The sequence below is a fragment of the Psychrobacter sp. YP14 genome, assembly GCF_003209315.1.
GTDB classification, from domain to species: domain Bacteria; phylum Pseudomonadota; class Gammaproteobacteria; order Pseudomonadales; family Moraxellaceae; genus Psychrobacter; species Psychrobacter raelei.
Map to the genome: position 1 here is coordinate 749,730 of NZ_CP029789.1, position 57,671 is coordinate 807,400.

The 57,671-nt window shown below is 45.4% G+C and carries 42 protein-coding genes, 2 tRNA genes and 3 rRNA genes (2 of these 47 cut by a window edge); 28 read left to right on the forward strand and 19 right to left on the reverse strand.

The genetic code is table 11. The features are described 5' to 3' along the window. The 3 genes from DLE54_RS03225 to DLE54_RS03235 all read left to right on the forward strand — a co-directional run. Positions 1–2,997: the 3' portion of a DNA translocase FtsK gene (locus tag DLE54_RS03225; RefSeq protein ID WP_110816224.1), read on the forward strand. Its footprint begins 186 nt before the window's first position; the window shows 2,997 of its 3,183 coding nt (coding positions 187–3,183); the start codon falls outside the window, past its left edge; its stop codon occupies positions 2,995–2,997. Between the two features lie 201 nt (positions 2,998–3,198). Next, positions 3,199–3,906, forward strand: coding sequence for a pirin family protein (locus tag DLE54_RS03230; protein ID WP_110816225.1), 708 nt, complete (start codon positions 3,199–3,201; stop codon positions 3,904–3,906). A gap of 174 nt (positions 3,907–4,080) precedes the next feature. Further along, the gene (locus DLE54_RS03235; RefSeq protein ID WP_110816226.1) at positions 4,081–5,571 is read left to right on the forward strand and encodes an amidase; all 1,491 of its coding nucleotides are present in this window, start codon (positions 4,081–4,083) and stop codon (positions 5,569–5,571) included. 88 nt (positions 5,572–5,659) lie between these two features. Here the strand turns inward: DLE54_RS03235 and DLE54_RS03240 are convergent, their stop codons facing one another. Next, on the reverse strand, positions 5,660–6,946 hold the full coding sequence (locus tag DLE54_RS03240; protein ID WP_197708904.1) for an NAD(P)/FAD-dependent oxidoreductase: 1,287 nt from the start codon (positions 6,944–6,946) through the stop codon (positions 5,660–5,662). A 514-nt stretch (positions 6,947–7,460) separates the two neighbouring features. On the opposite strand from DLE54_RS03240, the gene acs reads away from it, so the two are divergent. Next, positions 7,461–9,416: an acetate--CoA ligase gene (gene acs / locus DLE54_RS03245; RefSeq protein WP_011959904.1), complete on the forward strand. Its 1,956-nt coding sequence runs from the start codon at positions 7,461–7,463 to the stop codon at positions 9,414–9,416. Between the two features lie 294 nt (positions 9,417–9,710). After that, on the forward strand, positions 9,711–10,952 hold the full coding sequence (locus DLE54_RS03250; RefSeq protein WP_110816227.1) for an NAD(P)/FAD-dependent oxidoreductase: 1,242 nt from the start codon (positions 9,711–9,713) through the stop codon (positions 10,950–10,952). Positions 10,953–11,061: 109 nt separating this feature from the next. Here the strand turns inward: DLE54_RS03250 and ribF are convergent, their stop codons facing one another. Continuing rightward, a complete protein-coding gene (ribF, locus tag DLE54_RS03255; protein ID WP_110816229.1) occupies positions 11,062–12,129 on the reverse strand; it encodes a riboflavin biosynthesis protein RibF in 1,068 nt (355 codons plus the stop codon). 193 nt (positions 12,130–12,322) lie between these two features. On the opposite strand from ribF, the gene DLE54_RS03260 reads away from it, so the two are divergent. Next, positions 12,323–12,931 (forward strand): GNAT family N-acetyltransferase, encoded by a 609-nt coding sequence (locus tag DLE54_RS03260; RefSeq protein WP_197708905.1) that lies wholly within the window; start codon positions 12,323–12,325, stop codon positions 12,929–12,931. A 36-nt stretch (positions 12,932–12,967) separates the two neighbouring features. Here DLE54_RS03260 and DLE54_RS03265 read toward each other — a convergent pair whose 3' ends face one another. After that, positions 12,968–14,251, reverse strand: a complete 1,284-nt coding sequence (locus DLE54_RS03265) for a cation:proton antiporter (RefSeq protein ID WP_011959909.1) — start codon at positions 14,249–14,251, stop codon at positions 12,968–12,970. Between the two features lie 97 nt (positions 14,252–14,348). Next, the gene (locus DLE54_RS03270) at positions 14,349–15,965 is read right to left on the reverse strand and encodes a YihY/virulence factor BrkB family protein (protein WP_110816231.1); all 1,617 of its coding nucleotides are present in this window, start codon (positions 15,963–15,965) and stop codon (positions 14,349–14,351) included. Positions 15,966–16,234: 269 nt separating this feature from the next. On the opposite strand from DLE54_RS03270, the gene wrbA reads away from it, so the two are divergent. Together wrbA and DLE54_RS03280 are read left to right on the forward strand one after the other, a co-directional pair. After that, positions 16,235–16,873, forward strand: coding sequence for an NAD(P)H:quinone oxidoreductase (wrbA, locus tag DLE54_RS03275; RefSeq protein WP_110816232.1), 639 nt, complete (start codon positions 16,235–16,237; stop codon positions 16,871–16,873). A 3-nt stretch (positions 16,874–16,876) separates the two neighbouring features. Next, positions 16,877–17,308: a hypothetical protein gene (locus tag DLE54_RS03280; RefSeq protein WP_110816233.1), complete on the forward strand. Its 432-nt coding sequence runs from the start codon at positions 16,877–16,879 to the stop codon at positions 17,306–17,308. Positions 17,309–17,394: 86 nt separating this feature from the next. Here the strand turns inward: DLE54_RS03280 and DLE54_RS03285 are convergent, their stop codons facing one another. The 4 genes from DLE54_RS03285 to DLE54_RS03300 all read right to left on the reverse strand — a co-directional run bounded on the left by DLE54_RS03285 (position 17,395) and on the right by DLE54_RS03300 (position 21,422). Beyond that, positions 17,395–18,111, reverse strand: a complete 717-nt coding sequence (locus tag DLE54_RS03285) for a DUF3108 domain-containing protein (RefSeq protein WP_110816235.1) — start codon at positions 18,109–18,111, stop codon at positions 17,395–17,397. A gap of 283 nt (positions 18,112–18,394) precedes the next feature. Then, positions 18,395–19,783 (reverse strand): NAD(P)(+) transhydrogenase (Re/Si-specific) subunit beta, encoded by a 1,389-nt coding sequence (locus tag DLE54_RS03290; protein WP_110817291.1) that lies wholly within the window; start codon positions 19,781–19,783, stop codon positions 18,395–18,397. A 20-nt stretch (positions 19,784–19,803) separates the two neighbouring features. Continuing rightward, the gene (locus tag DLE54_RS03295; RefSeq protein WP_413775370.1) at positions 19,804–20,142 is read right to left on the reverse strand and encodes a proton-translocating transhydrogenase family protein; all 339 of its coding nucleotides are present in this window, start codon (positions 20,140–20,142) and stop codon (positions 19,804–19,806) included. Between the two features lie 146 nt (positions 20,143–20,288). Then, on the reverse strand, positions 20,289–21,422 hold the full coding sequence (locus DLE54_RS03300) for a Re/Si-specific NAD(P)(+) transhydrogenase subunit alpha (RefSeq protein ID WP_110816236.1): 1,134 nt from the start codon (positions 21,420–21,422) through the stop codon (positions 20,289–20,291). A 527-nt stretch (positions 21,423–21,949) separates the two neighbouring features. Between DLE54_RS03300 and yaaA the strand changes: the two genes are divergently transcribed. Then, entirely contained in the window at positions 21,950–22,762 is an 813-nt protein-coding gene (gene yaaA / locus DLE54_RS03305; protein WP_110816237.1) for a peroxide stress protein YaaA, read from the forward strand. Positions 22,763–23,042: 280 nt separating this feature from the next. Here yaaA and groL read toward each other — a convergent pair whose 3' ends face one another. Then, positions 23,043–24,689: a chaperonin GroEL gene (gene groL, locus DLE54_RS03310; protein ID WP_011959918.1), complete on the reverse strand. Its 1,647-nt coding sequence runs from the start codon at positions 24,687–24,689 to the stop codon at positions 23,043–23,045. A gap of 146 nt (positions 24,690–24,835) precedes the next feature. Further along, the gene (locus DLE54_RS03315; RefSeq protein ID WP_011959919.1) at positions 24,836–25,126 is read right to left on the reverse strand and encodes a co-chaperone GroES; all 291 of its coding nucleotides are present in this window, start codon (positions 25,124–25,126) and stop codon (positions 24,836–24,838) included. A 332-nt stretch (positions 25,127–25,458) separates the two neighbouring features. Between DLE54_RS03315 and DLE54_RS03320 the strand changes: the two genes are divergently transcribed. Both DLE54_RS03320 and iscX read left to right on the forward strand, forming a co-directional pair. Then, a complete protein-coding gene (locus DLE54_RS03320; RefSeq protein WP_110816238.1) occupies positions 25,459–26,016 on the forward strand; it encodes an acyl-CoA thioesterase in 558 nt (185 codons plus the stop codon). Between the two features lie 132 nt (positions 26,017–26,148). Further along, a complete protein-coding gene (gene iscX / locus DLE54_RS03325; RefSeq protein WP_011959921.1) occupies positions 26,149–26,358 on the forward strand; it encodes a Fe-S cluster assembly protein IscX in 210 nt (69 codons plus the stop codon). A 219-nt stretch (positions 26,359–26,577) separates the two neighbouring features. Here iscX and dapE read toward each other — a convergent pair whose 3' ends face one another. Then, positions 26,578–27,786 (reverse strand): succinyl-diaminopimelate desuccinylase, encoded by a 1,209-nt coding sequence (gene dapE, locus DLE54_RS03330; protein ID WP_110816239.1) that lies wholly within the window; start codon positions 27,784–27,786, stop codon positions 26,578–26,580. Positions 27,787–27,909: 123 nt separating this feature from the next. Further along, positions 27,910–28,824, reverse strand: coding sequence for a 2OG-Fe(II) oxygenase (locus tag DLE54_RS03335; protein ID WP_110816241.1), 915 nt, complete (start codon positions 28,822–28,824; stop codon positions 27,910–27,912). Between the two features lie 192 nt (positions 28,825–29,016). On the opposite strand from DLE54_RS03335, the gene DLE54_RS03340 reads away from it, so the two are divergent. The 11 genes from DLE54_RS03340 (at position 29,017) to DLE54_RS03390 (ending at position 39,517) form a co-directional block, all read left to right on the forward strand. Beyond that, on the forward strand, positions 29,017–29,892 hold the full coding sequence (locus tag DLE54_RS03340; protein ID WP_011959924.1) for a 23S rRNA (adenine(2030)-N(6))-methyltransferase RlmJ: 876 nt from the start codon (positions 29,017–29,019) through the stop codon (positions 29,890–29,892). A gap of 58 nt (positions 29,893–29,950) precedes the next feature. After that, positions 29,951–30,802 (forward strand): CDP-diacylglycerol--serine O-phosphatidyltransferase, encoded by an 852-nt coding sequence (gene pssA / locus DLE54_RS03345; RefSeq protein WP_227535477.1) that lies wholly within the window; start codon positions 29,951–29,953, stop codon positions 30,800–30,802. A 545-nt stretch (positions 30,803–31,347) separates the two neighbouring features. Further along, positions 31,348–32,882: ribosomal RNA gene (locus DLE54_RS03350) — 16S ribosomal RNA — on the forward strand. Between the two features lie 61 nt (positions 32,883–32,943). After that, positions 32,944–33,020: transfer RNA gene (locus tag DLE54_RS03355), tRNA-Ile, on the forward strand. An 86-nt stretch (positions 33,021–33,106) separates the two neighbouring features. Beyond that, positions 33,107–33,182 (forward strand) — tRNA-Ala (locus tag DLE54_RS03360). 335 nt (positions 33,183–33,517) lie between these two features. Further along, positions 33,518–36,370 (forward strand): 23S ribosomal RNA (locus DLE54_RS03365). A 162-nt stretch (positions 36,371–36,532) separates the two neighbouring features. Beyond that, a 5S ribosomal RNA gene (rrf, locus tag DLE54_RS03370) occupies positions 36,533–36,646 on the forward strand. The 16S, 23S and 5S rRNA genes sit together here with 2 tRNA genes alongside, the layout of an rRNA operon. Before the next feature lie 189 nt (positions 36,647–36,835). Continuing rightward, on the forward strand, positions 36,836–37,618 hold the full coding sequence (locus DLE54_RS03375; protein WP_110816242.1) for a glucose 1-dehydrogenase: 783 nt from the start codon (positions 36,836–36,838) through the stop codon (positions 37,616–37,618). Positions 37,619–37,892: 274 nt separating this feature from the next. Continuing rightward, entirely contained in the window at positions 37,893–38,306 is a 414-nt protein-coding gene (locus tag DLE54_RS03380; protein ID WP_110816243.1) for an OsmC family protein, read from the forward strand. A 1-nt stretch (position 38,307) separates the two neighbouring features. Then, complete coding sequence (locus DLE54_RS03385; RefSeq protein WP_110816245.1) at positions 38,308–38,772, forward strand: flavodoxin family protein; 465 nt, start codon at positions 38,308–38,310, stop codon at positions 38,770–38,772. 70 nt (positions 38,773–38,842) lie between these two features. Beyond that, positions 38,843–39,517 (forward strand): DUF938 domain-containing protein, encoded by a 675-nt coding sequence (locus tag DLE54_RS03390; RefSeq protein WP_110816247.1) that lies wholly within the window; start codon positions 38,843–38,845, stop codon positions 39,515–39,517. Positions 39,518–39,577: 60 nt separating this feature from the next. On the opposite strand, the gene DLE54_RS03395 is transcribed toward DLE54_RS03390, so the two are convergent. The 7 genes from DLE54_RS03395 to DLE54_RS03425 form a co-directional block, all read right to left on the reverse strand. Continuing rightward, entirely contained in the window at positions 39,578–41,350 is a 1,773-nt protein-coding gene (locus DLE54_RS03395) for a potassium/proton antiporter (RefSeq protein ID WP_110816248.1), read from the reverse strand. Between the two features lie 136 nt (positions 41,351–41,486). After that, entirely contained in the window at positions 41,487–42,977 is a 1,491-nt protein-coding gene (locus DLE54_RS03400) for an ABC transporter permease (protein WP_110816250.1), read from the reverse strand. After that, the gene (locus DLE54_RS03405; protein ID WP_110816251.1) at positions 42,977–44,452 is read right to left on the reverse strand and encodes an ABC transporter permease; all 1,476 of its coding nucleotides are present in this window, start codon (positions 44,450–44,452) and stop codon (positions 42,977–42,979) included. The genes DLE54_RS03400 and DLE54_RS03405 overlap by 1 nt, the downstream gene beginning before the upstream one ends. Before the next feature lie 28 nt (positions 44,453–44,480). Next, on the reverse strand, positions 44,481–45,554 hold the full coding sequence (locus DLE54_RS03410) for an HlyD family secretion protein (protein ID WP_110816253.1): 1,074 nt from the start codon (positions 45,552–45,554) through the stop codon (positions 44,481–44,483). Positions 45,555–45,614: 60 nt separating this feature from the next. Continuing rightward, the gene (locus DLE54_RS03415) at positions 45,615–47,378 is read right to left on the reverse strand and encodes a TolC family protein (RefSeq protein ID WP_110816255.1); all 1,764 of its coding nucleotides are present in this window, start codon (positions 47,376–47,378) and stop codon (positions 45,615–45,617) included. 535 nt (positions 47,379–47,913) lie between these two features. Further along, a complete protein-coding gene (locus DLE54_RS03420) occupies positions 47,914–48,660 on the reverse strand; it encodes a hypothetical protein (protein WP_110816256.1) in 747 nt (248 codons plus the stop codon). Between the two features lie 295 nt (positions 48,661–48,955). Beyond that, entirely contained in the window at positions 48,956–50,476 is a 1,521-nt protein-coding gene (locus tag DLE54_RS03425; RefSeq protein ID WP_011959936.1) for a catalase, read from the reverse strand. Positions 50,477–50,891: 415 nt separating this feature from the next. Between DLE54_RS03425 and DLE54_RS03430 the strand changes: the two genes are divergently transcribed. The 6 genes from DLE54_RS03430 to nhaC all read left to right on the forward strand — a co-directional run. Beyond that, complete coding sequence (locus tag DLE54_RS03430) at positions 50,892–51,233, forward strand: DMT family transporter (RefSeq protein WP_110816257.1); 342 nt, start codon at positions 50,892–50,894, stop codon at positions 51,231–51,233. A gap of 100 nt (positions 51,234–51,333) precedes the next feature. Further along, complete coding sequence (locus DLE54_RS03435; protein ID WP_110816258.1) at positions 51,334–52,269, forward strand: LysR substrate-binding domain-containing protein; 936 nt, start codon at positions 51,334–51,336, stop codon at positions 52,267–52,269. Between the two features lie 128 nt (positions 52,270–52,397). Continuing rightward, entirely contained in the window at positions 52,398–53,663 is a 1,266-nt protein-coding gene (locus DLE54_RS03440; protein ID WP_110816259.1) for an aspartate aminotransferase family protein, read from the forward strand. Positions 53,664–53,717: 54 nt separating this feature from the next. Continuing rightward, positions 53,718–55,106, forward strand: coding sequence for a VOC family protein (locus DLE54_RS03445; RefSeq protein WP_110816260.1), 1,389 nt, complete (start codon positions 53,718–53,720; stop codon positions 55,104–55,106). A gap of 166 nt (positions 55,107–55,272) precedes the next feature. Continuing rightward, positions 55,273–56,763 (forward strand): aldehyde dehydrogenase family protein, encoded by a 1,491-nt coding sequence (locus DLE54_RS03450; protein WP_110816261.1) that lies wholly within the window; start codon positions 55,273–55,275, stop codon positions 56,761–56,763. 256 nt (positions 56,764–57,019) lie between these two features. Continuing rightward, positions 57,020–57,671 carry the beginning of a Na+/H+ antiporter NhaC gene (nhaC, locus tag DLE54_RS03455; RefSeq protein WP_110816262.1) on the forward strand. It continues 809 nt past the right edge of the window, so 652 of the gene's 1,461 nt are visible here — the first part of the coding sequence; its start codon is at positions 57,020–57,022; the stop codon falls past the right edge of the window.

Below are 57,671 nucleotides of genomic sequence, written 5' to 3' on the forward strand. Positions count from 1 at the left end.
GATTTACTCTACACCTTTATGGGCTGGTCCGCTTGGTGGCTGATGGTGTTTTTGGCTTATGAAGCGGTTTGTATTTGGTGGCACCGTGAGCAAGCTTTTGGGCCATTAAGAGCCATAGGCTATGTCTTTTTGTTATTAGCCAGTTGTGGCTTAGTGGCCATCACGCCGCAGTTACTGGGCTTGATAAGTGATAATGGCGCTCGTTTTGGCGGCATTTTAGGGGCTGAAGTAGCCACTCGTTTAAGCGGTTTATTGACCATTTATGGGGCCAGTGCTTTTTTATTGGTGTTTACCCTAATTACAGCAACCTTTGCCTTTAATATTCATTGGAAGCATGTGTTTGATGCCTTCTTAAGCCTATCTTGGCTTGGAAATGGACTCAAGCGCCAGCCTACCGTTGATGAGGCGTCACAAAAGGGTGAAAGTGAAATGGCGACGCACGTCACTCAAGAACAGCCAGAAGATTTGGCTGCCGATGGCTCACCGCTGATGCAGCAGCTTAAGCTGAATTTGCCTGAATCAGAAGATGATGAGGCAGTAGACCTTGCCTCTGAGCCGTCTACCGCTCACGCCAGTAACCCCAGTCTTAGCAATGTGCTTGATGACTTTTTAGTAAATTCAGGATTAACAGAGAGTATCTTGGCGTTACAAGAGCAAGAAGCTCAAGAGGCGCACCAAGCCAAGAGCGCAGCTCAAGCACCTGTGGCAGCAGCCAATGGCTCAATAGCACCGGAGAGCAGCCTGATAAAAAAGCAGGAGCCTAGCTTCGCTTGGAATGATCAAGATGTGATTAATGAGCTGCTTGATGAGCAAGCGCTGCCGACGGCCGTGGCCAATAGCGTAGACGCCTCATCGCCCTCTATGGCAGACAGTAGTACTCAGACACAGCAGGCTGCCGATTACTCAGTATCACCATCATCCAGCGAAGCCAAGGCACCTATCGACAATGCTGACAATACTGCCCCTGCTGATACTCATAACTTTGATATCGAGCAGCAGGCTTTTGACGTATATGATGTAAAAGTACCTGACACAGCACAAGCTCAGCAAGAGACTGTTGCTGATGTCACTGATGAGAGTGAGTTGTCGATAAATAAAGCCGCTGCAACACAGAGCGAGCTTGAGACCGACGACCAAACAGCGCTTTATGATGCTAAAGATGAAGGTGGTTATTTAGACAATAATAATGCCGATGAAGACACTAAATTAGAGATACCGTTAGAGGATGTTGAACAAAATGTTGAGCACAATGTTGAGCCACCAGCTTTTGTGGATCTAACGCCAACCAATACCCCACCTTCCAACCCCAAAAAACCACATGAGCCACAGCCGGCATCAGAGCCTACGCAGGCAGCGCCAACCATTCGCTTTGCTACCCCTGAGGGCGATGCCAGCAATCATATTGAAGATATGATGCCGGATGTTGATGAAGATGAGTTTGTGTTGCCCGAGATTCATGACGATACAGCTTATGCTTCGACCAGCCGTGCTATGCAAACAGCTAAGTATCGTGAAGGGCTGTCACCCATTCCTGAATTATCGATCTTAGACAAACCTGATCCAGATCGCAAGCCGAGCTATACCCAGCAGGAACTGGCGCAATTATCAGAGCTACTAGAGATCAAACTGCAAGAGTTTAATGTAAAAGCTGAAGTGGTTAATGCGATTCCAGGACCTGTAGTAACCCGCTTTGAGGTAGATTTAGCGCCTGGAGTTAAGGCCAGTAAAGTTACGGGTATCTCCCGAGATTTGGCCCGCTCTTTATCTATGGCGTCCTTGCGTGTGGTAGAGGTGATCCCTGGCAAGCCATTTATTGGTATTGAGGTACCCAATAAGAAGCGTGAAATGGTGCGCTTGATTGAGCTGCTACAAACCGAAGATTACAAAAACCCTAAGGCTCAGATTAGTATGGCGATGGGTAAAGACATCGGCGGCAAGCCAATTATCACTGACCTAACACGAGCCCCACATATGCTGGTGGCTGGTACCACAGGGTCAGGTAAGTCAGTCTTGGTCAACGCTATGCTGCTGTCGATGCTACTTAAATATAAGCCCTCTGAGCTGCGCTTAATATTAATTGATCCTAAACAATTAGAGTTGGCCAACTACAATGATATTCCGCACCTGTTAACCCCTGTGGTGACCGATATGAATGAGGCGGCCAGTAGTTTATCTTGGTGTGTGGCTGAGATGGAGCGCCGTTACCAGCTTATGAGCTTATTAAAAGTGCGTAAATTGGGTGAATTTAACAAAAAAGTTATTGCCGCTGAGAAGGCCGGCCGGCCTATTATCGACCCTTTATGGCGCCCAAATGATAGCGTCAGCATCGATAAAGCGCCTAAGCTTAAGACACTGCCTATGATTGTCATCGTGGCAGACGAATTTGCCGATATGATTATGCAAGTGGGTAAGCAAGCTGAAGAGCTGATCACCCGTCTGGCTCAGAAGTCTCGTGCTGCGGGTATTCACTTAATGTTAGCGACCCAGCGTCCTTCGGTAGATGTTATTACGGGTCTTATCAAAGCCAATATTCCGGTACGTGCAGCGCTACGCGTTAACTCAAAAGTCGATTCACGCACCATTTTGGACGCTGGCGGTGCTGAGGATATGCTTGGTAATGGTGATATGCTGTTTTTAGGTCCAGGCCAAATCGAGCCCGATCGCGTACACGGTGCTTATGTCAGTGATGAGGAGGTCAACCGAGTCTGTGATGCCTGGCGTGAACGGGGCGCCCCAGATTATATTGACAATATGGCCAGCAACTTTGAATTAACCAGTCCAAGCAGCAGTGGCGCAGGCAATACCTCTGGTGAAGACGATGCGCTTTATGACGAGGCGGTGGCTTTTGTCATGGAGACCCGCAAAGTATCTGCTTCGAGCATCCAGCGTAAGTTTAGTATTGGTTATAACCGAGCAGCACGAATTGTAGACTCTATGGAGGAGGCCGGATTGGTAAGCTCTATGGGTAAAAGTGGTAAGCGTGAATTATTAATGTAGCCATAAAATAGGATTAAAGCCTTATTATATATAGGATGAACGGGTTATTGGGCACTATATTAACCCTTATTAAACAGTCACTTTAGCCCTAAATGAACTCTTTACACAATTAAACTAAAGTTAACAGTCAGGCATATTGGTTAAGCTAAAATGTATGATATAATGACCTCGTTTAATTGATACTAATAATAAGGACACCCTATGAAAACTATCTTACACAGATCAAATACTCGTGGTGACGCTGACCATGGTTGGCTAAAAAGTAAACATACCTTTAGCTTCGCCAACTATTACAACCCTGCTCGTATGGGCTTTGGTGCTCTACGTGTGATTAATGATGATCACGTAGAAGGGGGTAATGGTTTTGGTACGCATCCTCACCGTGATATGGAAATTATTTCTATTCCAACCTCAGGTAGACTTGCGCATAAAGACTCTATCGGTACAAACGGCATCATCGAAAGTGGTGAGATCCAAGTTATGTCTGCTGGTACCGGTATTGTGCACAGTGAGATGAATGGCACCGCCAATGAACCAGTAAAATTCTTCCAAATTTGGGTTGTGCCTAACAAGCAAGGTGTTCAGCCTCGCTATCAGCAGTTAAAAATCGCTGATATGTTACAGCCTAATGAGTTTGGTCAGATTTTATCGCCCAACCCAGACGATGCTGGCGTATGGATTCACCAAGATGCCTGGTTCCACATGGGTAATCTAGATAAGGGCGTAACCGCTCATTACGACCTAAAAAATAAAAATAATGGCGTCTATGCATTGGTTATTGAAGGTCAAGTCAAGATTGGTGATGAAATCCTAGACAGACGTGATGGTATGGGTATCACAGAGGTAACAGGCTTTGATGTAGAAGCCTTAGCGGACTCTCGCGTGTTACTGATGGAAGTACCGGTTTAAGGTAATCTTCACTGCCTAAAGCCTTAGAACGACAACAAAAAGCCAAACTTTCGAGTTTGGCTTTTTTATTGGCTTTAAGATAAGCTAGGATAAAGATTTACCTAACTATTTTGTCAAAATGACCTAAGCTCTCAAAAGAGCCAATTCACCCCCCAAACACGAGCAGAGGACGCTATGTTTAAAGAATACCCGCAATATGATGCCATAGGATTGGCAGCGCTTATTAGATCCGGTGAAATCAGTGCCAAACAGGCTCTAGATGCGGCTATATATCAGGCCAATAGGCTAAATCCTAAGCTTAACGCCATCATTCATCGATTTGATGAGCGGGCATTTAACGAAGTGCAGCGAGGTTTGCCTCAAGGCATATTCACTGGGGTGCCTTATTTATTAAAAGATTTAAATTACTTATTTGCCGATGAGCCGATTAAAATGGGCAGCCGCAGCGTTCATATTGTGCCAGAGCAAGACAACGAGCTGGTAAAACGCATGCGAGCCACTGGCGTCAATACCTTTGGTAAAACCAATACCCCAGAGTTTGGCTTAATTATTACCACAGAGCCTAAGTCTTATGGCGCCACCCATAATCCATTTAAAAAAGGCTATAGCAGCGGCGGCTCATCAGGTGGCAGTGCTGCAGCAGTGAGTGCCGGTATCGTACCTATGGCAGGTGGCGGTGATGGGGGTGGCTCTATTCGCTTCCCATCCGCTTGGTGCGGCGTGTTTGGCTTAAAGCCCAGTCGTGGCCGCAATCCCAGTGGTCCTCTCTATGCTGAAGGCTGGGAGGGAGCTGTGGCCGACCATGTGATTACCCGCAGTGTGCGCGACAGTGCCGCCATGCTTGATGCCACGGCTGGTAGAGAGGTTGGCTCAGCGTTTGTGACACAGGCCTCTGATAACGGCCAGTTTTTACAGGCCACACAGACACCGTCTAAACCGTTAAAGATTGCGCTGATGCAAGCGCCTTTGTTTCCAGGTGCCACAGTAGACAAAGAGGTGCTGGCGGTACTAGAAAAAACAGCACGGCAGCTTGAAGATATGGGGCACACAATAGACTATGCCGCCCCAAACATTGATATTGACCGCATGTGGCGAGATTTTTTTACAGTGGTGTGTGCTCATACGGCGCATTTTGTGGAAGATTTGTCGCTGCGCTATGGGCCGCAGCAAGTTGCTAATCTGGAGCCACAGACTCGAAATATGGTCATGATAGGACGCTCGCTAAGTGTGATTGACCTACTTAAAGCCAAGCAAGGCTGGCATGACGTACAGTACCAGACCGGACTGATTCTTGAGCAGTACGATATGATTTTATGCCCGACGGTGCCGACGCCTGCAGTTAAGCATGGGGTGCTGCCGCCCAGTCGTATTGATGAGCTACTGCTTAATGTTAGCGGCTTGATTGATCGAGGCGTTAATCTGGGTAAATGGATTTATAACTCAAGCTTGGTCGAGAAGCTAAGCGCACCGGTATTAAGCAAAATGGCCTTTACGACTTTGGGCAATATTACAGGTCTACCGGCCATGTCAGTCCCGCTAGGTATGAGCAATAAGGGCTTACCGATTGGCATGCAATTTATTGGGCGTATGAATGATGAGGCGAGGCTTTTTGCTTTGGCAGCAGACTTTGAGCGGGCAGGACTATTTACCGATCCGGCCATTTAATACTCTCTACGTTGATTTGTTAAGGTAGCCACTATAAACAGAGCCTATGACGATATGTATTAGGCTCTTTACAAATAGCTTTAGTCCCCTAGACCACCTCACCACAAGCCTTACCACTGGCCCATGCCCACTGAAAATTATAGCCGCCAAGCCAACCTGTCACATCGAGCACTTCACCGATAAAGTATAAGTTTGGCTGCTTTTTACTCTCAAAGGTCTTTGAGGACACCTCATCAGTATTTACACCGCCTCGGGTAACCTCAGCGGTGCGATAGCCTTCCGTGCCTGAGGGCTTAATGGTCCAATTATTAATTTTGTCGCCGATAGTATCTAACGCCTCGTCTTTAATATTGGCAAGCTCTTTGTCTTTAAAATCTGACCAATGTAAGTCCTGTAGCGCCAGCAATAGTTTTTTTGGAAAGTATTCAGTCAATACGCTGCGAATTAATTGTTTTGGATGCTGAGCTTTGGCTTGCTTTAATAACTCAGAGATATCCACGTTAGGCACCAAGTTAATATGAATCGCTTCGCCCACCTGCCAGTAGTTGGAAAGCTGTAGCATGGCCGGGCCTGATAATCCTCGGTGTGTAAACAGCATGGGTCTTGGGAATGAAATGCGCTCATTAAAGGCGATCACGTCAAGGCTAATGCCCGCCAATGAAGCGATGACCTCACCGACCTTATCGGTAAAGGTGAAGGGAACTAAGCCGGCTGAGGTCTTGATGATTTGGTGTCCGAACTGCTCAGCCACCTCATAGCCAAAGCCGGTCGCACCCATAGTCGGAATCGATAAGCCACCGGTGGCGATAACCAGTGAGTGACAATGAATGGTCTGTTTTGAGGTCTCAACAATGAAGCCTTGTTTATCGTTATCTTGTGGCAAAGACTTAATAGAAATAATATCAGTTTTTAATTGGACTTTAGCGCCAGCTTCTGAGCATTCATCAAGTAATAGATTTAGGATGTCTTTTGACGAGTCATCACAGAACAGCTGTCCGTAATCACGCTCATGATAGGGGACACCATGCTTTTCTACCAGACCAATAAACTCCCAAGGGTTGTAGCGGGTGAGCGCCGATTTACAAAAGTGTGCGTTGCTGCCGATAAAGTTTTCAGGCTCGACCACATAGTTAGTAAAGTTACAGCGCCCGCCACCTGACATAAGGATTTTCTTTCCCGCTTTATTGGCGTGATCAATGACCAATACCGATCGGCCGCGCTGAGCTGCGGTAAACGCGCAGTATAGACCAGAGGCGCCGGCGCCTATGATCAGTACATCGACCGATTTGTTTAAGCCTTGGTGTGCAGATGCACAGGTGGTGTCTAAACAGGCGCTATTAAGGTGTTTATGAGAGTATGCTTGGTTTTGGGTCATGAATATGGCTTTTTAAATAAGAGTGAATTAAGAAGGGCTAGGCGGCCGGTGGTTGGCAATAGGTCAGGCCAAGCTGATAATTAGTTTGCGTATAAATTTAAGGTAAGTCTCAGTTATCACGCGGTCGCTGATAATTTTTATAGGGTATATGGTGGTTGAAATAGGTCAATAGACGGCTCTAAAAAGGTGATAAATTTATAAAAATTATAAAGATTTTAGGGGGTTAGATAAAATAACAGTTTACAACTGTAGCAAAATCTAGTAAAACTATTAGGGTAACAGTCACAAGGATAGGACTGAGTAAACCGGCAATCAAGGTCGAGGCAGCGACTGTAGGGCATAAAATAAAAGATAACCTCTTAATTTGCCTGCCTTATTATAAGCCTACCAGGTTTGCTACTGGTTTTATCCTATTTTATCACGATAACGCAGCAGATTAAGCCTGCTATTAACGGTTTAACACCCGGTGATCTCTAGGACAAGAGTCACAATAAAATAAAAAGGACTTTATTATATGAAACAGTTTCCAATTAGCCCCGAATTCTCAGCTCAAGCCAACATTACTCCTGAAAAATACGCACAAATCTACCAAGAGTCAATTGAGTCTCCTGAAAGCAATGAAGCTTTTTGGGCGAAACGAGCAGAGCTAATTGATTGGATCAAAAAACCCACCAAAATCAAAGACGTCAATTACGACTTAGATAATTTTAGAATTAAGTGGTATGAAGATGGTGAGCTGAACGTTTCGGTGAACTGTCTCGATCGTCATCTGGCAGATAACCCTTACAAGCCGGCCATCATCTGGGAAGGCGACCACCCCGCACTACACAAAATCATCTCCTTTAAAGAGCTGCATTCAGAAGTATGCCGTCTGGGCAATGCCATGCGCAAAATGGGCGTGGGCAAAGGCGACAGAGTGGTATTGTATCTGCCAATGGTGCCAGAAGCTGTGGTGTCTATGCTGGCGTGTGCCCGTATTGGGGCAATTCATACTGTCGTATTTGGTGGCTTCTCAGCTGAAAGTTTGGCCAGTCGTATTATCGATAGCCAAGCCAAATTGGTCATCACAGCAGATGAAGGGGTGCGTGGTGGCAAATACACGCCGCTAAAAACCAATGTAGACAAAGCGCTCGATGTTGACGGCACAGAATGTGTGGAGCGAGTGGTTGTGGTACACCGTACCGGCAACTCAGTGCCAATGAGTGGCCGCCGTGATGCTTGGTATCATACGCTCATTGATAACTCCAATGAAGACTGCCCACCTGAAACCATGAATGCTGAAGACCCACTGTTCCTACTGTACACCTCAGGGTCAACCGGTAAGCCCAAGGGCGTGGTACACACCACGGGTGGTTATTTGACCTATGCCTTATCGACCTTTCGAGATGTGTTCGATATCAAGCAAGATGATGTGTTCTGGTGTACGGCTGATGTGGGCTGGGTGACCGGTCACAGCTATGTCACTTATGGGCCGCTGGCCAATGGAACCACTACAGTGATGTTCGAGGGGGTACCGCAGTATCCGACTTGGGCGCGTATTGGTCAAATCATCGATAAGCATGATGTGAGCATCTTATATACCGCACCGACTGCCATTCGGGCCATGATGAAAGAGGGGGATGCTTATGTACGTGAGTCAAATCGTGAAAGCTTACGCCTATTAGGTACGGTGGGTGAGCCTATTAACCCTGAAGCTTGGGACTGGTATCACGCTGTGGTTGGTGAAGGACGTTGTCCTATCGTTGATACTTGGTGGCAGACTGAGACGGGCGGTATCTTGATGGCTCCGCTGCCAAACTCAGTGGACATGAAGCCAGGTGCTGCTATGAACCCTTTATATGGCATCAAGCCGGCTATTGTTGACTCAGAAGGCGTGCAACTAGAGGGCTGCTCGACTGCGGGTAACTTAATTATTACTGACGGCTGGCCGGGTCAAATGCGCACCATTTATGGCGATCATAAGCGCTTCTTAGAGACCTACTATACCACTTATCCTGGCAGCTATTTTACAGGTGATGGCGCAATGCGTGATGAGGAAGGTCATTACTGGATTACCGGCCGTGTCGATGACGTGCTGAATGTATCGGGCCACCGTATCGGTACCGCTGAGATTGAAAGCGCCTTGGTGTCGCACCCAGCTGCCGCTGAAACGGCCATTGTCGGAATGCCGCATGAGCTAAAAGGTCAAGGTATCTGTGCTTATATCATCTTAAGAAATGGGGAAGAAGATACCGAAAGATTGCGTAATGAGCTTAACCGCCATGTGCGTGCAGAAATTGGCCCGATTGCTAACTTAGATGCCATGTATATTGTTGAGGCGCTACCTAAGACCCGCTCGGGCAAAATAATGCGCCGCATCTTACGTAAGCTTGCCGCCGGTGAGTTCGATGGTCTAGGCGATACCTCAACGCTTGCAGATGCCAGCGTGGTTGATGACTTAATCAATACCGTTAAGGCCGCTCAAGCCTAATGCTTAGCGCCAATAGCGCACGGGCAAGGCACGGCTGTTTTTATTAAAAAAATATACGAGTTTATTGACCAGTTTACTGATATACCACCGCTTAAGACATTAGGCGGTGGTTTTTTATTGGATTTAATAGGATGCTCTTTATATGGGCTAAAGCTTATTTTACTGGCCAAAGCTTAGTAGATTTGCCACAATGAACCGCGCTAAGACAGCGCAGGGCTCCGCTTATCTTTTTATTTATCACCTTACTTATCTTTTTATCTATCACCCTCTTTTTATTCTTATAATGGCTTATCTATGACTGCTAATACCTTTAATACCGAGACTGCACGCTCGCCGCTCGTTTGTGATGCACAGGCACAGCCAGATCAAAAGGAGTCAGTGACTCGTATTGCCATTATTGGTGCTGGGTTGACAGGGCTGATGAGTGCGCAGCTGTTAGAGCAAGCATTCTTGCGGCAGGGCCGGGCTGTGACCATCGAACTATTCGAAAAATCTGCCGGGGTCGGGCGTCTGGCGACTCGTTACAAAAAGCCGCCGAGCGGGGGAGATAGGCTGTGGCAGTTCGACTTTGGGGCACAGTTTTTTACCGCAAAATCAGAGGCATTTCAGCAGTATTTGCAGCCTTGGATTAATCGTAAGACCATTGAGCCTTGGCAGGCTAAGGTGGCTCAGGTAGCTATAGTAGATGAGGGGTTACCGCACAATCCAGTTAGTCATATTGAGCCTGCCAAAGTTTGGGCAGATAGCCAGCCGCGCTATATTGCCACTCCAAAGATGACCCATTTTGGCCGTGAGTTGGCCAAAGCTCTGACCCACACGGCTATCAAGTACAAGACTCGAGTTGCGCCTTTATCTAGTCAATCGATCATAAAGACTGCACCAACCGCTACACATTCTGCACATACAGACACACTCGCTGGTGACTATAAAACGCTATTGTGCGATGAGCAGGGTACCGTCTTAGGCAGCTATGATTGGGTTATTTGTACTGCGCCGCAAGCGCAAGCGGTTGAGCTATTTGCCGATACAGACTTTGCCCATTTGCAGGCCATTCAATTGCCTCAGATGCTGGCATGCTATAGCCTAATGCTCGGCTGGAATCAGGGGCAAGTATTACCACAAATACTACAAGATAAAGACTCAGACATACTGCAAGTGAATGATAAACACGCTGTGATAGAGACTGTCTTTGCTGAGCACCATAAGCCTGGCCGAGAGCAGCTGCTGCCAAGTATAACCCTTCATGCCTCAAATAATTGGGCACAGGCCAATGTCGCTCAAGATATTGAGCAAGTTAAAGCGCTCATGTATCAAGCTGCACGGCAGATACTAAGCTGGGATGAGGACAGTGCTCCGGCGTATGTGGACTGTCATCGTTGGCGCTATGCCGCTACGCAGCAGCCGTGTGTCAGTGACTATATCGCCTATGGAGATACAAAAAAACAGTGGATTGTCACTGGAGACTGGTGTGATGAGGGGCGTATCGAAAGCTGCTTTAAAGCGGCCAGTGCGGTGGTTAAGCTTATTACACATTAATTTTTTATATTAATTGGGCTTGCTAAAGCTTTTATGGCGTTGTTATAAACAAGGGGACAGATGCCTGATCTGTCCCCTTGTTGATGGGCATAATTTATGCAAACATAGCTTATTGGGCCTGGTTACGCCACTTAATTAAGTCTGCCACATCTTGCTGGATACCCGCTTTGAGAGCCTCTAGGCCATCATACTTACGTTCATCATGTAGGTGATGTAAAAATCTTACTTGCAATGTTTTGCCATATAAATCACCTGAGAACTTAGGGAAGAATACCTCTAAGCGCCACTCGTGAGGCTTATCAACTGTAGGGCGAATACCGATATTTGCTGTGCCAAATAGGCTGTGTGGACGTAGGCCAGATATACCTAACTGCTCAGGCTGCGCTAAGTGGGCAAACGCGTTTTTTATCACTGCGCCTTGCTCATCTAAAACCACCACATCCACCCCATAGACACCGTGCAGCGCAGGTCGTACGCGATTGAGCTCAATATTGGCGGTCGGAAAGTCTAAGGTGCGGCCGATTTTATCACCGCCCACCACCTCACCTGTAATGCTGTAATCTCTATTTAACAAATGATTGGCCATGCGCAAGTCACCTGCCAATAAGAGCTCACGAATTCTAGTAGAGCTGATACGATTGTCACTTAAGTCATCTGCGACACCAGATGCGATGGCTTGGGTATCGGTAATGGTATGCAAGTTAGTTACAGGTAAGCCGTAACTGCGTAAAAAGGCACTGTCACCGGTGCGGTCATGACCAAACCTAAAGTCGTCGCCGAGCACCAAGGCCTGCACATTTAAATACTGGGTCAGCATGTCAGCAAACTCAGTGGCCGATAACGAGCGAAAAGCCTCATCAAACTTAGCCACCACCACGGTATCAATACCAAAGTCTTTGAGCAGTGTTAGCTTCTCATCTTGAGAGGTAAGGCGGGCAGGCGCTGACTCAGGATCGCCTTTTAATTGGGCAAAATACTCTCTAGGCTGCGGTTCAAAAATCATCACCATTGACGATAATTGCTGCTGTTTGGCAGTGTCTTGCAACTGCTTTAGCATGGCTTGATGACCCAGATGAACACCATCAAAATTACCAATGGTTAGAACACTAGCTGAGGCTAGGGCGGGGTCGCTTTTGGTGCCATGTATGGTGGCCAAGTCTAAAAAAATTGTTTTCATAAAGCCTTATCGATAAACAAAATGATAGATGCAAGTTACTGGTGCAGCATTTAAGGGCTGAGCAGTAGGTGGCAAATAGTGAAATAGTAATATAGGGCTACTAATTTTGAGGTAATAAGTGCCCATTATAATGTAAAATTAACGTCTCTGAGGCTCAAAATGAGTCTTGGGTGATTATTGTGAGAATTACTCTATGTCCAATAAGCATGCCTCTGACTGCCAAGCCCACTTTACATCTGACGGCAACCTTAATGCCAGCAACCTCAATGACAAAAATGGTTATCAGCTTGATGGCCAAAACCAACCTTTTGTTATTAAACTGGCGACTGCAGCCGACTTGCCAGCCATTGTGGAGATTTACAATCAAAGTATCACAACCAAAGCCTCAACTGCCGATCTTCATTCAGTCACTGTGGCCGATAGACAGCCTTGGTTCGATGAGCACTATCAGCATCCCACTCGTCCCATTTATGTGCTAAAAAACCAGGAAGATGACATCATGGCTTGGGGCAGCTTTAGTGATGTCAAAAGTCGCAGTGCCTATGACATCAGTAGTGAAATCAGTATTTATGTGGGCCAACAGTTTCATCGTCGCCGATTAGGCAGCTTGCTGTTAACTTGGATGATACAGCAAGCACCAAGCTTGGGTATCCAAAATATCCTAGCATTAATATTTGGTCATAATCAGCCCAGTATCGCTTTGTTTAATAAGTTTGGCTTTGAGTCTTGGGGCCGCCTGCCGAGCGTCTGTGACATGCAAGGTTTTTATGCAGATATCGTTATCTTGGGCAAGCGCTTATAACCTAGCCATAAATTAGGACAAATATAAAGCTTAGCATTAAGCACCTGGCCCTAATACCTTTTGTTTGCTAGGCGCAATGCTTTTGGCCACCTTGCCAATCGTTAAGCCCTGAACTAAGATTGAGAAAATCACAATGGCGTAGGTGAGGGCAAGCAGCACATCACGTTCAGGGCTTGATGGCAGCTGCAGCACTAAGGCCACTGAAATCCCCCCACGCAGACCGCCCCAAGTCAGTACTTTCCAAGCACCAGTGGGCAAATCCAGCTGCTTTCTAAAGGTTTTTGTGGTCAAACCCACCACGATATAACGCGCCAATAAGGCAATCACAATGGCCAAAGCTGCGGCCATGAATAAATTACCTGAGTAGGCAATCACCACCACTTCTAGGCCAATGAGCACAAATAAAATGGCATTTAGAATCTCATCGACCAGCTCCCAAAACAGATCCACATAATGGCGGGTCTGGTCACTCATGGCATAGGCGCGGCCCTTGTTACCGATCATCAGACCCATCATTACCATGGCCAGTGGGCCCGAAAGGTGATAGTGACTGGCCAGCGCATACCCACCCAGTACCCCAGCCAAGGTGATCAGCACCTCCTCTTGATAGCTATTGATACTTTTGAGCAGATAGTACAAGATTGCGCCCAATATGAGGCCAAATAAAATACCGCCGCCAGCCTCTACCGCTAAAGAGTGTAGTATGTATCCGGTAGTGGGAATGTCGCCACTGTTTAAAATACCCAGTAGCAGCACAAAAATAACTACCCCAACGCCATCATTAAATAGCGACTCGCCGGCAATCACCGTCTCTAAGCTCTTTGGAGCGCCAGCTGAGGCTAGGATACCCATAACCGCAATGGGATCTGTAGGGGAGATAAGCGCACCAAATAACAAGCACCAAATAAAGCTTAATTCAAAGCCAAATAGGGGCAGCGTAAAATAGACTGCCGCTGCAATCAGCAGCGAGGACACCAACGTGCCAAATAAAGCCAAAATAGCAATGGGAAGCTTATAAGTACGTAAGTCTCCTAGATTAATATGTAGCGCCCCAGCGAATAGCAGCATAGACAGCATACCATCGAGCAAAACCTCGGTAAAATCCAACTCAGCAAGCAGCCCTTTTTCATAATCAATAAGCTTATCAAAGCCCAATAGACCCAAAAAAATGGCAAAAATAGACAATACTAAAGAGATAGCCATGACACCAATACTGGTAGGCAAGCCGATAAAGCGTTTATTGAGGTAGGCCAATAAAGCCGTCAGGCTCAAAAAAACCGCACTGATTTCTAACAAACTTAAGTCGGTGGCATGTTGCATAAATCTAAGCCTAATTGGTGGCGTAATGGGTCATATTATGGGTACGGATGACAAGGTTTAAAGCAATCTTGCCTATCTTATAAGCCTATAAAAAAAGCTACTTGTTAGGGTTATCATCTTCGGTGATGATCGGCGCATCCTTATCATGTGAGAACAAACCCAGTAGACCTGTCTTTTTATGCTCTTGTTTGGCAGTCTCGGTATGCTTAGAGTGCTGAGCTGAGTTAACCGTGCCTTTGGCAGCGGCAGCCTTGATATCCGCATCCGGGGGATTGGTTGCCTCTTTACTGTCACTATCGGGCAGCACATCGGCATTAGGGTCAAAGGGCTGCGCATCAAATTTGCCATCTGCTGCTGCGCTCTGTCTGCCACCTTCGGCTGTGGTGGACTGATTTGTAGTACGTTTAGCATCAGCATCTTGCGCAGAGAATACGGAGTGAGACACCTCTACTTTTTCACGGGGTAGGCTGTGCGCAAATATTTTTGCTAAAGGAATATCCAGCTCTTGTCTGGCATGCTTCTCAGTTTGGACAAAGCGTTGCACCAGTAAGCTTAACCACGGAGTGCGTGCATTGGCACAGACCTCATCGAGCTCATCTTTAATGGGCAGCGGATAGGGCAAAGTACGATAAAAGTCCCATAAGGTTATGTTATCTAAATCTTTTTTGAGTACATAATTACCCTCGTCAGTCTCAGTGATTAAGTGAGCATCTTTGAGGTAATTGAGATAAGTGAACCATTTTGGCAGCTCCTTACGTCCCAACACACTGCGCAAATCCTCCTCAGAGGTATCCTTGCCTTGCTGGTAGCGGTCGTGTACTAAGTTGAGCATGTCTAGTAAGCTTAATAATGGATGACGCGGATAGACTTCGCTGGTGGCAAAAATAGTGAGCGTATAGCTAATCTCAACACCCAATAGGATCAAGTTCCAAGACAAGTAAATCCATAATAAGAAAATAGGCAAGGCAGCAAAGGCACCGTAGATTGCCTCATAGCTGGTAAAATTGCTCATGATGATACCAAATGAGTATTTTAATAACTCAAAGGTAACCGCCACAAATACCCCTGCAGTCGCTGCATTTTTTAGCGGCACTTTAGCTTTTGGGATAAACCAATACATACCGATAAAGCCGGCAATGGTGACAGCAAAAGATACCACTTGCACCCAAAATCCCCAGTCGATACCATAACCAGCAACTTGCTGGTTCAAAAAACTTAAGCTTTGCACGGCACTTGAGACCAAAAAGGCGGTGCCTAATACCAAAGGACCTAGGGTAATGATGGTCCAATAACGTACAATACTCTTAATACCTCCTGAGCGATCCTCCACCCGCCAAATCTGGTTAAATGCCCGCTCAATGGTGGTGAGGGTCATGATGGTGGTCACAAATAAAGCAAGTGCACCAATGGCAGTTAAATTGCTCGATTTTTCGGCAAAGTTATTAATATATTCAGAAACCTGTAGCCCAGATTGAGGCAGCAAATTACTGTAGATAATGTTTGAAATCTGCTCACGTACTGACTCTAAAGCCGGCACAGAAGACAAAATCATCAACAAAACCGTTAAAATAGGTACAATGGATAATAAAGTGGTATAGGTCAAAGAAGCCGCTTTTTGCTGACCATCATCTTTTATAAAGTTACCAATCAAAAAGCGCAGGAAGTTAAACCAAGTATGGTCATAAAAAGGCAGTTTTTTTAACAGTTTTTCCATATTAGCGTCAGTGTCAGTCAGTTAAGAGGGCAAAGTTAATAAAAATATCGAATTATCAGTCTGGTGTAGTAAAAATTGTGGCTAGTTTAACAAAAATTGATAACCAGATTGTGAAGATTGTTTGTTTCTTAATGATATGATAATGGTAAGCAGATGACGAGCGCTTAGCGGTTGTGTGCAGATTTGGTATAGATAAAGCAATCTGTCGCCTGATGCTTGCCTGCAGATTTGGTTTTATACAATAATTAATTCATCGGATGTAATGTGATATGACAAACCCAGCAGCCCCCATACAGTCTACGGATACCCCTTATGTGCTTGTGCTTTATTATTCTCAGCATGGCACCACCAAAGCGTTGGCCTATGCCATTGCTCAAGGGATTGAAGATGCGGGTATGACCGCGCGTATACGCACTGTGCCGACAGTCGCGGCAGAGACTGTGGTCGCCAAGCCTGCCATTCCCGATGAAGGCGATTTATACTGCACGCTATCTGACTTAAAGAACTGTTCAGGCTTAGCGTTAGGCAGCCCCACTCATTTTGGTAATATGGCAGGTGCGATGAAGCACTTCTGGGACAGCACAGTGACCTTATGGCTGGCAGGTAATCTGCAGAACAAACCCGCTTGCGTGTTTACCAGTACCGGCTCCATGCATGGTGGGCAAGAGACGACTTTATTGACCATGATGATGCCGCTGCTGCATCATGGCATGATGGTATTGGGCCTACCTTATTCTAATCCGGAACTGGGACGCACCAATCGTGGCGGCACCCCTTATGGTGCTAGTCATGTTAGCGGTAGTGCCCATGATCAGCCGGTCACCAAAGATGAGCGCACTTTGGCTATCGCTCAAGGAAAACGTTTGGCTCAAGCGACCAAAGCCCTGATCAACGCCACGTGGTCATAAATTATGGCGAATAAAAAAACGTTGGATAGAGCCTCATCTGAGAACGTAGTGGCGATTGCCAACCTACAAGCCAAGCTGCGCATAATTTGGTTGGTTTGGCTTACCTATAGGTCTCTTGGATTACCTGTTTTGCTTGGGCTATTATTGCCGGCTCATCCTGATATCATCGGCGGTATCGCCTGGCAGGTTTTATGGCTGGTACCCGCCTTGATTGTTACTCCTTGGATGCTTAAAGGCAAGTCGCCTTACGCACTATTGATGAGCAGTATGCTGACGTTGGTATATTTGGGTGCAAGCGGTGTGACCTTATTTTCAAGGTTTTATGACAGTGGTATCAGTGTGGCCTGGGTATATGGCCTAGATGTGCTATTGCTGCTCGCTATTAATATGGGCTTATTTAAGCTGTTAAAGCGGCTGCCCTCTATGAATGGCTAGAGATTTTCAAACAGAGACAACAATCCCCCGCCATGAGCTGACGGGGGATTGTTGTATTATCTATTGTTAGCAATATGTTGTCGCTATTAACGCACCTTGGTTAATTCCATTTCCATTTTTTTACCGTCATCGCTTTGGACGACTTTGACAGGAAGATAATCTAAGCTTGGGGCTAACCAGAAGCTGGTGGAGCGACTCTTGTCATCATGAATACGATCGACACGTACCGTATCAAAGGTACCTGCAGGCACGGTTATCTTGGTATTGCCCGCCTTTTTAAACGGGGTTTTTTCAACCTTATCTTTTTTGACCATATAGTAGTTGCCAGTGAATTTGCCCGTTAAGAGATCTTGTCTGATTTGAGCCTCTAAGCTTAAGTCATCAAAAGCTCTATTGGGCGCAGACAGATTGTAAGACTTGCCACGGTAAGTACTAACGACCTTTTTGCCTGAGTCACTAAAAGCAACCTTGTGGGTACGTCCCACACCAAATAACTTATAAGTAGTACTGGCGCTGGTTGGGATAATGCTGTTACCACTTAAAATAAAGCTACTATTTTGATTGGCTGATGCCACACCTGCCACTTTGGCACTCATTTTATAGTTCCAGTTGTTACCTGATTTGGTGAGGCTGCGAGTGGCAGTACCTTTGTATTTACCTTCAGCAGTGAAGTTGTAATCTGCTGTAGTAGGGGTTAAGGTGCTTGCCGCCATAGACACAGTAGATGCTACCGCAGTGGCAGTTGCTAGACCTAAAGTAGTGGCTAATTTTTTGGTATTGATATTTTTTAATGTGTTAAGCATTGTTGGTGCCCTTATTTTTTTTGATGATATTTAACGCTATGTCTATGCTGCGTACTATACCTTATATATGGTCATACCTTGTTACATTTCCAAGGGCAGTATTGAAGGTGTTTTGTTAGCAATCCTTTCTAAGAGTTAGGCGCTGATTACCCACAGTAATGTATGTCTGGCACAATTGGGACTGTACTTGCCATAAAAAAAGACAGCCTAAGCTGTCTTTTTTATGTTTAAAGCACTGTTTATATGGGCCCTGTGCCAGACAGATTGTCTGTGCAAGATAGCGTTAGTGACCACCACCATTAATAGTGCGCACCATCTCCTCTACCATCTTCTTAGCATCACCAAAGATCATCATGGTTTTGTCTAAATAGAACAGCGGGTTATCAAGGCCGGCATAGCCTGTGCTCATTGAGCGTTTGATAACCATCACTGTTTGTGCTTTGGATGCCTCCAAAATTGGCATACCAAAAATAGGTGAGCTAGGATCATCTTTGGCAGAAGGGTTGACCACATCGTTTGCCCCAATCACCAATACCACATCGGTACTTGGAAAATCTGAGTTGATTTCATCCATCTCCAAGATATCGTCATAAGGCACATCGGCTTCAGCAAGCAGTACGTTCATATGACCTGGCATACGACCTGCCACAGGGTGAATAGCGAAGCGAACATTTACGCCTTGCTCTTTTAAGACTTCATATAACTCTTTTACAGCGTTTTGCGCACGGCCTTGCGCCATGCCGTAGCCAGGTACGATGATAACATCACTGGCATTACTCATTAAGAAGCCGGCATCTTCAGCAGAGCCTGACTTATAAGTTTTTGGTGCACCGTCATCACTACCGGTTGCCGCTGCTGCTGTGCCCATGCCACCAAACAAGACGTTAAGCAGTGAGCGGTTCATGGCTTTACACATGATATAAGATAAAATAGCACCTGATGAGCCCACCAGTGAGCCGGCAATAATAAGCATTGAGTTACCTAAGGTAAAACCAATACCGGCTGCTGCCCAACCTGAGAATGAGTTTAATAGTGAGACCACAACCGGCATATCACCGCCACCAATAGGGGCAATCCACATCCAACCAAAGATCACTGCAAAAAAAGTCATGGCGTAGAAGGCCGGCATAGAGTCCGTAACAAAATACAGGCCGCCGCAACCAATCATGGCCACAAATAAGATAAGCTGAACTGGTTTGACCCAGCCACCGGTCAAAGTTTTTGCCCATTTTTTAGCGGCAAGCTTACCAAAGGCGAAGACAGAGGCTGAGAAAGTAATGGCACCAATAAAGCAGCCGATAAATAGCTCGATACGGGCGATGGTGCTGTGATCATGAGTGCTATTTAATACCGTCGCTAAGGCAATAGCCACTGCTGCCAAACCCACAAAGGAGTGCATCAAGGCTACCGTCTCTGGCATCTGAGTCATGGCCACAGTTTTGGCTTTCCACATCCCCACCAAAGCGCCTAATACCATGGCACCGATGATTAACCACAGTACCGGGCCATCGGCTAAGAAGAAGGTGGTGATCACAGCGATGGCCATGGCCACCATACCTAAACGGTTACCACGAATAGCGGTCTTAGGGCTTGATAGGCCACGTAAGGTTAGCACAAATAAGATGGCGCCTACTAAATAGAACCAATCGGCATGGGCTGCAATCCAATTCATTTGGGTTAAGTCAGTTGGATTCATGCATCACCTCCTTTTGGCTCAGTGTTGATGGTTTTTTTGGCTTTTGGTTTAAACATAGCAAGCATACGCTCAGTCACCGCGAAGCCGCCAAAGATATTGATACTGGCTAAAAATACCGCAAAAGCGCCCAAAATACTGGTAATAGACAGTGCGCTGCCATCGATATGGATGGTCTGCAGCATGGCGCCAACGATAACAATACTGGATAAGGCATTGGTCACAGCCATCAGCGGTGTATGTAGGGCAGGGGTAACTCCCCAAACCACGTAATAACCCACAAAGATAGCCAGAACAAAAATTGTAAATATGGCTACAAACGGAGTACCCCCTGTCACTGCTACCCCCAGTGGTGCGGTTGCTAATAACGTAGCAAGCATAATCTTCTCCTAATGTCTTTCTAAAGTTTTTCGTATAGTGTGCTTGATTATTTTTCACAAGTGAGTGGCGAGTCATCGCAATCCTTGCAGACTTATAGGACCCACTATCTACGTTGTAAAAGCACCTCACCGTTATGGGTCACTGCTAATGCCCCTTGAATTTCATCTTCAAGATTAATAGTCAGTGCATTGTCATTTTCTTTGTCAAATAAGGTGGCAATAAAATTCACCAAGTTGTTTGCGTACAAGTCCGATGATTGCGCCGCAAGTGTGGCGGGAATATTGGCGGCACCAATAATGCGCACGCCGTTGTCTGTAACCACAGTTTCGCCTGATACCGTACCCTCCACGTTACCGCCTGAGCTTGCTGCCATATCAATTAATACGGAGCCAGCTTTCATCTTATCCAGCGTAGTCTTATGCACCAGACGCGGGGCATTACGGCCAGGAATTTGCGCTGTTGTGATAATAATGTCCGCATTTGATACCGCTTTATCGACCACAGCCGCTTGATCTTTCATGTACTGCTCAGAGGGTGTCCAAGCATAGCCACCGGTTGATTTGGCCTTTTGTTTTTCTTCTTCACTCATCGGGACATCAAGCCACTTACCGCCCAAGGACTCGACCTGCTCTTTGGCAGCAGGGCGTAGGTCACTGGCTTCTACCACAGCGCCTAAGCGTTTCGCCGTAGCGATGGCTTGAAGGCCTGCCACACCCACACCTAAAATAACCACTTTGGCAGGTTTTACGGTACCAGCAGAGGTCATAAACATAGGGAAGGGACGCGCGTATTCATTGGCTGCCATAAGCACAGCTTTATAGCCGGCAAGGTTGGCTTGTGAGGAGAGTACATCCATGTTTTGAGCACGAGATAAGGTACGTGGTAATAATTCCATAGCAAAAGCGGTAGCGCCTTGCTTGGCATAGTTATCGAGTTGGTCATTGCGGTAGGGGTCAAGCATACCCATCACAATACTGCCTGATGACAGCTGAGAGATTTGCTCGCCAGTTAGGTTTTGCACCACACAAATAATATGAGATTGCGACAGCACTTCAGATTCGCTAGCGACACGGGCTCCGGCGTTGGTATATGCGGTGTCATCGTAATAGGCATGCTGGCCGGCACCCGACTCAATCATCACCTCGTGGCCCAGTTTGGTAAGCTTTTTTACCGCATCTGGCGTAATGGCAACACGACCTTCAAATGCCTGCTTGGCTTGTATTGTGCCTATTATCATATTCGCTCCTAGCTTATGTGATTGATCTAAACCTTCCGCTTGTCTAAGTCGGTTCTTTGATCGCAATGGGGTTGGCGGTCAAAAACCTCTGGTTGTGTTAACTACAACCAAGGGTTATCAATTTAATAAATGGTTATTCAAATACCATCATCGATATTTATTATAAGAATATAAATTAAAAAAAATCATCGTAGAAACATGACCAACCAGTTAAATTTATTAACAAACTTTAATTTATATAGTATTGACAACACAGCTTTATATATAACTAAGTTTTATCTATAACCGTGTAAAAAGCAGGCAAGGTTGACTGCAAAATATAGGCGCTCAAAGGCAAGATGGCAGATGAAAAGTGGGTATATGAAGACAATTATAGGCAGTGGCTATCTGTCACTGTGCCACAAGTTATGATAGGCTTAGCCTGCTTGCGCTTATCGTAGCAGCGCAAAAGATGACTTATGTTTAATAACAATCAAAAATATCAGTTAAAGCATGTGGTTTAACCGCACAAGGCTAAGGATAAAGTTATGTATTTTGTATTGTCTCCTGCTAAGAGCTTAAATGAAAAAGATGCAGTGTCGGTGAAAGTCGGTAATTACTATAGTCAGCCTGAGCTAATTGAAGATGCTCAAGCATTGATGAAAATCTTGAAATCAAAGGAGCCAATAGATTTACAAGCGCTTATGAGTATCTCTGATGATTTGGCGCAGCTTAATGCACAGCGCAATCAAGACTGGGCGTGGAGCGAGGACAAACCGTTTACTGAAGACAATGCCAAACCAGCCGGCTATCTGTTTGATGGCGATGTCTATACCGGTCTTGATATGTATAGTGCGGATAAACAAACCGTTGTGTATTTAAATGAGCACCTAGGTATTTTGTCAGGGTTATATGGCGTTTTAAAGCCACTGGATATGATTCAGCCTTACCGTTTGGAGATGGGCACCAAGCTTAAAAATAAGCAAGGCGATAACTTATATGAGTTTTGGGGCGAGCATATTACGGATGTGATCAATCAGCGTATGAAAGACACAAGTGAGCAGGGCGAAGATAATATCCTAATTAACCTTGCCTCAAACGAATACTTTAAAGCGGTGAAGAAAAAATCACTGGATGCGGCTATCATCACCCCCCGTTTTGAAGATGAGAAAAATGGCAAATACAAAGTGATTAGCTTTTATGCCAAAAAAGCACGCGGTCTGATGGTGAGATATGCAGCTGATAATAAAATTACCAAGGCGGAAGACTTAAAGCAGTTTGATTTGGCCGGCTACTATTATGTGGATGAGCTGTCTGATGATAAAACGTGGGTGTTTAGACGCGATGAGGCCAGTCAGTAAATCAAAATAGCCTAAAGCCCAGAAACCTAAAGTAAAGCACACAAAAAACCCCGATAAGCGATTGCCTATCGGGGTTTATTTACTACTGGATTTTGCTTACCTAAACGATATTAAGCAAATAGTAGGGTAGCTCTAAAACAGTATAAACGAGCTTTTATGGACTAAATGGCAACGTACAGTGCAGGATATAAAGTAAAGATTGTACATCAAGTACATCGAGCTTTATGGGCAATACTGTACGCAGCCATTTTGTTCATGGCAGCCATTTTGTTCATGAAAGTTACATCATGCCGCCCATACCACCCATGCCGCCCATACCAGCACCGCCCATGCCTGCCATTGGGTCATCACTTTGTGGCTTATCAGTGATCATCGCTTCAGTGGTCAGCATTAAGCCAGCTACTGAGGCAGCATGCTCTAGTGCTGAGCGAGATACTTTAGCAGGATCAAGGATACCCATCTCTAACATATCGCCATAGACGCCAGTTGCTGCGTTGTAACCATAGTTACCAGAACCGTTTTTCACTTCGTTAACCACAACAGACGCTTCATCACCTGCGTTGGTTACGATTTGACGTAGAGGGGCTTCCATCGCACGGCGTAGAATATTGATACCTGCGTTTTGATCTTCGTTGTCACCTTTTAGGTCAGCAAGTGCATTTAGTGCACGTACTAGAGCCACACCACCGCCAGGTACCACGCCTTCTTCTACCGCAGCACGAGTTGCGTGTAGCGCATCGTCAACACGGTCTTTCTTCTCTTTCATAGCTGTTTCAGTCGCTGCACCTACTTTAATCACAGCAACGCCGCCTGAAAGCTTAGCCACACGTTCTTGTAGTTTTTCTTTGTCGTAATCAGAAGTTGACTCTTCGATTTGACGGTTGATTGACTCAACGCGCGCTTCGATATCAGCTTTGTTGCCAGCGCCATCAACGATAACCGTGTTTTCTTTACCAACGGTTACTTTCTTAGCGGTACCTAGTTGCTCGATGGTTGCTGTTTCAAGGCTCATGCCCACTTCTTCAGAAATCACCGTACCACCAGTTAAGATAGCGATGTCTTGTAGCATGGCTTTACGACGATCGCCAAAACCTGGGGCTTTCACGGCACAAGTTTTTAGACCACCGCGCATGTTGTTCACAACTAAAGTAGCCAACGCTTCGTTTTCAACATCTTCAGCGATGATTAACAGTGGCTTGCTTTGCTGCATTACTTGCTCAAGTAATGGCACGATTTCACGGATATTGCTGATTTTTTTGTCAACAAGTAGGATGTATGGGTTTTCAAATTCAGCAGTTAGGCTGTCTTGCTTGTTTGCAAAGTATGGGCTGATGTAGCCACGGTCAAACTGCATGCCTTCAACCACTTCTAATGAGTCTTCAAAGCCTGACCCTTCCTCAACGGTGATAACGCCTTTTTTGCCCACTTTGTCCATGGCTTCAGCGATTAGCTCACCAATTTTGGTGTCAGAGTTAGCAGAAATAGAGCCCACTTGAGCAATGGCTTTAGAGTCATCAGCTGGGGTAGAGATGTTGTGGATCTCTTCAACCGCAGCAGCAACTGCTTTATCGATACCGCGCTTAAGATCCATTGGGTTCATGCCAGCAGCAACAGATTTCATGCCTTCAACAAGAATGGCTTGAGCCAATACAGTTGCAGTCGTGGTACCGTCACCGGCCACATCATTGGTTTTGCTCGCTACTTCACGTACCAGCTGAGCACCCATGTTTTCAAATTTGTTTTCAAGTTCGATTTCTTTAGCAACAGAAACCCCATCTTTAGTGATGGCAGGGGCGCCAAAAGATTTATCGATAACCACGTTACGGCCTTTAGGACCTAGGGTTACTTTTACAGCGTTTGCTAGAACGTTAACGCCGTCCATCATTTGTTTACGAGCGTCAATGCCAAATTTTACGTCTTTAGCCATGAGAATACTCTCCAATTATTTTAGTTAATGAGTGTTTGATTATAATAGTCTGGTAGAACGCGTAAGCTTAGCCAATCTGTTTTTGTAATATTGGATTGTCTACGCCATCTGTTTATCCCAAAAAAGAAGGTCAATAATCGTGTAGATTAACCTTCTAGTACGCCCAATACGTCAGACTCTTTCATGATTAATAATTCTTCGCCGTTAACTTTTACGGTTTGGCCGGCATATTGACCAAACAATACTTTATCGCCAACTTTTACGTCTAAAGCACGTACTTCACCGTTTTCACGGATTTGACCATTGCCCACAGCAAGGATTTCACCTTGTGATGGTTTTTCTTGAGCAGAACCTGGCAATAAGATACCGCCGGCCGTTTTTTGTTCTTCTTCCACACGGCGGACAACGATGCGGTCATGTAAAGGGCGAATATTCATTGTTCACTCCATTAAAAGTTCAATTAAGTTGATAAAAGTTTACCCATATCACTCATAAAAATATTGTTGTTTAACAGAATATCAAGGGTAACGATTGCATTCTGCTATGAGCTATGGGGTTGTCCTAAAAGTGGGGTTGATTGAGTATCTTTTCAACCTTAAAAAAGTAATTTTTTTTATTAACAAAGCTGACAAGTGAGGTATGCCTGTATAGACTAACGCCTACATGGATTATTAGGTTTTATGTTAACCTCGGTTATTTTAGGCAGTAATAGACTAAAAATCCGCTTTTAATCGGTCAAAAACGCCGTATCTGGGTGGGAGAGTGACTTATGAACATGCTTATTCGTTTTTTTATTTTATTGGCTTTATTAAAACAAGAGTCAAAGCAGCGGCCATCCGCTGACAGCGTCACCACCGCTCAAAAACCAAAACTCACACAAGCGGAGTTGTTCACGCCCGTTAGCCGAAGCTATCGCGTACTGCCGCATGATATGGGGTTTCGAGATCACCTGCCCAACTACCGCTATTTGTCTTTTGTTGAGCTTAATGTCACCGCTTGGCTGTACAACATCCTCAAAAAAAATGGTCTAGGCGGGCTGAGCATGGACTGGATTATCTCGATGCAAGAGATGGTATATCTCAAACAAATCAAGTTTTTGAGTAAAATGACGGTGACCAGTACTTTAGAGGGGTGGGATGAAAAATACGTTTATTTTCAGCACCACTTTTATGTCAAAAATACGTTGATGGCCGTTGGTCTCACCAAATTTGTGTTGATGAATAAAAAAGGCAAGCAGCTGCCCTCAAGTATTGGCATGCAAGGTGAGCATTTGACCGAAGTTATTAACACTTGGAATGCCAACCAAACTGCTATCAAGTCTCAGTAACAACCTATTTTGAAAAAACAGGCTATATACCAACTGGCAAATTTGTTACGATTGAGCTTATAAATAGGACGGGTGAGTCGTTCCTATGAGCTTTTTATATAAAAAACTGATGAATAAAATAAGGACAGCGTTATGGCGCCGCAAAAATTAAAATGGACTGACAGCCTCGATATCGCTATCGAGCTTGTTGAGAAGTTTCCAGATACCGACCCACAATATATTCGATTTACCGACTTGCACCGCTGGGTAACTGAGCTTGAAAACTTTGATGATGACCCTCAAAAGTCGAACGAAGGCATTCTTGAGGCCATTCAAATGAACTGGATTGATGAGGCAGACTAGCTAATTTTTATAAAGCTAAGTCTATTTAAAGTATTAAGGTTTGTCAGGCTCAGTCCTATAAACCATGTCCTATAAGCTGAGTCATATAAAATTCGGTCATAATAAAGCCAGTGTCTTAATTAAGATACTGGCTTTATTTGTATCACGTCGCACTGCAGTGCCCTAAAACAGCATCATATCTGAGTATGAGGCATTATAAAGACACCTGACAAAACAGCGCTAACCCAGCAACAACTCTTCTAGCATACGCTCATAAATCTGAGCCAATTTACCAATATCATCAATCTCCACACGCTCATCCACCTGATGAATGGTGGCATTACGCACGCCAAGCTCGACCACTTGGGCACCAGTTGGCGCAATAAAGCGGCCGTCAGAAGTACCGCCCGAGGTCGATAACTGAGTGTCGGTACCGGTAATGTCTTTGATGGCTACTTTACACGCATCCACCAGCTTGCCTTCAGCAGTTAAGAATGGATGACCTGATAACTTCCAGTCAATCTCATAGGTAGCCTCAGTATTGGCAAAGTGCTTATCCAAGATTTCATGGGTTTTGGCGCGTAATTCTTCTTCGGTGGTTTCAGTCGAGAATCTAAAGTTAAACACCACCTCAACGCTTTCTGGAATCACATTGTTTGCACCAGTACCACCGTTGATGTTTGAGATTTGCATCGACGTTGCTGGGAAAAAGTCATTGCCTTTGTCCCATTCGGTAATGCTAAACTCAGCCAAAGCAGGCAATAAAGCATGGATTGGATTAACCGCTAAATGAGGGTAGGCGACATGGCCTTGTTTGCCGGTCACCGTTAAAATACCGCCCAACGAGCCACGGCGTCCATTTTTGATCACATCACCTAAGCTGTCTGTACTTGATGGCTCACCGACTAAGCAATAGGCTATTTTCTCATTTCGTGCTTCTAAAACCTCAACCACTTTAACCGTACCATTAATTGATGGGCCTTCTTCATCTGAGGTAATCAGCATGGCGATTGAGCCGTTATGGTCAGGATGGTTTTTGACAAAGCGCTCAGTAGCGACAGTAAAGGCGGCAATACCGGTTTTCATATCAGCCGCACCACGTCCCCAAAGGTAGCCATCATGTACTTTGGCGTCAAAAGGCGCAATGCGCCAATTGTCCGGATTACCGGTAGGCACCACATCGGTATGGCCGGCGAAGCACACCACAGGGTCTTGGTTGCCACGTCTGGCCCATAGGTTTTTTACCTGTGCATCACGTCCGCTGGCTTGCTCATCACCAAAATACATAAACTCATGCGCAAATCCAAGCGGGCTTAAACGCTCAACCAATACCTCCTGACAGCCTTTATCGTGAGGTGTCACAGAGTCTCGGCGCATCAGCTCAATACTAAGCTCTAAGGTTTGTTGCTGATGGTCAGTGGCGGTGTTCGATGGGTCGCTTGTGTGCATAAATTCCTCAAGATATAAAGTAAAGGCTAAAAGATAGGGCTAAAAAAGGGGTGGGGCAATTGTAGTATGCCGCATAGGGCTTATGACGTATAGCGCCTTATTAAGTCATCAGCCTGCCGTTCGCTATAGGGGCTCGGCAATGAGCAGGGCATCGTCACAGCGTAGCCAAGTGGCAATAGAGTAGCGCTGGCGATGGGCAAGCTCGACTTGGTGCAGCAAGTTACTATCAAAGATAACCAAACGATTGGCTTTAGGCATAAGCTGATGCGTCTGTCCCTCACTGTCTATAATAGACAACTCACCGCCGTCATCAAGTGTCCAGTCATCATTAAGGTAAAATACCGCCGAAATTACCCGCTCATCTCGGCCGACCGGATTGTCAGAATGCCACTTATAACCAAATCCTGGTGGATAGCAGGCATAATGCGCCTCACTGTGACGAATACCGGCAAATAAGGTGCGATTAAACAAAAAGGCCAGATCATTAATGCTGTTGAGATAGTAAAAGCCGGCAAAAAAGTCCTTAGTAATCCAACGAATTCTATCGCCGCGAATGTCCGTTTTGCGTACGCCTTCAGTCAGCTTGGCATCTCGATACTCAACAAAGCCACTTTCTGCTTGCAGCGCCAATAACGCTGTGGGCTGATACAGATCATCTAAGACGATAAAGCCTTGCTTGACAAAGCTATCGAGCATGTCTGCATCAAGTCTTTTTGCCCAATCTACCGCAAAGTCAGCTTGTTCAAGCATCTTTTGGGTGTCGCTTAAATCAAATTTGGGCACAAGAGCCTGTTTGAGTGAAGGACTTAATGATAAATAGTCTGTGTTAGGAGGCAGTTGCTTTAGCACTTGCTGCGCCAGCTGTTTGGATTGCACTAAATCGTCGGGAGTTAAAGGTGGTGGAATGGCTATGGTAATTGGGTCTTGGGGAGTGCAAGGAGTAGTGTTGAGGTTGCTTTCAATTTCAATTAAGGGGCTATCATTTAAGCTGTTTTCAATTAAGCTGCTTGTAAGGGTCGTTTTAACGACTGAGGCCATTGGTGGATTCCCGATTATCACTACTTTATTAAACCAAAAAGTTGGTAAAACAGAGCGTAGCAGTTAAAAAGTGCTGAGTTATAGGTCTAGATGGGTACTATTAACCATTAATATACTCATTTTAAACCAGCTTATGCTACCATAGAACTAATTTTTGATAATGAACCTTTCTACACTAAAACAAGCTAACTTATGAATTACAAACATGCCTATCACGCCGGTAATTTTGCCGACGTTGCCAAACACATTTTACTGGTACAACTGCTGAATCAAATGAGCAAAAAGGGCAAACCTTATTATGCTCTTGATGCTTACGGTGGTCGTGGTCTTTACTCACTAAGCAGTGAAGAGGCACGAAAAACAGGCGAAGCCAAAGCCGGTGTCCAAAAGATTTTGGAGGCTGATGTCTCTGAAGCACCTGAAGCGGTTCGTCAGTATGTAGACGATATCAAACAAGCCCGTCAGACTTATGACAAGTATGTCTATCCAGGATCACCTTGGTGGATCGCCAATCATGTTGAAAAACATCCTGAAGTTAAGGTGCGCGCAGAAGCTTTTGAGTTTAAAAACACCGAATACGATGCCCTAAACTATCAGCTGTATCAATTGCCTATCGGTATTCACAACCGTGATGCCTTTGAAGGTATTCGCGCAGTGATCCCGCCCGTAGAGCGCCGCGGTGTGATTTTAATTGATCCGCCTTATGAGCAAGAGCACAAAGATTTTACTCGTTTAGTGGAGCTGTTGGTTGCTTCTATGACCAAGTGGCCACAAGGCGTGTATGCGTTATGGTTTCCTATCAAAAATATTGAAGCGGTTGAGCTTTTTTATAAAAAGATGAAGCGTACAGGTATTCGTAAGCAGCTACTGTGTGAGCTAAATATTTATCCGAATGATGTGGCAGTGGGCCTAAACGGTACTGGTATGCTCATTATTAATCCGCCTTGGCAGTTTGATCAACATGCGCGTCAGATTTTAAACTTCATCCAACCTTTAATGCGCCCTGAAGATGCGCCTGATTTACCACAAAGCCAAGCGGTAAACGTGCGCTGGCTAGTGGGCGAATAGCGATTAGTAGAAAACGAATTGACGAATAATTGAAGGTTAGATCCTAGAGGGATGTAGTATGACGAATCCAGATTCATCGCAGCCAGATGAGGCACCGCTTAATCATCCGCAGCCTACACGTCAGACAGAGTCTGGTATTGAAGGCTTGGATAGCTTGACTTTTGAAGTGATTGAGCAAGAGGTGGCAGATGGTAAGCCTGTGGTCAGCCGCGGCGTGTATTTGGCACCCAACCTAATCACTACGCTGTCCTTGTTATCAGGTTTTTTCTCAATTCTATCTAGTACTCAAGGTCACTTCTACAAAGCTTCCTTGGCCATCTTTTTGTCTGCTATCTTGGATGGTGCTGATGGCCGAGTAGCACGCATGCTCAATGCGCAAAGCCCTTTTGGTGAGCAATATGATTCATTGGCAGATATGCTTGCCTTTGGTGTGGCACCCGCCATTTTAATCTATAGCTTTGCGCTTCAGCCCTTAGGGCGGGTAGGCATTGCCTGTGCGTTCGTATTTACAGCTTGTGCCGCATTTCGTTTGGCACGCTTTAACGTACAAATTGGCGAAGTAGACAAAAAGTTCTTCGTCGGCTTGGCCAGTCCATTAGCGGCGATATTAGTCACGAGTGCCGTGATGGTTGCTATTGATCACGACCAGTGGATTGGTCAATATGACATTCAGGTGATGATCATTGCTGCGGTGTGGGTAGTGATTTGTGGTCTACTTATGGTCAGTAACCTCAAATACTACAGCTTTAAAGAGTTTGATAAAAAGAAAGTTCCTTTTGTGGCATTGATTATTGCTGTATTAGTTATGGGTATTGTTTTATATGATATTCCAGTGGGTATTTTAGCCATTGGCATTATTTATGCTTTGTCGGGCATTGTCTCAACCTTAAACACCAAAGTTAAAGGTTAGACTTTATAGCTAAGTTAATTGGTGCTTAGTTGCCTTAATATGGCCACTGGTCATTTATTTCAAAAAAGATTAAAAATGCGGTTGACAGAAAAAATAAACCCTCTATAATACGCCCTTACTAAGACGGACATCGGGCAGCAAATCGAGAGATTAAAGCTGGTCAGCTTAGAGAAAATTAAAAATTAAGTGTTGACAACGATATTAAAATCTATATAATAGTCAGCCTGCTCAGCGATAACGGTGTTACTAATTAATAACAACGATGCTAAGCAAAGATACAACTTCGGCTTGGACGACAAGCTAAGTAACTATTTAAAAGCTAAAATCAAAGAACAACTTGTGTGGATTTTTGCTGATTTAGAATGCTAAAAATTAAAGTTGGGACGTCATCTTTTCGGTGATGTGACTAACTATAAAAATTATCATTCTTTATTAGTAGAAAAACTCGAAGTTAATTCATTATATGAAACATACGGAAAAGCAAATTTGCTAGTATTGAATGAGCCAAGTTTAGAAGTCTCTTTAAAGGACTTCATAGCAAGATTAAACTGAAGAGTTTGATCATGGCTCAGATTGAACGCTGGCGGCAGGCTTAACACATGCAAGTCGAGCGGTAACAGGAGAAGCTTGCTTCTTGCTGACGAGCGGCGGACGGGTGAGTAATACTTAGGAATCTGCCCAGTAGTGGGGGATAGCTCGGGGAAACTCGAATTAATACCGCATACACCCTACGGGGAAAAGGGGGCGCTTGCGCTCTCGCTATTGGATGAGCCTAAGTCGGATTAGCTAGTTGGTGGGGTAAAGGCCTACCAAGGCGACGATCTGTAGCTGGTCTGAGAGGATGATCAGCCACACCGGGACTGAGACACGGCCCGGACTCCTACGGGAGGCAGCAGTGGGGAATATTGGACAATGGGGGCAACCCTGATCCAGCCATGCCGCGTGTGTGAAGAAGGCCTTTTGGTTGTAAAGCACTTTAAGCAGTGAAGAAGACTCTATGGTTAATACCCATAGACGATGACATTAGCTGCAGAATAAGCACCGGCTAACTCTGTGCCAGCAGCCGCGGTAATACAGAGGGTGCAAGCGTTAATCGGAATTACTGGGCGTAAAGCGAGCGTAGGTGGCTTAATAAGTCAGATGTGAAATCCCCGGGCTTAACCTGGGAACTGCATCTGATACTGTTAGGCTAGAGTAGGTGAGAGGGAGGTAGAATTTCAGGTGTAGCGGTGAAATGCGTAGAGATCTGAAGGAATACCGATGGCGAAGGCAGCCTCCTGGCATCATACTGACACTGAGGTTCGAAAGCGTGGGTAGCAAACAGGATTAGATACCCTGGTAGTCCACGCCGTAAACGATGTCTACTAGTCGTTGGGGAACTTGATTCCTTAGTGACGCAGCTAACGCAATAAGTAGACCGCCTGGGGAGTACGGCCGCAAGGTTAAAACTCAAATGAATTGACGGGGGCCCGCACAAGCGGTGGAGCATGTGGTTTAATTCGATGCAACGCGAAGAACCTTACCTGGTCTTGACATATCTAGAATCCTGCAGAGATGCGGGAGTGCCTTCGGGAATTAGAATACAGGTGCTGCATGGCTGTCGTCAGCTCGTGTCGTGAGATGTTGGGTTAAGTCCCGCAACGAGCGCAACCCTTTTCCTTAGTTACCAGCGGTTTGGCCGGGGACTCTAAGGATACTGCCAGTGACAAACTGGAGGAAGGCGGGGACGACGTCAAGTCATCATGGCCCTTACGACCAGGGCTACACACGTGCTACAATGGTAGGTACAGAGGGCTGCTACACAGCGATGTGATGCGAATCTCAAAAAGCCTATCGTAGTCCAGATTGGAGTCTGCAACTCGACTCCATGAAGTCGGAATCGCTAGTAATCGCGGATCAGAATGCCGCGGTGAATACGTTCCCGGGCCTTGTACACACCGCCCGTCACACCATGGGAGTTGATTGCACCAGAAGTGGGTAGCCTAACTTTTAGAGGGCGCTCACCACGGTGTGGTCGATGACTGGGGTGAAGTCGTAACAAGGTAGCCGTAGGGGAACCTGCGGCTGGATCACCTCCTTATTGACGCATCCGGTCAGCAAGAATTCACAACAAGTTGTTCTTTGATTTAGCAAGCTCTTAAGGGTCTGTAGCTCAGCTGGTTAGAGCACCGTGTTGATAACGCGGGGGTCATAAGTTCAAGTCTTATCAGACCCACCACTTATAATACGGAAAGCACTAGAGAATCACAGATTCTCTCTTGCGAAGCTAAAATGTGCTCCCAGCACATTTATATACGCTTCTCAGGGGCCATAGCTCAGTTGGTAGAGCGCCTGCCTTGCACGCAGGAGGTCAGGAGTTCGACTCTCCTTGGCTCCACCATATTGGATACAGATTTAAGAGTGAAAAGACATAAGCCAGAATTAAGCAATTGGCTAGTATAAAAAGCTAGAAACGATTACTTACTTCTGTTTTATACAGAAACTATATGACGACTGGATGACAGCGTTATTACTATTTAAAAACATAGATATGAGTTGTAATATGGTTAGACGATGAATCATTCACTGAGCCATTGTCTAACCAGTAACCAACCTTTTAATGACATCAGTTGTTATCCCAAGGGGTTGGTTACAAAGTAAAGAGAACTGAATCAAGCGTAAATTATCAAGGTGATATCGTTATAATTACAGACTAAAGACCCTTTGGGGTTGTATGGTCAAGTAATTAAGCGCACATGGTGGATGCCTTGGCAGTCAGAGGCGATGAAAGACGTGACAGCCTGCGATAAGCTTCGGGGAGGCGGCAATATCCTGTGATCCGGAGATTTCTGAATGGGGAAACCCACTTAGCGTAAGCTAGGTATCCTAATTTATTAGGAAGCGAACGAGGGGAAGTGAAACATCTCAGTACCCTTAGGAAAAGACATCAATAGAGATTCCCCTAGTAGCGGCGAGCGAACGGGGAGGAGCCGACGGATTTATATGTAGAAGAACAGTGTGGGAAAACTGGCCATAGTGGGTGATAGCCCCGTATTCGAAACATATAATGAAGCATATTAAGTAGTGCGGGACACGAGAAATCCTGTATGAAGATGGGGGGACCATCCTCCAAGGCTAAATACTCCTGACTGACCGATAGTGAACCAGTACCGTGAGGGAAAGGCGAAAAGAACCCCTGTGAGGGGAGTGAAATAGAACCTGAAACCGTGTGCGTACAAGCAGTGGGAGCACCCTTGAGGTGTGACCGCGTACCTTTTGTATAATGGGTCAGCGACTTATATTCTGTAGCAAGGTTAACCGTTAGGGGAGCCGTAGGGAAACCGAGTCTTAATAGGGCGTCTAGTTGCAGGGTATAGACCCGAAACCGAGTGATCTATCCATGAGCAGGTTGAAAGTGCCGTAACAGGCACCGGAGGACCGAACCCACTGTCGTTGAAAAGCCAGGGGATGACTTGTGGATAGGGGTGAAAGGCTAATCAAACTCGGTGATAGCTGGTTCTCCCCGAAAGCTATTTAGGTAGCGCCTCGGACGAATACCATTGGGGGTAGAGCACTGTTTCGGCTAGGGGGTCATACCGACTTACCAAACCGATGCAAACTCCGAATACCGATGAGTAATATCCGGGAGACACACGGCGGGTGCTAACGTCCGTCGTGGAGAGGGAAACAACCCAGACCGCCAGCTAAGGCCCCAAATTCCTAGTTAAGTGGGAAACGAAGTGGGAAGGCATAGACAGCTAGGAGGTTGGCTTAGAAGCAGCCATCCTTTAAAGAAAGCGTAATAGCTCACTAGTCGAGTCGGCCCGCGCGGAAGATGTAACGGGGCTCAAACTAGGAGCCGAAGCTGCGGATTTGAAAATTGTTTCAAGTGGTAGGGGAGCGTTGTGTAAGCCTGTGAAGGTGTATCGTAAGGTATGCTGGAGGTATCACAAGAGCGAATGCTGACGTGAGTAACGATAATGCGAGTGAAAAGCTCGCACGCCGGAAGATCAAGGGTTCCAGTCCAACGTTAATCGGGGCTGGGTGAGTCGACCCCTAAGGCGAGGCCGAAAGGCGTAGTCGATGGGAAATCGGTTAATATTCCGATACTTGTTTATGATGTGATGGAGGGACGGAGAAGGTTATGCCAGCCTGGCGATGGTTGTCCAGGTGGAAGGATGTAGGTAGACGGCTTAGGCAAATCCGGGCTGTTAATACTGAGATCTGATAGCAAGCTGTACTTGTACAGCGAAGTGGCAAATACCATGCTTCCAGGAAAAGCTTCTAAACTATAGTCATAAACGAATCGTACCCTAAACCGACACAGGTGATCAGGTAGAGAATACCAAGGCGCTTGAGAGAACTCTGCTGAAGGAACTAGGCAAAATGGTACCGTAACTTCGGGAGAAGGTACGCTGTCGATGGTGAAACCCTTGCGGTGTAAGCTATTGACAGTCGCAGATACCAGGCTGCTGCAACTGTTTATTAAAAACACAGCACTCTGCAAACACGAAAGTGGACGTATAGGGTGTGATGCCTGCCCGGTGCTGGAAGGTTAATTGATGGGCTTAGCGTATGCGAAGGTCTTGATCGAAGCCCCAGTAAACGGCGGCCGTAACTATAACGGTCCTAAGGTAGCGAAATTCCTTGTCGGGTAAGTTCCGACCTGCACGAATGGCATAATGATGGCAGCGCTGTCTCCAGCAGAGACTCAGTGAAATCGAAATCGCAGTGAAGATGCTGTGTACCCGCGGCTAGACGGAAAGACCCCGTGAACCTTTACTACAGCTTTACATTGAACTTTGACCTGACTTGTGCAGGATAGGTGGGAGGCTTTGAAGCAGATACGCCAGTATCTGTGGAGCCATCCTTGAAATACCACCCTGGTCATGTTGGGGTTCTAACTCAGGTATAACAATACCGAGGACAATGTATGGTGGGTAGTTTGACTGGGGCGGTCTCCTCCTAAAGAGTAACGGAGGAGTACGAAGGTGCGCTCAGAACGGTCGGAAATCGTTCATAGAGTATAAAGGCAAAAGCGCGCTTAACTGCGAGACCCACAAGTCGAGCAGGTACGAAAGTAGGTCTTAGTGATCCGGTGGTTCTGTATGGAAGGGCCATCGCTCAACGGATAAAAGGTACTCTGGGGATAACAGGCTGATACCGCCCAAGAGTTCATATCGACGGCGGTGTTTGGCACCTCGATGTCGGCTCATCTCATCCTAGGGCTGAAGCAGGTCCTAAGGGTATGGCTGTTCGCCATTTAAAGAGGTACGCGAGCTGGGTTTAGAACGTCGTGAGACAGTTCGGTCCCTATCTACCGTGGGCGTTGGAAATTTGAGAGGATCTGCTCCTAGTACGAGAGGACCAGAGTGGACGAACCGCTGGTGTTCGGGTTGTCATGCCAATGGCATTGCCCGGTAGCTACGTTCGGATTGGATAACCGCTGAAAGCATCTAAGCGGGAAGCCAACCTCAAGATTAGATTTCCCTTAAGAGCCGTTCAAGACTAGGACGTTGATAGGCAGGGTGTGGAAGCGCAGTGATGCGTGTAGCTAACCTGTACTAATTGCTCGTTTGGCTTGACCATACAACACCCAAGTGGTTTTGTATAAGCTATAATTATTTCGATATCATCCTGATAATCATTTATAAATAATCACTTATAAACAGTGACTTGATTCAGGTTCTTGATATAATAGTCAAACAAAGTTAAGCTCACCCTTAACCGACTCATATCTATACCCCCTTTGCTGACGACAATAGCACGATGGAACCACCTGATCCCTTCTCGAACTCAGAAGTGAAACATCGTCGCGCCAATGGTAGTGTGGTTCGCCCATGTGAGAGTAGGTCATCGTCAGCTCCCTATACCTAAAAGCCCCCTTCATTAACTTGGAGGGGGCTTTTTTTATGTGCTCTATAAGAGATTTGTATGTTGCTTTCTGGAGCTTAATCCAAGGTGTTCTACCCAAAGCAAACAATCGCTTACCCATACAGCCCACTACTTTTGTTATGGTGTCTATCTATCAACATTAACAAAAGTACTACTGCTATGATTCCTTCCAAACTATTCGATTTAACCAATAAGACAGCTATTGTGACCGGTGGCGCCAATGGTATCGGCAAAGCATCTGCTATCCTACTTGCCCAGCACGGTGCTAATGTCGTTATTGCCGACCTAAAATTAGACGATGCACAAAAAGTCGCTAAAGAGATAACTGCTCTAGAGGACACAGATGCTCAAGCATTGGCCATTGAGTGCAATATTTTAAAAGATGATAACTTAACCAATCTTGTTGATAAAACCATTGAGACATTCGGTGCGATTCATATCCTGATTAATAATGCTGGCGGCGGGGGCGGCGGAAAAGAAAACCCCTTTGAGATAGACGTTGGTGATTTTAAACGTGATTTTGAGCTGAACGTATTTAGCGGTTGGCGTCTATGTCAGCTGGTTGTGCCACATATGAAAAAAGCAGGTTATGGCTCTATTATCTTCACGACCTCTATGGCCAGCATCAATAAAAGCCCTAACATGAGCGGTTATGCCAGCTCAAAAGCTGCGGTTAATCATATGGTCGCAAACCTTGCTCACGACTTTGGCCCAGAAGTACGCATTAATGCCGTAGGACCAGGCGCCACCAAAACAGACGCTCTGCAAACGGTGTTAACGCCTGAGCTTGAAGATAAGATGTTAGAGCATACTCCAATTAAGCGCTTAGGCGAACCTGAAGATATTGCAGGGGCCATGCTGTACTTTGCCTCTCCCATATCTGAGTGGGTGAGTGGACAGACCTTATTTGTAAATGGTGGTGGCACTCAGACGTTAGATTGATAATAGCAACTCTTAAACTTGCCCTTTTATAGTCAAGTCAAGGTAAAAGTGCTACCCGTTACTCTATGCAGTACTTTTAAATTAAGGTTCTGTATTTACATAGATTAAAGATGGATAGCGCCTGGTTGAATAACCTGATAGTCAAAAAGTCAATTTAGACGAAAATACTTTACTGCCTGGATTTATGGCTTATGGTTTTCATTTTTAGCCTGATAGGCTATGCCGTAATATGTAATAATTGTTTATTAAGCACGAGAGTTTTTAAGGAGCTTTTATGACTACCTCTACAGTTGAATACCAAGGCAATCTACGTACCCAAGCCTTACATCTACAGTCAAACAATCAAATCATCACCGATGCGCCAACGGACAATCATGGTAAAGGGGAGGCGTTTTCGCCGACCGATCTATTAGCGACGAGCCTTGCCAGTTGCATGCTGACCATCATCGGTATCAAAGCCGAGGCCATGGATATAGACGTGATAGGCACACGTGCTGAAGTGACTAAGATCATGACGGACAAACCCCGCCGAGTAAAAGAAATTCAAGTGGTCATTACTTTTAATCAGCCGCTTGATGAGCGTACCAAAAACAGACTTGAAGCCGCGGCTTTTAGCTGCCCTGTGGCAAAAAGTCTACACCCTGATATTGAACAAAACGTGACCTTCCACTATCCCAGTGGTGAGTAATGTGTCGGCTAAGACCTTATTGATTGTTGCGCATGCACCGTCACCGAATACCCAAAAGTTGGCTCAAGCGGCCTTTGATGGGGCCAATCATTCTGATTTAGACGTTACGGTGATTCTCAAGTCGCCACAAGAGACTCAGCCTGGTGATGTGCTTGCTGCTGACGCTTTATTGTTAGGCACCACAGAAAACCTAGCTTATATGGCAGGGCTAACCAAAGATTTCTTTGATCGCTGTTATTATCCAGTGCTGGATAAGAAGCAGGGCCTACCTTTTGCTGTCTATATTAGAGCAGGTCATGATGGGACAGGAACCAAACGGGCACTACAGACGATAACCACAGGACTGCGCTGGGAGTGGGTTCAACAGGCATTGATATTGCAAGGTGGGTGGCAGGATGTATTTGCTGAGCAAGTCGCAGAGCTAGCGATGACGTTAGCAGCGGGTGTTGAGGCAGGTATTTATTAACTCAAGTTTTATGTACTTATGAGTGATCATCAGCACAGAGACCCTAGGCTGATTATCTAAGAGGGGTGTTATGAATCAACAAAATTTGGGCAATACAGATATCAGTCATAGCGCCCACCTGCCGTTTTCGCAAGCATGTGAGAATAATAAACAGCCTATTTTAGAGGTATTGCAGCACCAGTTGTCAGCTCATCATTATGTATTAGAGGTGGGCTCAGGGACAGGGCAGCATAGTGTTTACTTTGCACCCAGACTGCCGCATTTGCAGTGGCAAACAAGCGATGTGGTGGATAATCATGGGGTGATTCAAGGTTGGCATGACAAGTACCCTGCGCCAAACTTACACGCACCGCTGGCCTTTGATTTGACCCGTGATGGCATACCCATAGCAGTGAGCGCGCCATCTTATCCAGATAAAAATTCGCCCTACGATGCTATTTTTACCGCCAATACCCTGCATATTATTGCTTGGCCGCTGGTTGAGAGGTTGTTTGAGCTGGTAGGGGATGCCTTGCCGACTCATGGCAAATTTATTGTCTATGGGCCATTTAATGACAACGGTCAGTATAGTAGCGATAGCAATCAGCGCTTTGATAGGCATTTGCGTCAGCGTGACCCAAACAGTGGTATCCGTGACAAAGTCGATATTATGCATTTAGCCAAACAGCACCATCTAATTTTAGTTAATCGCTATAGTATGCCGGCCAATAATGAGATATTGGTGTTTGAAAAATCTGATATTTAAAACCTCAAGTGATATAACGTTAACGTTAATAGCATGGCAGACCCTACAGGAAGCATTTCGCTAATAGTGCTTCAGACCAATGGTGCGTAGGGTACCTTTATCGTCAATATCTTTGATAATAAGTGACCACTCTTCATTGATTTGGACCGTGTCTCCAGGTACAGGTGCGGTATTTAGGTTGGCTTTGATAAATTCAGCAACCGTTTGTTGCCACATGTTAACCGGTGAGCCCTCTTTATCGTAAGTGACTTTGGTATTCGGCGGGGTAGAGGAGACGCTTTCATCAAAGAAGGGCAGATCACCAAGCCGAACATTGGGAGAGATCATCCAGTCACCATAAAAATCTTCCACTGAGCGCCTATCTAGCTTAATGTCATTATAAATACGAGCGATTTTGGCGGCATGATTACCCCTTAAGCCATACCAGACTCGGTCGCCATATTTTAAGCGGGTGTCTTGATCAACAATAACGATTTTTTCATTACGAATTAACGCAAAAATGGCAATTTCATCCTTACTTATACTCGAGGAGATGTCCAGGGGATGGCGGCCCATAGCAAAAGCACCAGGCTTCACCTCAAACTCGTATAAGGTAATACTGGCCTGCTCCGATACCCAAATCTCCATCTCTTCATCAGGCTCAGCATTGCTTGGTACACGTACTTTAAATAAATTAGCCATAAACGGAATAGTGGTACCTTGTAGCACTAAGGATAAAATCACCACCCCAAAGGCAATATCAAATAACAAAAAGGCGTCCGGTAGGCCGGCCATCACCGGTAAAATGGCCAGCGTAATTGGCACCGCACCGCGCAGGCCAACCCAAGAAATAAAGCCTATTTCTCTATCTTTAAAGCCAAATGGCTTGATACTTGAGAATACGGCGATAGGACGGGCAATCAAAATCATAAAGGCGGCGATGGCCACAGAGTAGTGCCAGACGTTGAGCACGTTTGAGGGGGTCACCAATAAGCCCAGCACCACGAACAGTACGGCTTGTGATAACCAAGCAAAGCTGTCCATAACCCTTAACACATGCTCAGTGGCGCGTACTTTATTATTACCCACTAAAATACCGGCCAAATATACCGCCAAGAAACCACTACCACCAATTAAGTTGGTCGCAGCAAACACAGCCAGACCTGCCGACATAATTAAAATGGCATACATGCCGACCGCCAGATGTAGCTTAGGCAACATCTTGGATAACAGGTAACCAAATAATAGCCCCATGAGCATCCCAAAGCCCAATTGCTGCGCCAATAAGCTCACAAACCCTAATAAGGTTTGGCTATTTTGATCGACATTAAGCGCAATTAGGCCTGTAACCAGTAAGATAGCAAAAGGATCGTTGGCGCCGGATTCAAGCTCTAGTGTGGCTTGAACACGGTCGTTTAGCTTCACGCCGCCATTACGTAATAATGAAAATACTGCCGCTGCATCGGTTGAGCCGACAATGGCTGCCATCAATAGCCCGATACGCCAGTCGACATCCAGCAGCCAGGTGACGAATAAGCCCAGTACCAAGACGGTGGCAAATACACCCCAAGTGGCCAATACCACAGCCGGCTTTAAGCCCACACGGAAGGACTTAAAGGAGGTTCGCAAGCCGCCGTCTAATAGGATGCAGGCCAATGCCGCCTGCCCCACAAAGTTAGCAATGGCATACTGGGAGAACTCAATACCCAAAATCCCTTCTTCACCTGCCAACATACCCACCAATAAAAATAGCAGCAGTAAGGGTAGGCCCAAGCGGGCTGAAAGTGTACTGGCCATAATACTTGAGAAGATAAGTATCGCACTGACCAAATATACAATGTTTAGGGTTTCCATGAGTCCAATAAGCCTAGAGTCTAAGAGTAAGCTGCCTAACACAACTGATTAGGCAAGAAGGCGCCCAGCCAATTCGCTGAGCGTATTAAATGATAAAAAAGGTATCAGGTGCGGTAGTAATTGCGATGAGCGCGTGCTAGATAGATTCTGCAGTAGTTCGCTTGATTTGTCTATGCTGTACCCAAATTAGTAGGATAAAACACATCAGCCATAATGCCAGTAGGTGATACAGATAACTACTAACTTGACTTAAAGAGGCGCCCATTTGGTTTAATTGTACCGAGGCATTCATCCCTGAGGTAGATGGAAATAGCCAACGCACATATTGTAACACCTCAGGCAGTTGAGTGACCGGCCAAGGATAGCCGCTCAAAAAGAACATGGGTAGGGAGCTGAAAATTAGAATCTGCATACCGCGCTCACGCTCTTTAAACCACAGGCCAAGCAAGCAGCCGAGAGTCGCCACAGTGGGAGCGTAGATTGCCATAAACAGTAAGGTACCCGGCAGATTATGACCGCGCGAATAATTTTGAAAATTAAAGACCCAACCATAATAAAAACAGGCCACGGTAAAAGTAATTAAAGATAAGGCGCCAATACGGCCAAGCCAGCCTAGGATGCTGGCGTTTTGTTTTTTGTTTTCGTACCAAGTGCCAATAAGTAAGGAGGTGCCCATCAACAAGGTTTGCTGCAAAATCAAAATGGCCACGGCCGGTACCACATAAGCGCCATAGCCTTCGGTACGGTTAAACATGGGATCAATGCGCAGAGGCACCGCTTGAGTACTTACCTTGGCCGTTGGCATATAAGCACCTTGGGCCACACTGCGCTTAATCTCTATGCCCGCTGAGACGGTGGAGACGGCTGTGGTAAAGCCCAATTGCAGCTGTTTATTTAATAAAAAGTAACTGTTATTGCCCAAAATAGACACATGTGCAGGCTTGCTGGCGTAGACGTCTTTTTCTAAATCACGAGGGATAATCAAATAGCCGGCAATTTGCTCATCATACAGGGCATTTAAGGCATCTGTTTGGGTCAGATAAGGGGTCACCTTGATGTTGGGATGGGCATCGCTATAGCGGGTAATGGTCTTTGATAATTTGCTGTGATCATAATCGACCACACCAACTGGTACCTGCTGCACCACCTCACTACCATAAGGCCAGGGGTAGAAGAACCCATAAATTATCGGCGCAAAAATCAGCATTAATAGCACGCCTTTGTCCTTAAAAGCCAATGCTAATGTGCCTAAGAATCCTTCAATAAAACTGCTGTGGCTGATCATAGCTGTCGGCTTTTTATCCACACTTGAGCGTGGCTGTGAGGGGCCTTTTGATTCAGATGATAAAGCAGGCTCTGCTCGTAACTGACTCGCATCACAGTGTGCAGCATCTGTCTGATGGCTTGGCAGCTTATCTTGTGATAGTGGGTCTTGATTGATTGAGCTGTTATCTGTTGGGTCTTGATGTAACGGCTTCTTGTCTAAAGGGGCAGGGTCTAACGCAGCCTGTTGTGATGACTCATGATCCAAGCCAGTGTGCAAATTGCTACTGCCTTGTTGGGTAGTGTCTAAGGCGCCATCATTGTCTTCATGTGGCTGTTTTGGGTTCAAAGGGAGATTGGACATTAGCGGGCTCCCCAGCGTTGTGGATTTTTAAAGGCGCGGATACATAATAAGGCGGTAAGTACCAAAGTGACCACCACAGCCACTATTAGGCCGGCGAGTGTGGGCAGTGCCACTGAAACCGGTGCCGACATTTGTAATTGGGTTAAGTGAATCCGTAGATAATGGGTTAAGGGTAGGGCATTGGCCCAGCGCTGGGCGCCTTCACTCATTGCCAATAGCGGAAAAGTGACACCCGCGAAGGCAAACGATGGCGCAGAGACAAAGCCGGTACTTGAGAGCCCCATACGCAGCGAATAACTGTTCAAAGTAAAAATGGCGCCCACCCACAAAGAGATCATCATCAGAGCTATAAAGGCAGCAAACACAATCAAGATGGCCGCAGCACTGGCCGGATGCACGGACACCGCTAAGAGTAGCATCAGCCCTGCCCACATCATATAAAACAATAGCGCCCAGATAAGCTTGCCATTTAGACCGACCACCAGCGCCAAGATAGACACTGTTTGTGGCATACGCGGCTGTCCCAATTGGGTGGTGCTGATAGGGGCTGGTACTGCACTGAGGCTTGAGGTAGAAGTGGGTACAAAAGTCTGGGTGCTCAATGCGTTATAATCAATCGGGCCTTGCCAGCTAGCATCAAGATCTGCCTGCATTTTTGCCAGTTTTTGCGCTGGCGGGAGATGCTTGAGCGCTTTAAAATCAGGATAAGGCATGTCCGGATAGACGATGGTGTGATACCACTGTGAGAAGGTTTTATCCCTAATCTCGCGGCCAATGGTCGTCGCCCCAATAATCATGGCCAAAATATGTAATAAAGCGGGGATCACGGTGGAGGCCAAGAACTGCTGATAGTTGGCTCCTATATTAAATAAGCTTATGCGCTCGACACCAATGGGCGAGTAGCTAATCTTAGCCTGCTCTATATAACTGCCTTGCTTGACAGTGCGCTTAATCTCCACCCCTGCTGATAGCGTACCTACCACAGCCTGCACCCCTTTTTGAATGATACCTGAATGGGTACCATACTGCGCATTAACCTTTAAGATAATCGGTGAAGGGGCTGCTTTATTAATTTGATCGGCAAAATCTGATGGAATGATGACCACCCCATATATCTTTTTGGTCAAGATATCCTCGTTGACCTGAGCCATATCGGTATACAGCTGCTCAACTTTGATATCAGGGCTGGCATCGAGGTAGCGGGTAAGGGTGCGAGAGTAGGCGCTGCGGCTATCGTCAATAACACCAATGGGCAGATCGACGATATAAGGCTTAGAAAATATCCACCATATGCTTAAGATGGTCGCCAAAGGCAGCCACAATAGCATGACAAAGTCCCACGAGTGGTGCTGCAAGAAGCGACCTTCATAGCACGCACTGCGTAAGAACACTGACCACAGTGAGGCCTTGCGATTGTCTTTATCACCAAAGACAATCTTAGGCGGTGTGCTGTGATTACCGGAAGATGCAGACATAATCTAGCCTTAGCCTATCCAATCTGATTTAGTTAACACGGTTGGTTTTTTTATTAGAGGCACTGGCATCAAGCTCAACCACCACGCTCATGCCCGAGCGAATCTTGGGGTCAGCAGTGACGGGACGCGCTTTGACCTCAAAGGTACGCACATCAAAGTTATCTTCGGTATTGGTGGCGCGCCAAGTAGCAAAGTCAGACAAGGCGGCGGTGTTAAATACTTTAAACGTCATCTTATAAGGGGCATCAGGACGAGACAGCGCTGGTACTTGGCCGACAAACTGGGTGCCAATGCTAAACTGATTTAATAGGTTTTCTGTCACATTAAGTACCACCCACTGCTGATTGGGATCAACCAAAGTCATGATGGGGACGCCTTGGCCGATGACCTCACCTGGATTGACAATCACATCATCAACTATGCCGGCAATGGGGCTTTTTAAGTTGGCCTCATTTTGCGCCGCTTGTGCCTCTTCAATCTTACCATCTACTTGGGCCACCTGTGCTCTAGCACCCGCTTTATCTTCTTCACGAGCCCCTTCTACGGCCAAGTCATATTGTAAGCGGGCGGCGTCAGCTTTATCTTGGTTGGCCACATACTGAGTATAGGCTTCATCGCGCTTTTGACGTGCCATTAGTCCCTCTTCATAAAGACGATTAACACGCTCATAAGTACTCTTGGCTAAGTCTGCTGCGGCTTGGTTGGCTTGCCAGGCTGCTTTGGCTTGGCCAATTTCTTGCGGACGGGCACCATTTTGTGCTTTATCCAGCTGGCTTTGGGCCATGTCTCGGGCAGCTAAAGCCTGGTTCATTTTGGCAGTAATCTCAGGTGAATCCATTTCAATCAGTTGTTGACCCGCAGTGACATTATCACCTTCAGTGACCAATATCTTGGCGATGCGTCCCGGCACTTTTGCGGCAATGGCGGTGGACTGCATCTCCATTTGGCCTTGCACCACGATAGGTTTTTCGTTACTTTGTGAACTTTTATTTAAGCCATAAATAATCAGCGCTATTATCCCAGCCACAACTAAGGTGATTATGATGTTTCTTAGCATGGTTGGGCTGGGCTTTTTTGAGGGGCTCGTGTTTGAGGTGCTCATGTATTTATCCTGAAGATAAAATAAAAGTAAAAAGGTTAAGGCGTGTAGCGGCGCTTAGCGCTAATAAACCGTGGGCAGCTTAATATCGGCCACGGCCATATATTCGTTAAAGGCCTCTGGGGTACCAATGCTTTGCATTAAAGCGGCAAGCGCCTGTACATAATCATTGGCCGCAGCAGCTTGCTCGGTGCGGGCTTGCAAGTACTTGGTTTGCGCAGTAGTTACATCAAGGGCGGTATTCACCCCCTCTTTCATGCCCAGTTGCTTGTAGCGTAGTAACTCTTGAGACAGCAGCACATTGCTGTTTAATGACTGGAAACGGACCCGGGCATTTTCTACCGATTGCCAGTTTTTTTCTACTAACAATAAGATTTTGTCACTCACATCGATTTTGGCCAACAAGGCTTGGCGCATTTGTGCTTGACCAGAAGCATGCTGTGCGCCTTTGTCCAAGCCACCCCACAGTTTCCAACTGGCAGAAACCCCCGCAATCCAGCTGGGATCCTTGTCAATTTCATGATAACCGAATAAGGTAACGGTCGGCTTATAACCGGTGTTGGATAAGCTGGTTAAAGATTCTGCTTGGGCGTATTTGGCATCGACTTTTTTAAGACCGGGATGGTTTTTTAAGGCCAAATCTTGGAAGTACTTTAAGGGAGGTAGCGGCTTTGAGGAGACAAACAATGGGCTGGTAGGCTTGATGGGTGTTGGTGAGCGCAATAGGCGCTGCAGGGCAGTCATGGCTAATTGAGCATTATTGCGCGCTTTTAGCGCCTCACTTTCAGCCTCTGCTAACGCTGTCTTCGCCTCTAGTCTTTCAACGCCTGATATAAAGCCTTCCTCTAGGTATCTTTGCGCCATATGATCGGTTTCTTTGACCGTATTTAAGGCATCTTCACGTAAGTAAGCAGCGAGCATGGCAAGCTGAGCGGTGAAGTAGCGATTAATTAAGGTCGCTTGCAGGTCGTCCTTATCAAGTAAGGCGTCCGCTTGGCTCTCTTCAGTGCGCGCATCTGCCAGATCAGTGACCGCTTGGGTGCGCCCAGCGGTATACACCGGCCACAGCATGGCAACACCTGCGCTGGTATTTGTACCACTGCGTTTTATATTATATTCATCGGGTAGGCGGTCACTGATGATGGGCGGAATGGCATTAACAATATTAGGATCAATATTTTGTAAAATAGGATTGTCTTGAATTGCTTGGTTTACGCTGTCATTGATACCGGATTTAAGACCGGTTAAATCCACATCTGCATCCACACTATATCGGGTGGCGCCAGCCCGTAAAAAAATCAGCGGTTGGTTGAGGCCTTTGGTAGCTTCTGATTGCAGCTCATTTGCTGCAATACCGGCATTGTTGCTGGCAAGTTTGGGTGACACTTGCATTAATACATTTTGGGCTTGTTGTAGACTGATTTTGTCGGGTACATCAATGGTATACACATCATCAATGGCCACCCCTGAAGCTGGGTCGACAATGCTGTGTAACGGTATGGTTTGATAGCTGCCTTTGTCTAGATTTTCGCCAATCTTTTTTACATTGGTCGCCGGGATGGGGTTTTGATAAATGGGGCTTTGCGGTGACAAGACATACTCATCGCTGCCACTATGTATAGGTGCCGTGTGGCCCATGGTTGATAGGGCACTGAGACTTACGGCCACCGAAAGCTGCCAAGATAAGGGAGCCAAATACGCAGCATGCCTATTGAGCCGCTTAGCATAATGCGTCAATATATGATACGAGGTAGGCGCACAAGGGCGTCTCACAAAAGAGGCTTGCGGTTTTACAGTCTCAGAGCGCTTTAACTTAAGTAATGACATAACGGCAACTGGCTAATAAAAGGGATGAGTTGGAGGTAGAGAGTGTATCAGTTTTATTTAATGATTTTTGGTTAGTGATGACGCCTAGACCATGGATTAATCAGGCGCCAAGCGCATATCTTGATTTGGGTTCATTATAATAGCCTGCTAAAAAGCTTATTTGAAGTTATAAATACGTCCGACCAGTCCTTTTAGCATGTCTTAGCGCAATATAGCCATAAACGCTACCAACAAAAAAGCCGTACAAGCAGGTATGGCGTGTATTGACAGGGTTAAAGACAGCCTTTAACCCCAATATGGAAGCCTCATCAATGGCCATAAAAAAAGGCTGTGTTTTTGCTTGGAGACAAAAACGCAGCCTTGGTAGGGCGCAAACTGATAAAATATGGTTTACATTGAGCCAAAGTTTAATGATTAGTTAACTAGATTTCAACAGCAGCCCATTAATAAAATGCCAGCAGTGGGCGACCGGCCAGTCAAATATTAAGCTTAAGCTGTCAGTTATCAGCTTATACTTTCAATCATGCCAAGTGGGCTAAGCCTTTTCAAGCTTAGGACGAGCTTTGGCAACCGCTTTTAATAAGGCTGCTTTAAACTCACCTGGACCAAACTTCACCATATCTGAATGGGCTGCACAGAAGTTCTCGGTTTTTTGCCATTTTTCTGCCAAATTCTCTGCCCAATCACAGTATTTTTTTCCGGCATTAGGCTCATCGGTTAGTGCCTTTTTGGTGGTGGGATGTAGCGACAGTTCTGGCAAAATGGCTTGCAAGATTTTGGCAGGCGGCGTGACAAAAGTATCATCTACATGTAAGCTTTTGCTGGCAGGATGAAAGGCCAGTAAAGAGCTGGCGTGAATCATCTCATTGTCTGAGATATAGTCGATACCTTGGGGGAGTGAGAACTCAAGCTCAGGATAGCGTTTGGCTACGGCCTCGCTTTCTACCAAGTCATCGGCCCAGTTTACCTCGGTTATCTTACGCTTATGACGTTCGCTGCCGTAATTAATGGCGGTGGGAAAATCTTTGGCCATTTGCGCGCAGTGTATGGTATGAAAAGGGTGTAAATTTAAAATGGCTTCCACCTTTGTGCCATTATCAGTCAAGGACATCACCTTATCGCGCAGCTCACCGGTTAAACTATAGCTGTCTAAAAAGATAAACTTGCCTGACTCTAGTTGCACTAAAGAGCACTGAGTGCCAATATCTATTAGACCGCCCAGTTTAAATGAACCACGTATGTTCCAAAAACCTGAACCCAAATCAATTATCTTATCTGTCATAACGTCCTCTTTTTAAAGTAAGTTATTTACTATTAAATGTTGTAGTCATCATCGGTTATTTGCCTCTAAATGTCTGTTAAGAAATAATACAGTGAGTAGTAAAAAAGCTAACGAGTGTGGTCTAATATGCCCACGACTTAATATAGCAAGCATTTCCTTGGTAGAGGATAGAGCAACCAATACCCTAATTTATCTGCTGGGAATAAAAAACACCCCAAGCGAATGCCAGAGGTGTTTGTTGAACCGTAAAGCTAACACAAGATGTCTGCCTTACCCGTACGTTTTGCAGACGCAGTTATAGTAAGCTATCTAAATGACGTGCAGGGTCGGTCTCTCGAGCTGCGAGCGCATCGTCAACCGTTAAGCCGATGGCTTTGGCCACGCCTTCGCCATAAGCAGGGTCACACCAGTAGCAGTTACGGATGTGGCGGTATTTGATAAAGTCTGGCACCGATGCTATGTTACGGGCTGTGTTATCAAATAATACCTGCTTTTGCTCATCGCTCATGAGATTGAACAAAGCGCGCGGCTGGCTAAAGTAGTCATCATCGTCTTTACGGAAGTCCCAATGAGCGGCATCCCCATTAATTCTTAGAGGCGGCTCAGCGTATTCAGGCTGCTCTTGCCATTGACTAAAGCTGTTTGGCTCATAATGTGGACGACCCCCATAGTTATCATCGACACGGCCTAGACCATCACGATGGTTGCTCGAGTAAGGGCAACGTGGTTGGTTGACTGGAATCTGATGGCTATTAACGCCCACACGATAGCGCTGTGCATCTGCATAGTTAATCAGACGGTTTTGTAGCATCTTGTCTGGAGAGACACCGATACCTGGTACTAAGTTACTTGGCGCAAATGCCGCTTGCTCTACATCTAAAAAGTAGTTGTCTGAGTTTTTGTTAAGTTCAAATTCACCCACCTCAATTAGAGGGTAGTCGCCTTTTGGCCAAACTTTAGTCAAGTCAAACGGGTGGTAAGGCACCTGTTCAGCCTCTGCTTCTGGCATGATTTGAACGTACATTTTCCATTTTGGGAAATCGCCATTTTCGATAGACTCAAATAAATCTTTTTGATGGCTTTCACGGTCCATACCGACAGTTTCGGCAGCTTCGGCATCAGTTAGGTTCTTAATGCCTTGCTGCGTACGCATGTGGAATTTGACCCAGAAGCGCTCGCCTTGATCATTCCAGAAGCTGTAAGTGTGTGAGCCAAAGCCATGCATATGACGGTATGAGGCAGGGATACCGCGGTCACTCATTACGATGGTCACTTGGTGGAATGACTCAGGTAGTAAGGTCCAAAAGTCCCAGTTATTGGTCGCTGAGCGCATATTGGTACGAGGATCACGTTTTACCGCTTTGTTCAAATCAGGGAACTTACGTGGGTCACGTAAGAAGAAGACAGGCGTGTTGTTGCCTACTAAATCCCAGTTACCCTCTTCGGTGTAGAACTTTAGGGCAAAACCACGGATATCACGCTCAGCATCAGCCGCACCGCGCTCACCGGCTACGGTACTAAAGCGGGCAAACATTTCGGTCTTTTTGCCGACTTCGCTAAAAATCTTAGCACGCGTATATTTAGTAATGTCGTTGGTGACGGTAAAGGTACCAAAGGCGCCAGAACCCTTGGCATGCATGCGGCGTTCTGGAATAACTTCACGCACAAAGTTGCCCAGCTTCTCGTTCAACCAAAGGTCTTGCGCCAATAGCGGACCTCGAGGGCCGGCTGTTAAGCTGTTTTGGTTGTCTGCAACGGGTGCACCATTGTTCATGGTTAGCTTCGTGGGGGCGTAGGGGCATTTTTTATCACTCATTGTAATCTCCTTTTTTTTGTAATGAGCGGGGGATAAAACACTTGATTTTTTACAGCCTGTTATTTTTTTAAGTACAATAGAGCAGTTAGGGTATGGTTATTACCAAGCCGGTTATCTTGCTTATCTCTATTAAAGCCAAATTGTGTAGTTTTGTATAATAAATTAATTACAATAGTATGTTTTGTTTTACTAATCTATTTTTGCTACCGCTTTTGGTCTATAAATCCTTTTATAACTATTGAGATTTTTTTGGCTCGATTGAATTTAAGTCACCAATTACTTGATTGGTTATAACAATCATGTGGGTTTCAATAGCTAATGTAGTACAGTCCAACAAATAAAGCAATTTAGCCACATTTATAGGTGCCGCTGGGCTGATCGGTACCTTAAAATTACTATAATCGTGGGTGTTTAAATGTCTCCAACTGCCATCGCCTATGCCTATTTGGCCGGGGCTATTATCTTTGAAATAACCGGAACCACCTTTTTGGTGAAGTCGCAAGAATTCACTAAGCTTTATCCCACTTTAGCCACGGTGGTGCTCTATGCTTTTTCTTTTTATTTTTTGACTAAGTCATTAAGGGGTATTCCGCTTGGTATTGCTTATGCAATGTGGGGCGGGATAGGTATTGTGTTAACAGCTTTGATTGGTCTGCTGGTATTTAAGCAGAGTATTGATACGCCGGCAGTGATAGGCATTGGCCTGATTGTGACCGGCGTTGTGGTGCTTAATTTGTTCTCAAGCTCTGTGGGGTAGGAGGGAGCAGTATAAATAATAAAAAATCATCTCAAGATTACGGTGTTGACTACCTCTGATAAAAAATAAAGTTTATTTTTTTAAAGGAATAAAAAATATAATGTTAGAAGCCAAAAGTACGCTAAGTTATCGAAAGTACCCCTCAACAACGGCGCTGCAGTGCTTTGAAGCGGCGGCTCGATTGCTGAGTTTTACGGGCGCTGCCCAAGAGTTGTATATGACTCAAAGTGCGGTAAGCAAGCAAGTAGCTCAGCTTGAAGACATGCTAAATATTTCACTTTTTTATAGAACTTCTCAGAAAATCTCTTTAACACCTGCAGGTAAGCGTTACTACCTAGAAGTTTTTAATATTCTAAGCTATATAGAAAGCGCTACTACCTCGTTGATGTCTTACGTTGATAATGCAGAAACTTTAAGAATAATGGCTCATCCCACCTTTTGTGCGCGTTGGTTAATTCCTGCATTGGCTGGATTTAATGAGCAATATCCTTTAATTAATTTGGATATCAGAGAACAAGAAGGTCCTTTCTTCTCTGAAGACCATGATATCGACATCGCATTTTTATATGGTGAGGGTGTTTGGACTGGAATGGAGTCAATCAAGCTATTAGAAGAGTACTGCATCGCTGTTTGTAGTCCTGATTACTATGACAAATATATCAAATCAGAAGATGGGGCAGATGTGCATAAGCTAGGAAACTGTACGTTCTTACATCTTAATTCACGAACAAGCGCTTGGTATGACTATTTTAAGCAACAAGATATTCATATAGAAGGTACGTTTGTCGGCCCTAGATTCGATACTTTTCAGGCCTGTATTTCTGCCGCATTACTAGGGTATGGAGTGGCCTTGATACCAAGAATTTTGGTGACACCAGAGATTAACAGTGGTGCACTGCGACAAGCTGATGATTATTATGCTAAAGCTAAAAGTGCTTACTACATAACCTATCCACTCACTTTAGGCAATAGCCATAAAGTTCGAGCAGTAATTAAGTGGGTGTTTGAGTATTTGGACCGAGTTACTAGGAACTAAAGCAAATATTATCAAACACTTAGTTCCTGCCATAAAAAAAGGAATAGTTGCTCAACTTTTATTCGTTTGCCTGTTATTCATGCTTTTGGTGAAATGAACGTATCAATCATGGAAGATATGAGACGTTTATGACCAACTTATACAATGTGACCGATGCCTTTACTATGGTGCATCCTATCACTCTCGTCAAAGGAAAAAATGCAACAGTTTGGGACAAGGACAATAAGCGCTACATAGACTTTGTAGGTGGTATTGGCGTTTTAAACTTTGGCCATTGTCATCCCAAAATTGTTGATGCCATCCATCAGCAAGCCAGTAATCTTATTCATTATGCTTACAATGCTGCAGGTCATCAGCCTTATCAGATGCTAATGCCACGCCTTTGTGAGCTTATTCCTATCAGTGGTACTTTATCAGGAATGCTCACCAACTGCGGTGCAGAAGCCACAGAAAATGCCCTTAAAATTACTCGCATAAAAACAGGTCGCGTTGGAGTTATCGCCTTTGATGGCGGTTTTCATGGCCGCACTTTGGCAGCGGTTAACCTTAATGGCAAAGTTGGTCCTTATAAAACAGGGTTAGGTCCTCTAGCCGGTAGTGTGTATCACATTCCTTTTCCAAGTCCAGATAATGAGGTTAGCGATCAACAGGCCATTGATGCGTTAGATCGTATCGGCATGGTTGAAACTGATATTAACAATATTGGTGCCATCATTATGGAACCAGTGCAAGGAGAGGGTGGTTTTCAGATTATGTCAAAAGGCTTTGCACAGTACCTACGAGGCTTCTGTGATAAGCATGGCATTTTATTAATCATGGATGAAATTCAGTCTGGTTTTGGCAGAACGGGTATGCCTTTTGCATTTAGTCATTTAGAGATTGAGCCGGATATGATTCTATTAGGCAAAAGTATCGCTGGTGGTCTGCCGTTAGGGGCAGTAATTGGTAAAGACTCGGTTATGAACGGATTACCCAAAGGCAGCTTGGGTGGGACTTATTCGGGGAACCCTGTGGCCTGTGCGGCTGCCAACGCGACCTTAGATATTATGGAAGAGGGCTCAGTTTGGACATCTGCTACAGACTATGAGCAAATTCTAGTTAATAGCTTTGAGAGCTGGAAGTCTGAGGGTGTGTCTAACTGGCTGTATAAAATGACTGGTGTCGGTGCCATGCGCGGTATAGAGCTTCGTCATCCAAAACACGGCACTTCCCCTGAGATTATGACCAGAATATTGTCAGAAGCTCGTGAAAGGGGACTGCTGCTGATGCCAAGTGGTAAATATCGACACATTATTCGCCTATTGCCGCCTTTGACCATTGAACCTGAACTATTGCAAGAAGGGCTTGAGATTTTAAAACAAGTACTCAGCACTTTGCCTGATGAGCTCAATTAAATCGACAGCTTATTTACAAAGTACAAAACTCTATAAAATATTAAGGTAGTCACTATGACAGCAACAAACTTTATAAAAACCGATGAGATTCGCTACCAGTTCTCAATAGCTATGTCGACCATGTACCAAAAAGAAGTGCCTTTATATACCAACCTAATAGAGTTGGTAAATGAAGTAAATGAATCAGTTATGCAGCAGCAGCCAGAAATTAAACAGCAGCTAATCAATACCGGCGAGCTAGACAGATTGAGTGCAGAAAGACATGGCGCTATTCGCCTAGGTACGGCCCAAGAGCTTGAGACCATGCGCCGTCTATTTGCTGTAATGGGTATGTATCCGGTGGGCTATTATGATTTGACACCTGCAGGAGTGCCAGTACATTCCACAGCATTTCGTGCAGTAACTACTGAGGCATTAAATATTAGCCCATTTCGAGTATTCACCTCTCTTTTACGATTAGAGTTGATTGAAGATGAATCGCTACGCAGTAAAGCCAAACAAGCTCTGGAGAATAGAAATATATTTACCGATAGAGTCATTGAACTGATTGAAACGTTTGAGAAACAAGGCGGTCTAACCTCAGAGCAGGGTGAGGAGTTTGTACGTGAAGCATTAGAGACATTCCGTTGGCATGAAAGCTCGCCGATCAGCAAATCTCTGTATGAACAGTTATTAAGTCAGCATGGATTGATTGCAGATATTGTTGGTTTTAAAGGCCCCCATATTAACCACCTAACGCCCAGAACCTTAGATATTGATGCGGTCCAACAAGGCATGAGTCAACGTAATATTCCACCTAAAGATATTATTGAGGGGCCACCACGCCGTAATTGCCCAATTTTGCTACGTCAAACCAGCTTTAAGGCATTAGAAGAGGCCGTTAACTTCACCGGGGATGCCGGTGATGCAGTTGCTGGAACGCATACCGCCCGTTTTGGTGAGATTGAACAGCGTGGTGTCGCTCTGACCCCTAAAGGCCGCGCTTTATATGACCAGCTGTTAAATGCAGCGCGTACTAAGCTTGGCTCAACGCCAAATGCCAGTAATGCGAGTCAATATTATCAGCTACTGTCACAGGAGTTTGAAGCGTTTCCAGATGACTATCACAGCTTACATGAGCAAGGTCTAGCCTATTTTTATTATCAGTTAAATGAAGATAAGCTAGAAGCAGGCGTATCAATGCAGCAGGTAGATGAGCTTGTTAGTCAAGGTGTGCTGCGTATTGAGCCAATTGTTTACGAAGACTTCTTGCCCGTAAGTGCAGCAGGTATTTTTCAGTCTAACCTAAAAGATAACAAACAAAGCAGTTATCAAGGCAATTCAAACCAGGCAGACTTTGAAAAAGCGCTAGGTAGACCTGTCTATGACGAGCTTGAACTGTATAGCAAGCTTCAACAGCAAAGCTTAGAGCGGTGTCTAAACGCCTTACAGCGTGTTAGTTAAGATTGGTAAGTAGTTTGGGTGGTATGGTTAAGTTATTCTTATGTCTTTTATAGGCCATTCCAAAAGGGAATGACAGTAAGAAATATTTTATTTTGCAACTCATTAATGACACATGTAAATTGGAATTACACCAAGGAAGTCATTAATAATCAACTAAGGAATAGTAATGATTAAGAAGTACATGTCAGCTATGGGCGTGGAAGAAAGCCTATATCAAAATGGTAACTTTGAAGTTAAAACCCCAATCGATGGATCAGTAATCGGCAAAGTGACCCTTCATGAAGTATCTGATGTAGAAACGCAAGTTTCTAATGCTAAAAAAGCCTTTAAAGAATGGCGTACTGTACCTGCTCCTAAAAGAGGGGAGTTAATTCGTTTATTGGGTGAAGTGCTGCGTGAGTATAAGCAAGAACTTGGCGCATTAGTCTCTTACGAGGCAGGTAAAATTAAAGAAGAAGGCCTAGGCGAAGTTCAAGAGATGATTGATATCTGTGATTTCGCGGTGGGTCTGTCTCGTCAACTTTATGGTTTAACCATCGCCTCAGAGCGTCCTGGCCATCATATGCGTGAAACTTGGCATCCTTTAGGTGTTATTGGTGTTATTTCAGCATTTAACTTCCCTGTTGCAGTTTGGTCATGGAATACCGCATTAGCGATTGTGTGCGGTAACCCTGTAATTTGGAAGCCTTCAGAGAAGACGCCTTTAACAGCACTGGCTTGTCAGGCTTTATTTGAAAAAGCGCTTGCAAAATTCGATGGGGCACCAGAATATTTATCGCAAATACTCTTGGGTGAAGTGGAAGTTGGTAACGCTTTGGTTGAGCACAAAGATGTGGCATTAATCAGTGCCACAGGCAGTACCAGAATGGGGCAGGCAGTAGGACCAAAAGTCGCCAGTCGTTTTGGTAAATGCTTGCTAGAGCTGGGCGGTAATAACGCAATGATTTTGACCCCAAGTGCCGACTTAGAGCTGGCCTTGCGAGGCATATTATTCTCAGCAGTGGGTACTGCAGGACAGCGCTGTACCACATTACGTCGCCTGATCGTACATGAGTCAGTAAAAGATGAGATTTTACCACGGGTAAAAGCGGCCTATGAGAATGTCAGTATCGGCCACCCACTCGAAGGCAACTTGGTGGGTCCTCTAATTGATGAAGATAGCTTCTCTAATATGCAAAAGTCGCTGGATAATGCCAAACAATCTGGTGGCAAAGTAACAGGCGGTGAGCGTGTGCTAGAGAGCGAATATCCAGAAGCCTATTATGTAAAACCTGCCATTGTTGAGATGGATGAGCAAAACGATGTGGTTCGTAATGAGACATTCGCCCCTATTTTATACGTGATGACCTACCAAGACTTCGATCAAGCGTTAGAGATGCAAAACGATGTGCCACAAGGTCTCTCTTCTTGTATCTTTACCAATGATATTCGCGAAGCTGAACAGTTCTTAAGTGATCGTGGTAGCGACTGTGGTATTGCGAACGTTAATATTGGTACCAGTGGTGCGGAAATCGGTGGTGCTTTCGGTGGTGAAAAAGAAACGGGTGGCGGTCGTGAATCCGGTTCAGATGCTTGGAAAAACTATATGCGTCGTCAGACCAACACCATTAACTATTCAACTGAGCTTCCATTAGCACAAGGTATTAACTTCAACTAAGTTTTTTCTCGATTGCAAAAATCTTCTAAGCCTCTTGTTTTATAAGATTTCTTTATAAAGTAAGTGTTGCTTAGAAGATACCTTGGATATTTTTAGAATAAAAGTTTTGCAGGGCAATAAGGTTCATTGTCCTTTAATAAGTGACCACATATTGTTTATTTTATATAAATTAATATTTAATTTATATTGGATGTTTCTTAACTCTAATGGTCTAAGCCATGGATATGGCAAGTCTTACTATGGATAGGTAAATACTATGATTGATGAAAAAAATCAAAATCCCTCTGTTGAAGGGTATGGCCCTTCTTCAAGCTTCTTATTAGATATCGCACCTTTGGTTCTAACTGCCATAATCCTGATGGTGCAGTTTTTTGTATTCAAAGACTTTACGCCTCATATTCCCTTAGCCTGCGGTATTTTAATCACAGGTTTATTTATGAAGTTGCGTGGTCGTGATTGGGATGGCATGGAGCAAAGGTTCTTAAAAGTAGTAAAAATTGGTTTGCCTGCGATACTTATTTTAATGGGTGTAGGTATGTTAATCGGTGCTTGGATTATAGCTGGCACAGTGCCTACTATTTTATATTACGGATTTAGTATCTTCACTCCCTCATCATTTTTGGTCTCAGTTTGTATTATTTGCGCCATTATCTCTCTAGCCACGGGTACCTCATGGGGTACTGTGGGTACTGTAGGATTAGCAATGATGGGTATCGGGCTTGGGCTTGGTGTACCAGCACCGTTGGTTGGTGGTGCTATTGTCTCAGGGGCATTTTTTGGCGACAAAATGTCACCATTATCTGATACCACTAACTTGACGCCAGCTGCTGCTGGCATTGATTTATGGGAACACATCAAAGGCATGTTGCCTACCACTGTGCCTGCAATGATTACTGCTGTTCTCATCT

What these genes read in the sequence shown, in the direction of transcription:
- DLE54_RS03410 (WP_110816253.1), bottom strand. Translation starts at nt 45,554, where the DNA reads ATGAGCACCTCAAACACGAGCCCCTCAAAAAAGCCCAGCCCAACCATG.
- DLE54_RS03335 (WP_110816241.1), bottom strand. Translation starts at nt 28,824, where the DNA reads ATGGCCTCAGTCGTTAAAACGACCCTTACAAGCAGCTTAATTGAAAAC.
- DLE54_RS03405 (WP_110816251.1), bottom strand. Translation starts at nt 44,452, where the DNA reads ATGTCTGCATCTTCCGGTAATCACAGCACACCGCCTAAGATTGTCTTT.
- DLE54_RS03395 (WP_110816248.1), bottom strand. Translation starts at nt 41,350, where the DNA reads ATGGAAACCCTAAACATTGTATATTTGGTCAGTGCGATACTTATCTTC.
- groL (WP_011959918.1), bottom strand. Translation starts at nt 24,689, where the DNA reads ATGGCTAAAGACGTAAAATTTGGCATTGACGCTCGTAAACAAATGATG.
- DLE54_RS03415 (WP_110816255.1), bottom strand. Translation starts at nt 47,378, where the DNA reads ATGTCATTACTTAAGTTAAAGCGCTCTGAGACTGTAAAACCGCAAGCC.
- DLE54_RS03285 (WP_110816235.1), bottom strand. Translation starts at nt 18,111, where the DNA reads ATGCTTAACACATTAAAAAATATCAATACCAAAAAATTAGCCACTACT.
- iscX (WP_011959921.1), top strand. Translation starts at nt 26,149, where the DNA reads ATGGCGCCGCAAAAATTAAAATGGACTGACAGCCTCGATATCGCTATC.
- DLE54_RS03300 (WP_110816236.1), bottom strand. Translation starts at nt 21,422, where the DNA reads ATGATAATAGGCACAATACAAGCCAAGCAGGCATTTGAAGGTCGTGTT.
- pssA (WP_227535477.1), top strand. Translation starts at nt 29,951, where the DNA reads ATGACGAATCCAGATTCATCGCAGCCAGATGAGGCACCGCTTAATCAT.
- ribF (WP_110816229.1), bottom strand. Translation starts at nt 12,129, where the DNA reads ATGAAAACAATTTTTTTAGACTTGGCCACCATACATGGCACCAAAAGC.
- DLE54_RS03230 (WP_110816225.1), top strand. Translation starts at nt 3,199, where the DNA reads ATGAAAACTATCTTACACAGATCAAATACTCGTGGTGACGCTGACCAT.
- DLE54_RS03315 (WP_011959919.1), bottom strand. Translation starts at nt 25,126, where the DNA reads ATGAATATTCGCCCTTTACATGACCGCATCGTTGTCCGCCGTGTGGAA.
- DLE54_RS03440 (WP_110816259.1), top strand. Translation starts at nt 52,398, where the DNA reads ATGACCAACTTATACAATGTGACCGATGCCTTTACTATGGTGCATCCT.
- DLE54_RS03430 (WP_110816257.1), top strand. Translation starts at nt 50,892, where the DNA reads ATGTCTCCAACTGCCATCGCCTATGCCTATTTGGCCGGGGCTATTATC.
- DLE54_RS03265 (WP_011959909.1), bottom strand. Translation starts at nt 14,251, where the DNA reads ATGCAACATGCCACCGACTTAAGTTTGTTAGAAATCAGTGCGGTTTTT.
- DLE54_RS03380 (WP_110816243.1), top strand. Translation starts at nt 37,893, where the DNA reads ATGACTACCTCTACAGTTGAATACCAAGGCAATCTACGTACCCAAGCC.
- DLE54_RS03270 (WP_110816231.1), bottom strand. Translation starts at nt 15,965, where the DNA reads ATGGAAAAACTGTTAAAAAAACTGCCTTTTTATGACCATACTTGGTTT.
- DLE54_RS03250 (WP_110816227.1), top strand. Translation starts at nt 9,711, where the DNA reads ATGACTGCTAATACCTTTAATACCGAGACTGCACGCTCGCCGCTCGTT.
- DLE54_RS03450 (WP_110816261.1), top strand. Translation starts at nt 55,273, where the DNA reads ATGATTAAGAAGTACATGTCAGCTATGGGCGTGGAAGAAAGCCTATAT.
- DLE54_RS03435 (WP_110816258.1), top strand. Translation starts at nt 51,334, where the DNA reads ATGTTAGAAGCCAAAAGTACGCTAAGTTATCGAAAGTACCCCTCAACA.
- DLE54_RS03425 (WP_011959936.1), bottom strand. Translation starts at nt 50,476, where the DNA reads ATGAGTGATAAAAAATGCCCCTACGCCCCCACGAAGCTAACCATGAAC.
- wrbA (WP_110816232.1), top strand. Translation starts at nt 16,235, where the DNA reads ATGACAAACCCAGCAGCCCCCATACAGTCTACGGATACCCCTTATGTG.
- DLE54_RS03445 (WP_110816260.1), top strand. Translation starts at nt 53,718, where the DNA reads ATGACAGCAACAAACTTTATAAAAACCGATGAGATTCGCTACCAGTTC.
- DLE54_RS03240 (WP_197708904.1), bottom strand. Translation starts at nt 6,946, where the DNA reads ATGACCCAAAACCAAGCATACTCTCATAAACACCTTAATAGCGCCTGT.
- DLE54_RS03375 (WP_110816242.1), top strand. Translation starts at nt 36,836, where the DNA reads ATGATTCCTTCCAAACTATTCGATTTAACCAATAAGACAGCTATTGTG.
- DLE54_RS03390 (WP_110816247.1), top strand. Translation starts at nt 38,843, where the DNA reads ATGAATCAACAAAATTTGGGCAATACAGATATCAGTCATAGCGCCCAC.
- acs (WP_011959904.1), top strand. Translation starts at nt 7,461, where the DNA reads ATGAAACAGTTTCCAATTAGCCCCGAATTCTCAGCTCAAGCCAACATT.
- DLE54_RS03340 (WP_011959924.1), top strand. Translation starts at nt 29,017, where the DNA reads ATGAATTACAAACATGCCTATCACGCCGGTAATTTTGCCGACGTTGCC.
- yaaA (WP_110816237.1), top strand. Translation starts at nt 21,950, where the DNA reads ATGTATTTTGTATTGTCTCCTGCTAAGAGCTTAAATGAAAAAGATGCA.
- DLE54_RS03420 (WP_110816256.1), bottom strand. Translation starts at nt 48,660, where the DNA reads ATGACAGATAAGATAATTGATTTGGGTTCAGGTTTTTGGAACATACGT.
- DLE54_RS03290 (WP_110817291.1), bottom strand. Translation starts at nt 19,783, where the DNA reads ATGAATTGGATTGCAGCCCATGCCGATTGGTTCTATTTAGTAGGCGCC.
- dapE (WP_110816239.1), bottom strand. Translation starts at nt 27,786, where the DNA reads ATGCACACAAGCGACCCATCGAACACCGCCACTGACCATCAGCAACAA.
- DLE54_RS03280 (WP_110816233.1), top strand. Translation starts at nt 16,877, where the DNA reads ATGGCGAATAAAAAAACGTTGGATAGAGCCTCATCTGAGAACGTAGTG.
- DLE54_RS03400 (WP_110816250.1), bottom strand. Translation starts at nt 42,977, where the DNA reads ATGTCCAATCTCCCTTTGAACCCAAAACAGCCACATGAAGACAATGAT.
- DLE54_RS03260 (WP_197708905.1), top strand. Translation starts at nt 12,323, where the DNA reads ATGTCCAATAAGCATGCCTCTGACTGCCAAGCCCACTTTACATCTGAC.
- DLE54_RS03320 (WP_110816238.1), top strand. Translation starts at nt 25,459, where the DNA reads ATGAACATGCTTATTCGTTTTTTTATTTTATTGGCTTTATTAAAACAA.
- DLE54_RS03235 (WP_110816226.1), top strand. Translation starts at nt 4,081, where the DNA reads ATGTTTAAAGAATACCCGCAATATGATGCCATAGGATTGGCAGCGCTT.